At 68.1% G+C, this 45,159-nt stretch carries 46 protein-coding genes, 4 pseudogenes and 1 riboswitch (1 of these 51 cut by a window edge); of the genes and pseudogenes, 25 read left to right on the top strand and 25 right to left on the bottom strand.

The features are described 5' to 3' along the window. Nucleotides 1–97: 97 nt before the first annotated feature. Nucleotides 98–1,897: an acyl-CoA dehydrogenase gene (locus tag ACFWU2_RS05080; protein ID WP_378601875.1), complete on the bottom strand. Its 1,800-nt coding sequence runs from the start codon at nucleotides 1,895–1,897 to the stop codon at nucleotides 98–100. 146 nt (nucleotides 1,898–2,043) lie between these two features. On the opposite strand from ACFWU2_RS05080, the gene ACFWU2_RS05075 reads away from it, so the two are divergent. Together ACFWU2_RS05075 and ACFWU2_RS05070 are read left to right on the top strand one after the other, a co-directional pair. Beyond that, nucleotides 2,044–2,727 carry a response regulator transcription factor gene (locus ACFWU2_RS05075; RefSeq protein WP_378601872.1) on the top strand — a complete coding sequence of 228 codons (684 nt, stop codon included), beginning with the start codon at nucleotides 2,044–2,046 and terminating at the stop codon, nucleotides 2,725–2,727. A gap of 1 nt (nucleotide 2,728) precedes the next feature. After that, entirely contained in the window at nucleotides 2,729–4,054 is a 1,326-nt protein-coding gene (locus tag ACFWU2_RS05070; protein WP_378601869.1) for a sensor histidine kinase, read from the top strand. Nucleotides 4,055–4,118: 64 nt separating this feature from the next. Here ACFWU2_RS05070 and ACFWU2_RS05065 read toward each other — a convergent pair. The 7 genes and pseudogenes from ACFWU2_RS05065 to bla form a co-directional block, all read right to left on the bottom strand. Next, a pseudogene (locus ACFWU2_RS05065) lies at nucleotides 4,119–4,217 on the bottom strand (VOC family protein); the annotation flags it as partial. Beyond that, nucleotides 4,218–4,304, bottom strand: a pseudogene (locus ACFWU2_RS05060) (AraC family transcriptional regulator); the annotation flags it as partial. 122 nt (nucleotides 4,305–4,426) lie between these two features. Continuing rightward, nucleotides 4,427–4,798: an FKBP-type peptidyl-prolyl cis-trans isomerase gene (locus ACFWU2_RS05055; protein ID WP_378602354.1), complete on the bottom strand. Its 372-nt coding sequence runs from the start codon at nucleotides 4,796–4,798 to the stop codon at nucleotides 4,427–4,429. A gap of 3 nt (nucleotides 4,799–4,801) precedes the next feature. Further along, nucleotides 4,802–5,149: pseudogene (locus tag ACFWU2_RS05050) on the bottom strand (FKBP-type peptidyl-prolyl cis-trans isomerase); the annotation flags it as partial. Between the two features lie 53 nt (nucleotides 5,150–5,202). Continuing rightward, complete coding sequence (locus ACFWU2_RS05045) at nucleotides 5,203–6,501, bottom strand: citrate synthase (RefSeq protein WP_378601866.1); 1,299 nt, start codon at nucleotides 6,499–6,501, stop codon at nucleotides 5,203–5,205. Between the two features lie 263 nt (nucleotides 6,502–6,764). Beyond that, complete coding sequence (locus tag ACFWU2_RS05040; RefSeq protein ID WP_378601863.1) at nucleotides 6,765–7,748, bottom strand: aldose 1-epimerase family protein; 984 nt, start codon at nucleotides 7,746–7,748, stop codon at nucleotides 6,765–6,767. 88 nt (nucleotides 7,749–7,836) lie between these two features. Beyond that, the gene (gene bla / locus ACFWU2_RS05035) at nucleotides 7,837–8,811 is read right to left on the bottom strand and encodes a class A beta-lactamase (protein WP_378601860.1); all 975 of its coding nucleotides are present in this window, start codon (nucleotides 8,809–8,811) and stop codon (nucleotides 7,837–7,839) included. Between the two features lie 165 nt (nucleotides 8,812–8,976). On the opposite strand from bla, the gene ACFWU2_RS05030 reads away from it, so the two are divergent. After that, nucleotides 8,977–9,852, top strand: a complete 876-nt coding sequence (locus ACFWU2_RS05030; RefSeq protein WP_378601858.1) for a LysR family transcriptional regulator — start codon at nucleotides 8,977–8,979, stop codon at nucleotides 9,850–9,852. 29 nt (nucleotides 9,853–9,881) lie between these two features. Here the strand turns inward: ACFWU2_RS05030 and ACFWU2_RS05025 are convergent, their stop codons facing one another. From ACFWU2_RS05025 to pdxH, 3 genes are all read right to left on the bottom strand, one after another. After that, nucleotides 9,882–11,126: an MFS transporter gene (locus tag ACFWU2_RS05025; protein ID WP_378601854.1), complete on the bottom strand. Its 1,245-nt coding sequence runs from the start codon at nucleotides 11,124–11,126 to the stop codon at nucleotides 9,882–9,884. 140 nt (nucleotides 11,127–11,266) lie between these two features. Next, a complete protein-coding gene (locus tag ACFWU2_RS05020; protein ID WP_378601851.1) occupies nucleotides 11,267–12,535 on the bottom strand; it encodes an MFS transporter in 1,269 nt (422 codons plus the stop codon). Next, the gene (pdxH, locus tag ACFWU2_RS05015; RefSeq protein ID WP_378602351.1) at nucleotides 12,532–13,185 is read right to left on the bottom strand and encodes a pyridoxamine 5'-phosphate oxidase; all 654 of its coding nucleotides are present in this window, start codon (nucleotides 13,183–13,185) and stop codon (nucleotides 12,532–12,534) included. Before pdxH ends, ACFWU2_RS05020 begins: the two co-directional genes overlap by 4 nt. 216 nt (nucleotides 13,186–13,401) lie before the next feature. On the opposite strand from pdxH, the gene ACFWU2_RS05010 reads away from it, so the two are divergent. The 4 genes from ACFWU2_RS05010 to ACFWU2_RS04995 all read left to right on the top strand — a co-directional run bounded on the left by ACFWU2_RS05010 (nucleotide 13,402) and on the right by ACFWU2_RS04995 (nucleotide 17,582). Beyond that, nucleotides 13,402–14,529, top strand: a complete 1,128-nt coding sequence (locus ACFWU2_RS05010) for a citrate synthase 2 (protein WP_378601848.1) — start codon at nucleotides 13,402–13,404, stop codon at nucleotides 14,527–14,529. 79 nt (nucleotides 14,530–14,608) lie between these two features. Next, nucleotides 14,609–15,730 (top strand): phosphoserine transaminase, encoded by a 1,122-nt coding sequence (serC, locus tag ACFWU2_RS05005; protein WP_378601845.1) that lies wholly within the window; start codon nucleotides 14,609–14,611, stop codon nucleotides 15,728–15,730. 240 nt (nucleotides 15,731–15,970) lie between these two features. Further along, nucleotides 15,971–16,870: a septation protein SepH gene (gene sepH / locus ACFWU2_RS05000; RefSeq protein ID WP_378601843.1), complete on the top strand. Its 900-nt coding sequence runs from the start codon at nucleotides 15,971–15,973 to the stop codon at nucleotides 16,868–16,870. A gap of 10 nt (nucleotides 16,871–16,880) precedes the next feature. Continuing rightward, a complete protein-coding gene (locus tag ACFWU2_RS04995) occupies nucleotides 16,881–17,582 on the top strand; it encodes a DUF6928 family protein (protein ID WP_378601840.1) in 702 nt (233 codons plus the stop codon). 57 nt (nucleotides 17,583–17,639) lie between these two features. On the opposite strand, the gene ACFWU2_RS04990 is transcribed toward ACFWU2_RS04995, so the two are convergent. The 4 genes from ACFWU2_RS04990 to ACFWU2_RS04975 all read right to left on the bottom strand — a co-directional run bounded on the left by ACFWU2_RS04990 (nucleotide 17,640) and on the right by ACFWU2_RS04975 (nucleotide 21,223). After that, nucleotides 17,640–18,446, bottom strand: coding sequence for a TrmH family RNA methyltransferase (locus ACFWU2_RS04990; RefSeq protein ID WP_378601837.1), 807 nt, complete (start codon nucleotides 18,444–18,446; stop codon nucleotides 17,640–17,642). Between the two features lie 340 nt (nucleotides 18,447–18,786). Then, nucleotides 18,787–19,254, bottom strand: coding sequence for a MarR family winged helix-turn-helix transcriptional regulator (locus ACFWU2_RS04985; protein WP_378601834.1), 468 nt, complete (start codon nucleotides 19,252–19,254; stop codon nucleotides 18,787–18,789). Between the two features lie 22 nt (nucleotides 19,255–19,276). Next, a complete protein-coding gene (locus ACFWU2_RS04980) occupies nucleotides 19,277–19,708 on the bottom strand; it encodes a MarR family winged helix-turn-helix transcriptional regulator (RefSeq protein WP_378601832.1) in 432 nt (143 codons plus the stop codon). 45 nt (nucleotides 19,709–19,753) lie between these two features. Then, complete coding sequence (locus ACFWU2_RS04975) at nucleotides 19,754–21,223, bottom strand: NCS2 family permease (RefSeq protein ID WP_378602348.1); 1,470 nt, start codon at nucleotides 21,221–21,223, stop codon at nucleotides 19,754–19,756. Nucleotides 21,224–21,304: 81 nt separating this feature from the next. Between ACFWU2_RS04975 and ACFWU2_RS04970 the strand changes: the two genes are divergently transcribed. Further along, complete coding sequence (locus tag ACFWU2_RS04970; RefSeq protein ID WP_169621181.1) at nucleotides 21,305–21,553, top strand: DUF2530 domain-containing protein; 249 nt, start codon at nucleotides 21,305–21,307, stop codon at nucleotides 21,551–21,553. 45 nt (nucleotides 21,554–21,598) lie between these two features. On the opposite strand, the gene ACFWU2_RS04965 is transcribed toward ACFWU2_RS04970, so the two are convergent. From ACFWU2_RS04965 to ACFWU2_RS04955, 3 genes are read right to left on the bottom strand one after another with little or no spacing between them, the layout of a single operon-like run. Continuing rightward, a complete protein-coding gene (locus ACFWU2_RS04965) occupies nucleotides 21,599–22,138 on the bottom strand; it encodes a phosphatase PAP2 family protein (RefSeq protein ID WP_378601829.1) in 540 nt (179 codons plus the stop codon). Next, on the bottom strand, nucleotides 22,135–24,942 hold the full coding sequence (locus ACFWU2_RS04960; protein WP_378601826.1) for a sacsin N-terminal ATP-binding-like domain-containing protein: 2,808 nt from the start codon (nucleotides 24,940–24,942) through the stop codon (nucleotides 22,135–22,137). Before ACFWU2_RS04960 ends, ACFWU2_RS04965 begins: the two co-directional genes overlap by 4 nt. 1 nt (nucleotide 24,943) lies before the next feature. Beyond that, on the bottom strand, nucleotides 24,944–25,921 hold the full coding sequence (locus ACFWU2_RS04955; RefSeq protein WP_378601823.1) for a DUF3027 domain-containing protein: 978 nt from the start codon (nucleotides 25,919–25,921) through the stop codon (nucleotides 24,944–24,946). 62 nt (nucleotides 25,922–25,983) lie between these two features. On the opposite strand from ACFWU2_RS04955, the gene ACFWU2_RS04950 reads away from it, so the two are divergent. The 3 genes from ACFWU2_RS04950 (at nucleotide 25,984) to ACFWU2_RS04940 (ending at nucleotide 29,073) form a co-directional block, all read left to right on the top strand. Further along, nucleotides 25,984–26,805, top strand: a complete 822-nt coding sequence (locus tag ACFWU2_RS04950; RefSeq protein WP_378601820.1) for a glutaminyl-peptide cyclotransferase — start codon at nucleotides 25,984–25,986, stop codon at nucleotides 26,803–26,805. A 97-nt stretch (nucleotides 26,806–26,902) separates the two neighbouring features. Beyond that, nucleotides 26,903–28,582, top strand: a complete 1,680-nt coding sequence (locus tag ACFWU2_RS04945) for an MFS transporter (RefSeq protein WP_378602345.1) — start codon at nucleotides 26,903–26,905, stop codon at nucleotides 28,580–28,582. After that, entirely contained in the window at nucleotides 28,579–29,073 is a 495-nt protein-coding gene (locus tag ACFWU2_RS04940; protein WP_378601817.1) for a DUF2771 domain-containing protein, read from the top strand. Before ACFWU2_RS04945 ends, ACFWU2_RS04940 begins: the two co-directional genes overlap by 4 nt. Before the next feature lie 119 nt (nucleotides 29,074–29,192). Here ACFWU2_RS04940 and ACFWU2_RS04935 read toward each other — a convergent pair whose 3' ends face one another. Further along, nucleotides 29,193–29,606, bottom strand: coding sequence for a cold-shock protein (locus ACFWU2_RS04935; protein ID WP_378602342.1), 414 nt, complete (start codon nucleotides 29,604–29,606; stop codon nucleotides 29,193–29,195). 168 nt (nucleotides 29,607–29,774) lie between these two features. Between ACFWU2_RS04935 and ACFWU2_RS04930 the strand changes: the two genes are divergently transcribed. The 3 genes from ACFWU2_RS04930 (at nucleotide 29,775) to ACFWU2_RS04920 (ending at nucleotide 31,473) form a co-directional block, all read left to right on the top strand. Continuing rightward, on the top strand, nucleotides 29,775–30,017 hold the full coding sequence (locus ACFWU2_RS04930; RefSeq protein ID WP_378601814.1) for a hypothetical protein: 243 nt from the start codon (nucleotides 29,775–29,777) through the stop codon (nucleotides 30,015–30,017). Continuing rightward, nucleotides 30,014–30,406, top strand: a complete 393-nt coding sequence (locus ACFWU2_RS04925; RefSeq protein WP_378601811.1) for a YccF domain-containing protein — start codon at nucleotides 30,014–30,016, stop codon at nucleotides 30,404–30,406. The genes ACFWU2_RS04930 and ACFWU2_RS04925 overlap by 4 nt, the downstream gene beginning before the upstream one ends. Before the next feature lie 235 nt (nucleotides 30,407–30,641). After that, nucleotides 30,642–30,884: riboswitch (cyclic di-AMP (ydaO/yuaA leader) on the top strand. 7 nt (nucleotides 30,885–30,891) lie between these two features. Continuing rightward, the gene (locus tag ACFWU2_RS04920) at nucleotides 30,892–31,473 is read left to right on the top strand and encodes a transglycosylase family protein (RefSeq protein WP_169621190.1); all 582 of its coding nucleotides are present in this window, start codon (nucleotides 30,892–30,894) and stop codon (nucleotides 31,471–31,473) included. 127 nt (nucleotides 31,474–31,600) lie between these two features. Here the strand turns inward: ACFWU2_RS04920 and ACFWU2_RS04915 are convergent, their stop codons facing one another. Further along, nucleotides 31,601–31,789, bottom strand: a complete 189-nt coding sequence (locus tag ACFWU2_RS04915; RefSeq protein ID WP_169621191.1) for a hypothetical protein — start codon at nucleotides 31,787–31,789, stop codon at nucleotides 31,601–31,603. A 60-nt stretch (nucleotides 31,790–31,849) separates the two neighbouring features. Here ACFWU2_RS04915 and ACFWU2_RS04910 point away from each other — a divergent pair, with 60 nt between their 5' ends. Further along, nucleotides 31,850–34,132, top strand: a complete 2,283-nt coding sequence (locus ACFWU2_RS04910; RefSeq protein WP_378601808.1) for a helicase-associated domain-containing protein — start codon at nucleotides 31,850–31,852, stop codon at nucleotides 34,130–34,132. Nucleotides 34,133–34,174: 42 nt separating this feature from the next. Here the strand turns inward: ACFWU2_RS04910 and ACFWU2_RS04905 are convergent, their stop codons facing one another. Continuing rightward, entirely contained in the window at nucleotides 34,175–34,543 is a 369-nt protein-coding gene (locus ACFWU2_RS04905) for a VOC family protein (protein ID WP_378601805.1), read from the bottom strand. A 67-nt stretch (nucleotides 34,544–34,610) separates the two neighbouring features. Between ACFWU2_RS04905 and ACFWU2_RS04900 the strand changes: the two are divergent. Both ACFWU2_RS04900 and ACFWU2_RS04895 read left to right on the top strand, forming a co-directional pair. Beyond that, nucleotides 34,611–34,769 (top strand): annotated as a pseudogene (locus ACFWU2_RS04900) (HTH domain-containing protein); the annotation flags it as partial. A 28-nt stretch (nucleotides 34,770–34,797) separates the two neighbouring features. After that, complete coding sequence (locus tag ACFWU2_RS04895) at nucleotides 34,798–35,598, top strand: helix-turn-helix transcriptional regulator (protein WP_378601802.1); 801 nt, start codon at nucleotides 34,798–34,800, stop codon at nucleotides 35,596–35,598. Between the two features lie 34 nt (nucleotides 35,599–35,632). Here ACFWU2_RS04895 and ACFWU2_RS04890 read toward each other — a convergent pair whose 3' ends face one another. Then, complete coding sequence (locus ACFWU2_RS04890; protein WP_378601799.1) at nucleotides 35,633–36,121, bottom strand: hypothetical protein; 489 nt, start codon at nucleotides 36,119–36,121, stop codon at nucleotides 35,633–35,635. 337 nt (nucleotides 36,122–36,458) lie between these two features. On the opposite strand from ACFWU2_RS04890, the gene ACFWU2_RS04885 reads away from it, so the two are divergent. From ACFWU2_RS04885 to ACFWU2_RS04870, 4 genes are all read left to right on the top strand, one after another. Then, nucleotides 36,459–36,638: a hypothetical protein gene (locus tag ACFWU2_RS04885; protein WP_378601796.1), complete on the top strand. Its 180-nt coding sequence runs from the start codon at nucleotides 36,459–36,461 to the stop codon at nucleotides 36,636–36,638. A 303-nt stretch (nucleotides 36,639–36,941) separates the two neighbouring features. After that, the gene (locus ACFWU2_RS04880; RefSeq protein ID WP_169621194.1) at nucleotides 36,942–38,600 is read left to right on the top strand and encodes a DNA repair helicase XPB; all 1,659 of its coding nucleotides are present in this window, start codon (nucleotides 36,942–36,944) and stop codon (nucleotides 38,598–38,600) included. A gap of 95 nt (nucleotides 38,601–38,695) precedes the next feature. Further along, nucleotides 38,696–39,382 (top strand): DUF3239 domain-containing protein, encoded by a 687-nt coding sequence (locus ACFWU2_RS04875; protein WP_378601793.1) that lies wholly within the window; start codon nucleotides 38,696–38,698, stop codon nucleotides 39,380–39,382. Between the two features lies 1 nt (nucleotide 39,383). Then, nucleotides 39,384–39,947 carry a GNAT family N-acetyltransferase gene (locus ACFWU2_RS04870; protein WP_378601790.1) on the top strand — a complete coding sequence of 188 codons (564 nt, stop codon included), beginning with the start codon at nucleotides 39,384–39,386 and terminating at the stop codon, nucleotides 39,945–39,947. Nucleotides 39,948–39,953: 6 nt separating this feature from the next. On the opposite strand, the gene ACFWU2_RS04865 is transcribed toward ACFWU2_RS04870, so the two are convergent. After that, nucleotides 39,954–40,940, bottom strand: a complete 987-nt coding sequence (locus tag ACFWU2_RS04865; RefSeq protein WP_378601787.1) for an LLM class F420-dependent oxidoreductase — start codon at nucleotides 40,938–40,940, stop codon at nucleotides 39,954–39,956. Nucleotides 40,941–41,075: 135 nt separating this feature from the next. Beyond that, entirely contained in the window at nucleotides 41,076–41,567 is a 492-nt protein-coding gene (locus ACFWU2_RS04860; RefSeq protein ID WP_378601784.1) for an NUDIX domain-containing protein, read from the bottom strand. 77 nt (nucleotides 41,568–41,644) lie between these two features. Here ACFWU2_RS04860 and ACFWU2_RS04855 point away from each other — a divergent pair, with 77 nt between their 5' ends. Then, nucleotides 41,645–42,565 (top strand): sigma-70 family RNA polymerase sigma factor, encoded by a 921-nt coding sequence (locus tag ACFWU2_RS04855; protein WP_378601781.1) that lies wholly within the window; start codon nucleotides 41,645–41,647, stop codon nucleotides 42,563–42,565. 40 nt (nucleotides 42,566–42,605) lie between these two features. Then, nucleotides 42,606–43,022 (top strand): VOC family protein, encoded by a 417-nt coding sequence (locus tag ACFWU2_RS04850; RefSeq protein ID WP_378601778.1) that lies wholly within the window; start codon nucleotides 42,606–42,608, stop codon nucleotides 43,020–43,022. Between the two features lies 1 nt (nucleotide 43,023). Here ACFWU2_RS04850 and ACFWU2_RS04845 read toward each other — a convergent pair whose 3' ends face one another. Further along, nucleotides 43,024–43,614, bottom strand: a complete 591-nt coding sequence (locus tag ACFWU2_RS04845) for a carboxymuconolactone decarboxylase family protein (RefSeq protein ID WP_378601775.1) — start codon at nucleotides 43,612–43,614, stop codon at nucleotides 43,024–43,026. 116 nt (nucleotides 43,615–43,730) lie between these two features. Here ACFWU2_RS04845 and ACFWU2_RS04840 point away from each other — a divergent pair, with 116 nt between their 5' ends. Both ACFWU2_RS04840 and ACFWU2_RS04835 read left to right on the top strand, forming a co-directional pair. Further along, nucleotides 43,731–44,927, top strand: coding sequence for a pyridoxal phosphate-dependent aminotransferase (locus ACFWU2_RS04840; protein WP_378601772.1), 1,197 nt, complete (start codon nucleotides 43,731–43,733; stop codon nucleotides 44,925–44,927). Nucleotides 44,928–44,930: 3 nt separating this feature from the next. Beyond that, nucleotides 44,931–45,159, top strand: the beginning of a protein-coding gene (locus ACFWU2_RS04835; RefSeq protein ID WP_378601769.1) for an AraC family transcriptional regulator. Its footprint extends 776 nt past the window's final position; 229 of the gene's 1,005 nt are visible here — the first part of the coding sequence; it begins with the start codon at nucleotides 44,931–44,933; the stop codon falls past the right edge of the window.

Here is a 45,159-nt window from a genome sequence, read left to right as displayed (position 1 = left end):
CCACCCGCCCCCGGCCGCCCCGCCCCCCTATCCCCCGCGGGGGGCCCGGCCGGGCCCGGGGCCGCCGTCAGGGGGCGGCGCCCCCCCCGACACCGGATCAGAAGACGGCGGGATCGACGTCCAGCGTGGTGCGGTCGAGGCTCGCGAGCAGATCGAACTGCGGCCCCGTCTTCGGAAGTTCGAATCGGAAGAAGTACCGGGCCGCCGCGCGCTTGCCGTCGTAGAAAGCGCCGTCACGCTCGCCCACGGCGAGGAGTTGTTCGAGCCAGATCCACGCGACCACCACATGCCCGACCGCTTCGAGGTACACGGTCGAATTCGCCAGCGCGACAGCCGGATCGCCGGTCGACCACAGGGCGGTGGTCGTCTCCCCCACCCGTACGACGGCACGTTGCAACTGCTGTGCGTACTCCGCGGCGTCGCCACCTGCGTCCAGCGCCTTCGTCACGGTCTCACCGATGGTCTCCCCCAGCACCGCGAGCGCGGCACCACCCTGCATGATCACCTTGCGGCCCAGCAGGTCCATGCCTTGAATGCCATGGGTGCCTTCGTGAATGGGGTTGAGGCGATTGTCGCGGTAGTACTGTTCGACATCGAATTCCCGGGTGTACCCGTAACCGCCGAGTACCTGGATCGCCAGACTGTTGGCTTCGAGGCACCACTGCGACGGCCACGACTTGGCGATCGGGGTGAGCAGGTCCAGCAGAAGTCCCGCGCGCGACCGGGCCGCCTCGTCAGGTGCGGTCCGCTGTTCGTCGACGAGTCTGGAACAGTACAGGCCGAGCGCCAGCGCACCTTCCACGTAGGACTTCTGCGCCAGCAGCATCCGGCGTACGTCGGGGTGTTCGACGAGTGCCACCTGAGGGGAAGCCGGGTCTTTCGCTCCGAGTGGGCGGCCCTGAGTTCGGGTGCGTGCGTAGTCGAGCGACTGGAGGTATCCGGCGTAGCCGAGCGAGGTCGCGAGGAATCCGACCCCGATCCGTGCCTCGTTCATCATGTGGAACATGTAGGACAGGCCCTTGTTCGGCTCCCCGAGAAGATAGCCGACCGCTCCCGCCTCTCCGCCCGGTGTGTATGTGCCTTCGCCGAGGTTCAGCAATGTGTTCGTGGTGCCGCGATTGCCCATCTTGTGGTTGAGGCCCACCAGGGCGATGTCGTTCCGGTCGCCCAGCGTGCCGTCGGAGTCGACGAGGAACTTGGGAACGATGAACAGTGAGATGCCCTTGACGCCGGCGGGGCCTCCCGGAATCTTGGCGAGCACCAGATGCACGATGTTCTCGGTCAATTCATGGTCCCCGCCGGAGATCCACATCTTCGTTCCGGTCAGGCGGTACGTGCCGTCGCCCACGGGCACGGCCTTGGTGGTGATGTCGGCGAGCGACGAGCCTGCCTGCGGCTCGGACAGGCACATGGTGCCGAAGAATCGGCCTTCGAGCATGTGCGGCACGAAGGTGGCGATCTGCTCGTCGCTGCCGTGCGCGACGAGCAGGCTCGCGTTGGCCGCGGTGAGGAACGGGTACGCGGAGGTGCCTGCGTTCGCCGCCTGGAACCATGCCATCGACGCGCGCAGAACCGCGATGGGCAACTGCATGCCGCCGTGAGCTTCGTCGAACCCGCCGGCGATGAGCCCCGCCTTGGAGAACAGGTCGAGTGCGGCCTTGACCTCCGGGATGATCTCGACGCGACCGTCCTCGTCCATCCGAGGTTCCTGGGCATCAGCCTTCTTGTTGTGCGTCGCGAAATGCTTCGTAGCGATGTCCGCACTCAGGTCCAGCACCGCGTCGAACGTCTCGCGGGAATGCTCCGCGAACCGCGAACGGGTGGTCAGGGACTCGATGTCGAGCCAGTCGTACAGCAAGAAGTCCAGGTCGCGGCGGGACAGCACGGGAGCAGGCATGGAGGGGTCCTTTCGGCGGAGTACCGAGCGCGCACCCAGTAGAGCAATCCGGGCGCGCCGGTCGACCGGCGGGGTGGCAGCCGTGGGTTGCACGGTACCGCGCGATGCTTGGCGCCGACGCCACGAATACGGGAATACTGCCCTTCATGAGCGGATCCCCTTCTGTGCTGGTCGTCGACGACGACGCGGACGTCCTCGCCTCCCTGCACCGCGGTCTCCGCCTCTCCGGGTTCTCGGTGTTGACCGCCGCCGGGGGTGCCGAAGCCCTGGAAGTCGTCGAGGCCGAGCGGCCCGATGTGATGGTGCTCGACATGAACATGCCCGGTCTCGACGGGACGGCCGTCATCACCACCCTGCGCGGTGCGGGGGACGACATCCCGATCTGCGTGCTCAGTGCCCGCGACACCGTCGACGACCGCATCGCCGGGCTCGAATCCGGCGCCGACGACTACCTGACCAAACCGTTCGTCCTCGCCGAACTCGTCGCGCGTATCAAAGCGATGCTGCGCCGGCGCGCCCCGGCCGATGATCAGGCGGTGCGGGTCGGCGCTCTGCGCATAGAACCGGCTGGCCGGCAGGTGTTCGTCGACGGCGATCCCGTGGACATGACCAAACGCGAGTTCGAACTCCTCGAGGTCCTGGCCCGCAATGCGGGCATCGTCCTCTCCCGCGAACGCCTGTTGTCGCTCGTGTGGGGTTACGACTTCACCTCCGACACCAACGTCGTGGACGTGTTCGTCGGTTATCTTCGCCGCAAACTCGAATCGGGTGGCCGCGCCCGGCTCGTCCATACCGTGCGCGGCGTCGGTTTCGTTCTCCGGGAGCCGTGAGATGCCCCGCTCGTTCTCGTTGCGCGCCCGAGTGGCCACCGCGACCGCGCTGGGCACGACCATCGTCGTGGGAATCCTGGGTGTAATTGTGGCGCTGGCAATTTCGCGCAACAATCTGGCACAACTCGACCGACGCCTCGACCTCGCCGCCGATGTGCTGGCAGCCAACGCCGCGGCCGCCGAATTGTTCCTGCCGGTATTCGGCGACGGCGGTGCGTTCGCCATGACGATCCGCGCGGAACCCGACGGCGCGCTGCGTGCGAGCACGCCCACGGAACTGCCCGTCCTCGAACCCGGCGCGCACACCGTCACCCTCGACGGAATCGACTACCGCGCGTACACCACCCCCATCGAATCGAATCGGGGTCTGATGTCGGTGGCCGTGCTCCTGGCCGAAGCGCAGGATGTGACCACCGATCAACACCGGCAGGTATTGATCGCCGGCGCCGTCGCAGTGGCCGCCGCGACCGGCCTCGGCTGGCTGCTCGGCGGCGGCGCGGTGCGTCCGCTCGTCGACCTCACCCGCCGGATCGTCGCCCGCGACCGGGATCTCTCCCCACGCCCGTCCGGAGTCACGGAAGCCGACGAACTCGCGTCGGCGGTGGGCGCGATGCTCGACGACGTGGCACGCGCGCGTGCCGCCACCGACGCCGCGCTGGCCACAGCGCGCGACTTCGCGGCGGCAGCGGCACACGAGATGCGGACGCCCCTGACGGCGATGCGGACGGACATCGAAGTACTCACGACCCTCGACCTCGAGGCGGACGACCGGTCCGAGATACTCACCGACCTCGCGCGCACTCAAGCACGATTGGAAGCGACCCTCAACGACCTCGAACGCCTCGCCAGAGGCGATCTGTCCACCGACCGCGATTTCGTCGACGTCGATCCCGTCGAAATCTGCGACACCGCTGCCGCGGACGCGATGCGCCGATATCCGGGCCTGACCGTGGACGTGCGAGGGGATGCGGGCCGGACGCTGCGCGGCCTACCCGCAGGCCTGCGACTCGTGGTGGACAACGCGATCACCAATGCCGTCCGGCACGGCGGCGCATCGCTCGTACGGATCACCGTCTCGAGGGACGATGCAGCCACCAGCCTGATCGTCGACGACGACGGAGTGGGTGTCCCCGCCGACGAACGCTCGGCAGTGTTCGAACGGTTCCGGCGCGGATCGAATTCCCGCCAGACCGGGTCCGGGCTCGGACTGGCACTCGTCGCGCAGCAGGCAACCCTGCACGGCGGTGACGCACACCTGGACGAGAGTCCGCTCGGGGGAGCCCGCCTCGTTATCCGGTTGCCTCACACGCGCCCCCGCGATCGATGATCGGCACTGGTGACGTTCCCCGCACCGACTCGATTCCCGCGAGGGCACATTGTGTCCGAATTGCTCAGTGCGGGAAGGGCTCTCCGGTGTACTCCCGCGTCTCCACCAGCACCGGCCAATTGCCGGAGTTGTTCCGCATCACGGCTTCGATGCCGTACGGCCGTAGTTCGCCGAGGTCGAGCGGTTCCGCATAGTCGCGGTCGGCGACGTCGCGGGCGCGGCGCAGGTGCGGAAGGAGTTCCGCCGGCACCTGCACTCGTGCTGCCATTGTTCCAGTCTGACAGCGAAAGCCGACACGTGCTCGTGGATGCGCCCGGATGCACAAGGGCCCGAGCCGGCATACACCGGACTCGGGCCCTCACGAACGAATTGCTACGGCAGGTCGACCAGGTCGATCACGAACACCAGCGTCTTGCCGCCGAGCGGGTGACCGGAGCCGGCCGGACCGTACGCGAGTTCGGGCGGCACGATCAGCTTGCGGCGACCACCGACCCGCATCCCCGGGATACCCTGCTGCCAGCCCGGGATCAGCCGGCCGAGCGGGAACGCGACGGACTGGCCGCGGCTCCACGACGAGTCGAACTCTTCGTTGGTCTCGTACTCGACACCCTTGTAGTGCACGTCGACGGTCGCGTCGGGCTGAGCCTCGGGACCTTCACCGATGGTGATGTCCTCGACGACGAGTTCGGTGGGTGCGGGGCCTTCCGACTTCTCGATGACCGGCGGTTCGGGCTGGACCTGCACGTCGAGCAGATCGATCACGAACACGAGCGTCTTGCCCGACAACTGGTGGCCCGATCCGGCGGGACCGTAGGCGAGTTCCGGCGGGATCGTCAGCTGACGACGCCCACCGACACGCATGCCGGGGATGCCCTCCTGCCAGCCGGCGATGAGACCGGCGAGCGGGAAGCGGATGGACTCGCCACGGCTCCACGACGAGTCGAACTCTTCGCCCGTGTCGAACTCGACACCGACGTAGTGCACGTCGACGACCGCACCCGGCGTAGCTTCGGGACCGTCACCAATCGTGATGTCCTTGATGACCAGTTCGGTGGGCGCGGGGCCCTCCTGGAACTCGATCTCCGGTTTACTCACAGGTCCTTCTCCCTTGTCGAGTGGCAGTCGTCGCACGCGCTCGGACAGATCGGTCAGCGAAGATCGATCCCCTTGTAGTCACGCTCGGTGTGGCCGACGTAGATCTGGCGCGGGCGCCCGATCTTGAGGGTCGGGTCGGAGTGCATCTCGCGCCAGTGCGCGATCCAGCCCGGCAGGCGGCCCAGCGCGAACAGCACGGTGAACATGCGGTCCGGGAAGCCCATAGCGCGGTAGATCAAACCGGTGTAGAAGTCGACGTTCGGGTACAGCTTGCGCTCGATGAAGTAGTCGTCGGTGAGCGCGGCCTCTTCGAGCTTCATGGCGATGTCGAGCAGTTCGTCGCCTGCACCGAGCTTCTTGAGGATCGAGTCGGCGGTCTTCTTGACGATCGCGGCGCGCGGGTCGTAGTTGCGGTAGACGCGGTGCCCGAAGCCCATGAGCTTCACGCCGTCTTCCTTGTTCTTGACCTTGCGCACGAACTCGTTGACGTCGCCGCCCGAGTTCTTGATCTGCTCGAGCATCTCCAGCACAGCCTGGTTCGCACCGCCGTGCAGCGGGCCCCACAGCGCGTTGATGCCGCCCGAGATGGACGTGAACAGGTTGGCGTCCGACGAGCCGACCAGACGCACCGTCGACGTCGAGCAGTTCTGCTCGTGGTCGGCGTGCAGGATCAGCAGCATGTCGAGAGCCTGGGCGATCTCGGGGTCGATCTCGTACGGCTCGGCCGGGAAACCGAACGTCATCCGCAGGAAGTTCTCGACCAGCGACAGCGAGTTGTCGGGGTAGAGGAACGGCTGGCCCACGGACTTCTTGTAGGCATAGGCGGCGATCGTCGGGAGCTTGGCGAGCAAACGGATCGTCGACAGCTCGACCTGCTCCGAGTCGTCCGGGTCGAGCGAATCCGGGTAGTACGCCGAGAGCGCGTTGACCGCACTGGACACGACGGGCATGGGATGCGCGTTACGCGGGAAGCCGTCGAAGAAGCGCTTGAGGTCTTCGTGCAGCAGCGTGTGCCGGCGGATCTTGTCGGTGAACGTCTCGAGCTGGTCCGACGTGGGCAGCTCGCCGTAGATCAGCAGGTAGCTGACCTCGATGAAGCTGGCCTTCTCGGCCAGCTGCTCGATCGGGTACCCGCGGTAACGCAGGATGCCCTTCTCACCGTCGATGTACGTGATCGCCGACTTGGTGGAGGCAGTGTTGACGAAACCGGGGTCGAGGGTGGTGTACCCGGTCTCCGCAAGGAGCTTGCCCAGCTCGATACCGTCATTGCCTTCCGTTGCTTTGGCGATCGACATCGCGTGCTCGCCACCGGGGTAGCTGAGGGCGGTTGTGGGTTCATTCTCAGCGGGCACGAAGGATCCCTCTCAAGCTCAGACCTACGAGAAACTTCCGAACATTCAGGTAGAACCTAGCCGTAACGCAGCGTGTACGCCCAGCCAGGGTCGGTCGAAAGTCCCCGCACAGTGTTTCGTTGATATCGACGTCGGACGTCGGCCCGCACCCTCGGAGACTCCGCCGCAAGGTCGGCGCACGCCGCTTACCTGGGGTAATCGTACGCGATCCGTGTGGTAGCACCATCGCCACCCCGCCACCTGCCGTTCGTGGCGCCCGTGCGTCACCCGGAGAAACCCACCGCACCGAGGCCCCAACTGGCGTCCCAGCCCTCCCCCGGCTGCAGGACCACTTCGTCGATACCCAGATTGAACGCATCGGGAGGGCACGTCGCGGGAATCAGTGCGAGCGAACGCTCCGCAGCACCCCCTGACCCAGCCGTCTCGGTGGTCGCATACAGCCACCCGAACTCCGGCACCGTTCGCAGCTCCACACCGCGCCCGTCGGGCCCGCAGAGACGGTGACGCACCACACCGTCGGCGTCCTCGTCGAGCGCGCTGAACGGTGTCGCGAGCCGTACACCGGCGAGGGAGCGTGGTGCGGTGAAGTCGTACTCGGTACCGGTGACGGGTTGCGAGTACGCGGTGGGAAGACCCCGTTCGCGGTCGATCGGAACTCGGGTACCTGCCGCCAGGTGCAGGGTGCACTCGTCGAGGGGGGTGTCCCCGGCCCGCAGATACGGGTGCACTCCGAGACCGAACGGTGCGTGGAAATCGCCGATGTTGGTCGCGGTGTGGGTGACAACGAGCCCGTACTCACCGAGTTCGTGGGTCGCGGTGAGCAGCAACCGGTAGGGCCATCCCTTCTGCATTCCGACCTCGAGCGCCTGCTCGACACGGGTAGCCGTGTGCGACACCAGGTCCCACTTCTTGTTCCAGGCGAAGCCGTGCACGGCGGTTTTCCGGCGCGGGTCGGTGACCGCCAGTTGGTGTTCGATTCCGTCGAAGAAGAAGTGGCCGTCGCGCACGCCACCCGGCCACGGGGCGAGCACGGCGCCCGCGTACAGCCACGGTTGCTCGGCAGGCCCGCTCTCGACGAGCCGGTAGGGGCCGGACGGATCGTCGTACACCAGCTCACGCACTGCAGCGCCCACCTCGGACACTTCGGCCCGGTAACCGCCGCCGCGGATCACGTAGTGCGCGGGACCGTCTCCCGGCCGGGATTCGGTCGGGTGATCGCGTTGCGAGTGGTGGATCGAGTCGGACATGTACCCAGTCTTGCGGGCTGCGGGCGATCGCACTACCCATTCGGGCGCCTGACCTCTCCGTACTGCAAACCTGTCCGGCAGTCCCGGATCACATGCCGGCCGTCATGGCCTCGATCACGGCCGCGGTCGCCACCACCGTCGGGACGTCGTCGATCGGGACGTCGGGGTCACCGGTGGTGGAATCCGAGAGCACCACCAGCACGAGCGGGTTCCCGTGCGGCGACCACACGACCCCGGCGTCGTTGACCGTTCCGTGGTGGCCTCCTCCCGTCTTGTCGGCCGCGGTCCAGCCCGGCGGCAGTGCCGCGCGGATGCGTTTGTCGGACGTGAGGCTCCCGCGCATCCACCCCGCGAGGGTGCGTTGTTGCTGTGGCGGCAGCCCCGCACCGAGAAGCAGTTCGTGGCACCCCGCTCCGAGCCCGGCGGCGGTCGTGGTGTCGCGCTCGTCGCCGCGCCCCGCTTCGTTCAGTTCGGGTTCCCACCGATCGAGGCGAGTCGCCCCGTCGTTGACGGCCCGCGCCAGGGCCGTCACCGTGTCCGGGCCGCCGATGCGTCGCAACAGGAGGTTCGCGGCGGTGTTGTCGCTTCGGGTCAGCGCGGCCTCGCACAAGCGACCGACGGTCATGACGCGGCCCTGATGTTCCGTCGTCACAGGCGAGTTCACGACGATGTCGGCGGGCTCGACCGCAATGGTCTCGTCGAGGGTCAGCCGGCCGAGGGATTCGAGACGCAGAATTCCGGCCGCTGCGTAGATCTTGAAGGTCGAGCACATCGCGAATCGCTCGTCGGCGCGGTGTGAACAGGTCCGCCCGTCGATCGGCGAGTGCGCGAACACCCCGAGACGGACCTTGTGGTCGTTCTCGATCCGGGCGAGACGTGTGTAGAGCGCGGGCAGACGCAACTGTGTCTCCGGTACACCCCTCGCAGCCGGGGTCGCATCCGGTGGCACCGTGCTGGATGCGCCGCATGCCGCCAGGATCGGAGCGGCCGACAGGACGACGGCACCGGAGAGAAAGCCTCTGCGGGACAGTGCCGTTCGGTCGAATGCGGGTGGTGTTGCCATGCGGCTACAACAGCATCCGAGCTCTCTCCGATGCCAATACTTTACCGAGGCCGAAGCAAGTCGGAAAACGTATCGTCGCTGGTGACAGCCCTATATGACTCCGGCAGTGGCCGCACTTCCGGTAAAACCGGGGACGGCGTCGAAGACGCTGGTTGAATGTCGGCCATGGATCTGATCCGTCATCTCCGGTTCTTCGTCGCGGTCGCCGACAAAGGACACTTCGGGCGCGCCGCAGCCGACCTGGAAATGACGCAACCTCCACTGTCCCAAGGACTTCGGCGTCTCGAAGAGTACATCGGGACCCCGCTCGTCCACCGCACGCAGCAGGGTGCCGTTCTCACGTCCGCCGGCGCGCAACTGCTTCCCCACGCCCGGTCGCTCATCGACGACTCCGACCGTTTTCTCACGGAAGCGGTCCGCGTGGCAGGCGCCCGCGCAGTGGTCCGCTGGGGCGCCTGCGTCGCGCTGCCGGACCGGTTGCTCACCGCATGCGTCGCGGCCTTGTGCGCCGAGACCGATGCGGCAGTGACGACCGAATCGGGGACCACCGTCGACCTGATCGATGCGGTGCGGTCGGGCAAATGCGATTTCGCCGTGGTCGAACTTCCCACGCTCGTGGACGGCGTGGAGGCCGGGCCCGTCACCAAGATTCCGCGGTGGGTCGTCGTGCCGAAGGACCATCGCAGCGCACACATCGAACGGCCTCGGTTCCCGATGCTCTCCGATCTGGCGTTCGCAGCCCCACCCCGAGCAGGAAACCCCGGGGCCTTCGACGCCGTGCGTGACCTACTGCGCGAACGCGGCCTCGAGGTCGACACGACGAGTGCGCCGGACGACCGGGCCGTCCTCGCCGCAGTGGCTGCGGGCACCCATTTCGGTATGTCGACCACGAGGCCCGGTTCGGCGCCGGGGGTCGCGTGGCTGCACTTGGCCCCCGCCGCGACCGCGCTGCAGGTGCGTCTCGTGTGGCGAACCGGCGCCGACATCGACCGGTATGTCGCGGCACTCGATCGGGTGGTGTTCCGGGAACGGGTGCGCTGAGCCGTACATCCCGACGGCCCGGACAGAGGTCACCGCGCGTCGGCGGCCGCTGCCTTCCCCCGCGTGGAGTCGCTGTCGTCCTTCATTCGCACCGCGATCGCGAAGACGAGCACACCTGCCGCCGCGAGGATCACTCCGGCAGCGGCCGGTGCGGTGTACCCGAATCCGGCGGCGATCACCGCACCGCCGATCGCAGCGCCGATCGCGTTGGCGAGGTTGAACGCGGCGTGGTGGAGCGACGCCGCGAGAGTCTGGGCATCGTCTGCGACATCCATCAGCCGGACCTGCAGTCCCGGACCGACCGCCGCGCACCCGGCGCCGAGCAGGAACACCATCACCAGAGCCGTGTACGGGTTGTGCACCGCGACGACGAACACGGCGAGCAGCACGCCGAGGGCACCCATGGTGGTGAAGATGCCCGCCACCAGCGCGCGGTCGGCGAGGCGGCCTCCCACCGCGTTGCCCACGACCATGCCGAGCCCGAACAGCATCAGGGCGACCGGGACCACCGATTTCGGTACGCCTGCGACGTCGGTCAGGGTGGTGCTGATGTAGGTGTAGACCGCGAACACACCACCGAAGCCGATCGTCGCGACGCCCAAGGTCATCCATACCTGCTTCCGGCGCAGAGCACCCAGTTCGGTCCGCACGCTCGTCGTACGGATGGACAGGTCCGGCACCCACACGACGACCGCCGCGACGGTGGCCACTCCGATCACCGCGACCAGACCGAACGCGGTGCGCCAGCCCAGTGCCATACCCAACCACGACGCGGCGGGCACCCCGATCACGTTCGCGACCGACAGTCCCATCATCAGGAGCGCGACGGCCCGCGCCCGCTGTCCCCGTCCCGCGAGATGCGCCGCGACGATCGCGGCGACGCCGAAGTACGCGCCGTGCGGCAGGCCGGCAACGAACCGGGAGGCCACGAGCGCGCCGTAGCCCGGCGCCAGCACCGTCGCTGCGTTACCGATCGTGAACGCGACCATCAAGGCGATCAGCAGCGTCTTGCGCGGTACCCGGGCGGTGAGGGTCGCGATGAGGGGCGCACCGACCACGACGCCGGCGGCATACGCGGACACCACGTGCCCGGCGGTCGGCTCGGAGACACCGAGCCCCGTCGCGATATCGGGAAGCAGGCCCATCGCCATGAATTCGGTGGTGCCGATCCCGAAACCACCGAGCGCGAGTGCCCACATCGCGCGGGTGCGGCCTGCCCGCGGACCGTCGTCGATCCGGACGTCGTCGGGTGGGCAGGCGGGAGCCGTGGTCATGAGAGAGCCTTCGGGGAGTGCACGAGGTACGCAAAGGAAAGTCCGGACGGCTGTGTCCGGCTCGTTCCATCTTCCGCTTCGGACCCGCCCACCTCGAATTCGTCAGGGGTGAGTTCCGCCACCGCCGCGTGGAGCGCGCCCTACGACAGGGTTCTCTCGACCCGGTACCGGACGAAGGCGGGGAACGCGAAGACACACACCGCGACGCCGACGACCACCAGGACACCGCCACCCGCTGCCGCAACCGCGGTCCCGGCCGCAGCGGCGGCCGCACCGTGCAGGACGTCGCCGATCCGGGGACCGCCGGCGACGACGACGATGAAGACTCCTTGCAACCGGCCACGCATCTCGTCGGTCGCGACGGTCTGCAGCATCGTCGACCGGAACGCCGCCGACACCATGTCCACGGCCCCTCCGAAGGCGAGGAAGGCGACCGCGAGCCACACCAGCAGCGCGCTCCCGCCCGAATCGGCGAACCACACCACGATCCCGAATCCGGCCATCGCGACGCCCCACAAGGCGATACACACGATCACCGCGAGCCCCTGCCGCCGCACTCTCGGCAGCCACCCCGAGAACACGCCGCCGACAACGGCTCCCACGGACATCGCCGCGAACAGCACGCCGAGAACGAATCCGCCCTGCACCGGATCCCCGAAGGTTTCGTGAGCGATCTGAGGAAACAATGCGCGCGGCATTCCGAAAACCATCGCGACGATGTCGACGACGAACGAGGCCAGCAGGATCTTCTGCCCGGACAGGTAGCGGAATCCGTCGAGCACCGCGCGCAGTCCCGCGCGCGTCACCTCTCCCAGCGGCGGGATCGGGGGCAGCCGGACGACCGCCCAGAGCGTCGCGAGCAGGAAGACGGCGTCGAGCAGGTACAGGGTCGACAACCCCACCATCGGGATAAGCACCCCGGCAAGCAGCGGACCGGCGATCGCGCCGAACTGCACCACGGTCATGTTGAGCGAGGTCGCCGCAGCGATCTGGCCCGTGGGAAGCACACGCGGGATCACTGCCGCGCGGGTGGGCTGATTCACCGCGAAGAACGCCTGCTGCACCGAGAACACGCCGAGCAGCACCCACACGTTGCCCGAACCCGCTGCGGCCTGTGCCCACAGGAGCAACGAGGTGACGCAGAGGCCGACCGAGGTGATGGTCAGCAGGGTGCGCCGGTCCATCGCGTCCGCGAGCGCGCCGCCCCACAGCCCGAACACGACGAGCGGCACGAGACCGAACACACCGGTGAGCCCGACGTAGGCCGAGTTCCGGGTGATCTCGTAGATCTGCTGCGGCACCGCGACAATCGCCATCTGGGCGCCGATCACGGTCACGACACCGGCCCACCACAGCCGCGCGAAGTCCTTGTTCTGCAGCGGGGTGGTGTCGGCGAGGATGCGTCTCACGGCTGGAGACGCCGGACGGACCACGCTCCGTCCACGAGCCGCATGCGAAGCCGGTCGTGCAGACGGTCGGGTCTCCCCTGCCAGAATTCGACGGTGTCCGGATGGATCCGGAATCCGCCCCAGAACGGCGGTACGGGAATGTCGTCGTCGGATCCGAGGCCGAATTCTCTGCCGGCCTCGACGAGTGCGTGTTCGAGGTCGGCGCGGGAGGCGACCGGCCGCGACTGCTGTGACGCCCACGCGCCGAGCCGCGACCCGCGCGGCCGGGTCCGCCAGTACGCGGCGGTCTCCTCGGGTGCGACACGATCCACCCGGCCCCGCAGGGTGACCTGGCGGTGCAGGGGCAGCCACAGAAAGGTCACGGACGCGTACGGGTGCGCGGCCAGATGGCGCCCCTTGTCCGATTCGTAGTTCGTGAAAAAGGTGATGCCATCCGGTCCGACGGCCTTGCACAGCACCGTCCGCGTCGCGGGATCGCCGTTGTCGTCGACGGTCGCAAGCACCATCGCGTTGGGTTCGGGCACGACGGCCTCGACGGCGGCGGCCAGCCATTGCCGGAACAACGGCAGCCAGCCGTCGGAGACGAGAGCAGGCCCGAGATCGGCGGAGAGCGTGTCGGCCGGGTCCGACGGGTTGTAGTCGGCACGCATCGACGCGAGATCGTCTGCCGGCACGTGCCGGCGCGGTGGTTCGGGCTGCACGGACGAGACGGTACTCCGGGACGGCCGACGCCCGAAGGCACGCGGTCGAGGACTAGAGTTCACCTGACGACTCGAGTGGGGTGCCGATCACAGTCACCGGTGTCCTCATTCCACCGGCAGTGCGGCTCGGATCGGGCGGCACACGAAAGAGGAGAGCCCATTCGCATGGCACCACGCGCGTCTGTACCCGAGGATTTCGTCGCAGGTCTCGAAGGCGTCGTCGCCTTCACCAGTGATATCGCCGAGCCCGACAAGGACGGTGGCGCACTGCGTTACCGCGGTGTCGACATCGAAGAACTCGTCGGCCGGGGCGTGACCTTCGGTGACGTGTGGGCACTTCTCGTCGACGGCGAATTCGGCCGGGGTCTGCATCCCGCCGAGCCTTTCCCGCTCCCGATCCACACCGGCAACGTGCGCGTCGATGTGCAGGCCGGCCTTGCGATGCTCGCGCCTATCTGGGGCTTCCAGCCGTTGCTCGACATCGACGACGCGACCGCCCGCGACAACCTCGCGCGTTCCGCGGTGATGGCGCTGTCGTACGTCGCTCAGTCGGCGCGCGGCATCTACCAGCCGGCGGTACCCCAGGAGCAGGTCGACAAGGCGAAGACCGTCACCGAACGGTTCATGGTGCGCTGGAAGGGCGAACCCGACCCGAAGCACGTCGAAGCCATCGATGCCTACTGGGTGTCGGCTGCCGAGCACGGCATGAACGCCTCCACCTTCACCGCTCGGGTGATCGCCTCCACCGGTGCCGATGCGCCTGCCGCACTGTCCGGCGCCGTGGGTGCGATGTCCGGTCCGTTGCACGGCGGTGCCCCGGCACGCGTGCTGCCGATGATCGAGGAGACCGAGCGCAGCGGCGATCCGCGCGCTGTGGTCCAGGGCATCCTGGACCGAAAAGAAAAGCTCATGGGCTTCGGACACCGGGTGTATCGCGCCGAAGACCCCCGTGCCCGCGTGCTGCGCGACACCGCCGAGCGACTCGGCGCTCCCCGCTTCGAGGCCGCTGCGGCACTCGAGCAGGCCGCGCTGACCGAACTGCGGGAGCGCCGTCCCGACCGCGCCATCGAGACCAACGTCGAGTTCTGGGCCGCCGTGATCCTCGATTTCGCCGAGGTTCCGGCCGCGATGATGCCGGCGATGTTCACGTGCGGACGGACCGCGGGCTGGTGTGCGCACATCCTCGAGCAGAAGCGTCTCGGCAAGCTGGTGCGTCCCGCAGCGATCTACACCGGGCCGGATCCTCGTTCCGTCGAGGCCGTCACCGGCTGGGAGTCGATCTCTCACCGCTGACGCACCCCGTCGGACGCTCACGCAAGCGGTCTAGACTACATCCGCACCATGTCACTCGACGCTTAGGACACGCATTCCGATGGCAGACGCTTCACCGATCATTCCCGCCGACCTCAAGCCCGCAGACGGCCGTTTCGGCTGTGGCCCGTCGAAGGTTCGCCCCGAGCAGCTCCAGTCGCTCGTCGACGTCGGTGCTTCGGTATTCGGCACCAGCCACCGGCAGAAGCCGGTCAAGGACGTCGTGGCCCGGGTGCGCTCCGGCCTGCGCGAGCTGTTCGCCCTGCCCGACGGTTACGAGGTCGTCCTCGGCAACGGCGGCACCACGGCATTCTGGGATGCGGCCGCTTTCGGCCTGATCCGCGAACGGTCGCAGCACTTCACCTACGGCGAGTTCTCGTCGAAGTTCGCCTCCGTCGCCAAGAAGAATCCGTTCATCGGCGATCCGATCGTCTTGGGCTCCGAGCCCGGATCGGCTCCCGAGATCGTCGCCGACCCGTCCGCCGACCTGATCGGCTGGGCGCACAACGAGACGTCGACGGGTGTGGCAGTGCCCGTGCAGCGTCCGGCCGGGTCGTCGAACGCGCTCATCGCGATCGACGCCACGTCGGGTGCCGGCGGGTTGCCGGTGAACATCGCCGACAGCGACGTGTACTACTTCGCTCCGCAGAAGTGCTTCGCGGCGGACGGCGGATTGTGGATCGCGCTCATGAGCCCGGCCGCGCTCGAGCGGGTTGCCGAGATCAAGGCGTCCGGCCGGTACACCCCGGACTTCCTGTCGCTGCCGATCGCAGTGGAGAACAGCAGCAAGGACCAGACGTACAACACTCCGGCGCTGGCCACCCTCCTGCTGTTCGCGAACCAGATCGAGTGGCTCAACGCCAACGGCGGCCTCGACTGGGCCGTGAGCCGTACGAAGGATTCATCGTCGCGCCTGTACGAGTGGGCCGAGGCTTCCGAGTACGCCACGCCGTTCGTCACCGATCCGGCGCTGCGTTCGCAGGTGGTCGGAACGATCGACTTCGCCGAGTCGGTCGATGCGGCGCAGGTCGCAAAGATCCTGCGCGCCAACGGCATCGTCGACACCGAGCCGTACCGGAAGCTGGGCCGCAACCAGTTGCGCGTCGGCATGTTCCCGGCGATCGATCCGGAGGACGTCACGCAGCTGACGAAATGTGTGGATTGGGTGGTTTCGCAGCTCTGATCTCCGGGTAGTCAGCGACGGTCGCGAGGGGCCGGGCCTTCAGCGGGGCCCGGCCCCTCTCCCGTACCCAACCCTCAACTGAACATCGAGACATTTCGGTGAACCTAGGACCATAACGCGTCCTGGGGGAAATCGTGTGACATCGCCCGGCGCGGCGCGGCGTGTCCGCGACCGGAAAATGTGACGACTCGATTACAGTTCGGGCCAGTCAATCGCGATCGGCGCGCGAGGAGGTCAAAGGTGCGAGAGCTTCGAGTGGTCGGTCTCGAGCCCGATGCAAAATACGTCGTGCTCGCCGATCCCAATACGGGTGACAAGTTCCGTATTCCGGTGGACGACACGCTGCGTGCGGCATCACGCGGCGATCTCGCCCGCCTGGGCCAGATCCAGATCGAAGCCACGAGCCAGCTCCGTCCCCGCGAGATCCAGGCGCGGATCCGTGGCGGCGCGTCGGTCGAACAGGTCTCCCAGGAGGCCGGCATCCCGATCGCCAAGGTCGAGCGTTTCGCCTACCCGGTGCTGCTGGAACGGTCCCGGGCGGCCGACATGGCGAAGAAGGGTCATCCCGTCCGCCCCGACGGCCCCACGGTCGAAACCCTTCTCGAGATCGTGACGCAGGCGTTCCGCGCCCGCGGCCACAACCTCGACGAGGCCACGTGGGATGCCTGGCGCGACGACGACGGGCACTGGGTCGCAGAACTGCAGTGGCAGGCGGGCCGGTCCACCAACACCGCGCACTGGCGCTACCAGCCGGATGCGCACGGCGGCACTATCACCGCGCTCGACGACATCGCGGCAGACCTCGTGGACCCGGATTGCGGCCGTCCGCTGCGGTACCTGACCCCGGTCTACTCCGCACGCGACGTCGACGACTCGACCGAAGCGGAGATCGCCGAACGCCGGGCAGCCGTGGCGAGCCCGATTCCGCTCGACCAGCCTGCGGTCTCCGAATCCACTGCGGAACCCGCAATTCTCGAGGCCCCCGGAAACGAGACGGTCGCGGCGACCGCATCCGACGAGCACGAGGATCCCGCCGCGTCGCACACCCCGCACTCGCCGAACAGGGACAAGCGCGGCAAGCCCGCACTCCCGTCCTGGGATGACGTGTTGCTCGGCGTGCGTAGCAACGGACGCATCTGAGGGATCGCCGATGGCGTCGATCGTTTCGGCGCTGTGGCACGTCGACGCTCCCGATCCGGCCGCGGTCCTTCGAAACTCCCGGCCGGATCCCGAGGCGGCCCGCGCCCTACTCGGGCGCCTCTTCCCGGACCGGCACCCCGCTGCGGTCGGCCGGGTTCCGCTCTCAACCGCGGTGCACGGCGGTGATTCCGGAGGCGGGCAGGTCTTCGTCGGCAGTTACCCGGGCGTCACCGTCGTGTGCAGCGGTGAACTGTCCCTCCGCACCCCCTCGCAACTGCCGCTGCGGTGGCGGCAGACCCTCGCGGCCGAACACACGTTTCTCACCGTGTCCGATGCACCGGGAGCATGGGGCGCCTTTGCCGCATGGGAGCGCGGCACTCTCCGACGGGCATTCGGGGCAAGCACCGTGGAGTTCTTCGAGGACGAGGGCGTCCCGTTCGCGTGGGAACGTCCGTTCTGGGCCGGCGAGCATCCGATCCGCTGGCCGGCGGACATCGCCCCGCCGCCGCAGTCGCTACCCTTCCATCCGCGCCGACTCGTCGAGCACGCCAACGCCGCGTGGCTCGGCTTCCGGTATGTAGGGCGGCTCGCCGCCGAACCCGATCCCGCCGACATCGAGGTGTGGGGGTTCGAATTGCAGGACCGGGACGAACCCGCGCCCGCGCCCCGGCGCCGCCGTCCCTCGTGGTGGCGGCGCGCTGCCCGCCTGTAGCCACGATCAGCCTGTAGTCACGATCAGCCTGTAGTCACGATCAGCCTGTAGTCACGATCAGCGCGGAATCCGGACCCGTTCGTAGAACGCCATCGCGGCGGCCGTGGCGACATTGAGCGAGTCGGTGCCCGGAGCCATCGGGATCCGCGCGCGCACGTCGGTCGCGCGCATCGCGTGTTCGGTCAATCCAGGGCCCTCGGCGCCGAGAAGCAACGCGACTTTCTCACCGGTCATCGCCGCGGAAAGCGGGACGGCACGCGGATCGGGAGTGAGCGAGATCAGCTGGAAACCCTTGTTCCGCAAGATATCCAGATCGTGCGGCCACCGGTCCACCGAGGCGAACGGCACCCGCAGGACGTGCCCCATCGACACCCGCACCGCCCGCCGGTACAGCGGGTCGGCGCAGCCTTTCCCGAACAGCACCCCGTCGACTCCGAGTCCGGCCGCATTGCGGAACATCGAACCGATGTTCTCGTGATCGTTGACGCCTTCGAGCACCGCGACGGTCGTCGCCTTCTCGAGCACGTCGCCGAGTTCGAGCGGCTCGGGACGGTTCGCGACCGCGAGGACACCGCGATTGAGATGGAACCCGACCACCTCGGCCATGACGTCGGCATCGGCCCGGAAGAACGGGACGTCGACGTCGCGGAGGTCGTCGGCGAGTTCACCGAGGCGCCGGTCGACGCCGAGCAGGCTCGTCGGCGCGAACCGCGAATCGAGCATCCGCTGCACCACCAGGACGCCCTCGGCGATCACCAGTCCTTTGCCGCCGGGAAGATCGGGCCGGCGATCCGAAGAGTTGAGATCGCGGAAGTCGTCCAGCCTCGGGTCGGCCGGGTCGTCGATGTCGATAACGTGAACCACACGCTCATTGTCCCAGCACGCCGGGGCGCGGACCCGCCGGGTCCGACCGGTCGCACGGGCCGTAGCGGCGTCGATACCCGGCCTGTCCGGGACCTCAAACCTGCCCGATCACCCTTCCGGGCGCGGGCGGTGCACGGCGCGTCGCCGTCAGTGGCCGTCGGAGGAATCGTCGGTAACGAGGCGGTACAGCACGTAGATCGAGAACCAGACGATCGCCACGGACGCCAGGACGAGCAAGAGCTCGTAGAAGAGAACCACACCCCGATGCTACGGCCAGGCCGGTGTATCGACCGGCCGTCGGTGATTTCCGAGCGTCGTCGGGTGCGACAGCGGTGCGGCCTCAGTTGCCGGCGAGCCGTTCCCAGTGCTCCGCGACGCGCTGGAGCGTCCCGATGAACTCCACCTGCTCGTCCTCCGACAGAGGCGACAGCAACGGTCCCTTCAGTGCGGTCACCCGCGCCGTGACCTTGTCGAGCACCGTCTCCCCCTCCGGCGAGAGGTACAACAACTTTCTCCGGCCGTCGGAGGTGTCCGGGATCCGGGCGAGCAGGCCGCGCAGTTCGAGTCGGCGCGCGAGGTCGGCCATCGTGGAGTTGTCGAGAGCGACCGCGCCCGCCATGCTCCCCTGATCGGAGCCCGGGAACATGCGCACCGCGGTCATCACGGAGAATTGCGGTCCGGTCAGAACAGGGTCGACGTGCTTGCCCCAGTACGCCGTGTACGCCTGGTAGAGCCGGCGCGCCAGGTATCCCGGCATGCCGAATAGGTCGGGTGGGGTCGGTAAGGCCTCGTCGAACTCGCGTGTCACCTGTTGAGCCCCCCGTCGCGGATCAGTTCTCGTCGCTCACCAGCGCCGAGAGGATGCCGATGGCGCTGCGGAGCGTCGTGAGGCTGGCCGGATCGAGCTTCTCGAGACGCTCGGTCAGCCACGCTTCGCGCGCCTGCGCCTCGTCGGCGAGCATCTCTTTCCCGGAATCGGACAGCGTCACGATGATCTGGCGACCGTCGGTCGGGTGCGGCGTGCGCCCGACGAAGCCCAGATCGTGCAGTGACGCGATGACCCGTGTCATCGACGGCGGCTGAACGCGCTCACGGGCTGCCAGCGCCCCCGGTGTCATTGCCCCCTCCGAGCCCAGCGTCGCCAGAGCCGACAGCTGAGTCAAGGTGACCCGGGAATCTGTGCGTCTCCCCCGTAAATGACGCGTCAGACGCACAACGGCGATCGCGAGGTCGCCTGCTAGTGCGCGTGTATCCGAGATCATGGCGAGCACAATACGTCACCTGGGCCCGGACGCGGCCCGACGCGGCTAGGTGAGAACTTCGGTGATCGGATCGATCGCGAAATACACCGCGAAGAGCACCGCGACGATCCAGAGGATCGGGTGGATGGTGCGGATCCGGCCTCCGGCCGCATGCAGGATCACCCAGGTGATGAATCCGACGCCGATGCCGTTGGCGATCGAGTAGGTGAACGGCATCACCATGATCGTCAGGAAGGCGGGCAGAGCCACGGCGAAATCGGAGAAGTCGATGTCGCGGACCTGACCGATCATGAGCGCACCCACGACGACCAGTGCCGGCGCGGCCGCCTCGATCGGAACCACTTCGTAGAGCGGGGTGAGGAACATGGCCAGCAGGAACAGCACGCCGGTCACGACGTTCGCCAGGCCCGTGCGTGCACCCTCGGCGATACCCGAGGCCGATTCGACGAACACCGTGTTCGACGACGCCGACGCGCCACCACCGACGATCGCGCCGGCACCCTCGACGACCAGGGCCTTCCCGACGCTGGGCAGGTTGCCGTCCTTGTCGGTGAGTCCGGCTTCCTTGCCGAGGCCGGTCATGGTGCCCATGGCGTCGAAGAAGTTCGCGAGGACCAGGGTGAACACCAACAGCGTCGCGGCGATCACGCCGATGCGGGTGAAGGCTCCGAAGAGGTCGAACTGACCGACCAGGCTCAGATCCGGAATGCCCAGGAACGATCCGGGAGCCTCCGGCGTGCTCAGGTTCCAGCCCTTGGGGTTCGTTCCGAGCGACGGGCCGACGTCGGCAACCGCTTCGACGATCATCGCGATGATCGTCGTGACGACGATGCCGATCAGCAGACCGCCGCGGACCTTCCTCGCGACCAGCACGCCCATGATCAGCACACCCAGGACGAACACGAACGTGGGCCACGAGGCAATGGATCCGTCGATACCCAGTCCGACCGGCACGGTCGTCCCGGCGGCATCGGGGATGCGGCGGACGAAACCTGCGTCGACCAGGCCGATCATCGCGATGAACGCGCCGATACCGGCGGCGATCGCAGCCTTGAGGGCCGGCGGGATCGCATTGAAGACGGCGGTACGGAAGCCGGTGAGGGCCAGCACCACGATGATGATGCCGTCGATGACGACCAGGCCCATCGCTTCGGGCCACGTCACCTGCGGCGCGATGCTCACGGCGAGCAGGCTGTTGATGCCCAGTCCGGCTGCGATCGCGAACGGATAGTTCGCGACGACACCGAAGACGATGCTCATCAGACCCGCGACCAGTGCGGTGACCGCCGCGACCTGATTGATCGGGAGGATGTTGCCGAGAACATCGATCTTGGCGGTCGCGTCGTCGGCGGAGAAACTGCCGAGAATCAGCGGGTTGAGGACAACGATGTAGGACATCGCGAAGAAGGTGACGATGCCACCACGCACCTCGCGGGACAGCGTCGAGCCCCGCTCGGAGATCTTGAAATACGTATCCACAAAGGATGATCGCTCGGGTTCGGTGCCCACTGCCATGTCCATGAATTCCGCTCGTCGAGTACGGTGCGTCGCAACGGGAAAAGATTATTGCAGTCGAAACGAACTAATCTGCAAATCGTGAATCCAGCCCACACTGCCGCAGCCCGGACCCGGCGCCTCGCCGATCCGCGCCCCGTACTCGCAATCGGAACCGCATTGTGGGTGGTAGCGACCGTCGTCGTGCTGCTCGGCGGGGACCGCTGGAGCGACATCCTGCCGGTGTGTATCGCGGGAATTCTGGTGGGGCTGTTGGGTTCTGCTCTGTTTCTCGCCCAGCGGCGCGCGGCACGACGGGGGCATCGCGGCGCGCAGGTCGGCTTGGATTGACGCTCGTCGCGGGGCCGCGGTATGCCGGAACGCCCCCGGCAGCGCTCATCGGGCCGGACGCACCCGAGTGAGAAACCACACCCAGAGCAATGCCCACACGACACCGCAGATCCAGCCTGCGACCACGTCGGTCGTCCAGTGCGCAGCGAGGTAGATCCGGGACAATCCCACGACCAGCGAGTAGGTGCCCAGGACGGTGAGCGCGGCGATCCGCCGCCGGTCCCTGCGCGGCCAGGTCCGCACCACGACGACGGCGAGCACCGTCGCGAGGATGGCGGTCATCATCGCGTGACCCGACGGGAACGATTCGGTCTGGATCACGATCAACCGCTCCGGTCCGGGTGGGCGAGTCCGCCCGAACAGGTTTTTCAGCAGGGCCATCACCGGCCACCCGGTCAGCACGGCGCCGCCCACAAGGATTGCGTCGCCCGTCCTGCCGGCCCGCATCAGCAGCACCGCAGCGATCAGGGCGAGCACGATGGTGGCGCCGACACCGCCGGTGTGCGTGATGCCGGTCATCAGCGACGTCAGCCACGGCTCGCGGACGGCGACCGCCCACTCGAGCACATCGACGTCGAGCGTCACGACCGTGCGCCACCCTGCCCCGCGACAGAGTGCGCAACGCCTCCCGCCGCGACAGCGGGCGCAAGCCCCTCGGCGGTGCTGTGGGTCGAACCCGAGGCGTCGACCCACCACGACACGTCGTGGTCGCCGGTCAGGGCGCCGGAGCAGCGAACGGTGAGCCGGTCGTGCATGACGAGGCTGCCCTTCGGGAGGGGTGCGCCCGTCACCACCGTGGCCGCGACCGCAGCGGGTTCGCGGTCCCACGTCGTGGCCCTGCCCGGCCGGGTGGGCTCGGCCGTGAGAACAGCCGACGCGACCGGCAGGTCGAGAAGGTCGGCGAGTGCCGCCGCGGTTCCCGCCGCACCCGTGACGAGCCGATCGGGCGGAATCACCCCGACCCACCACGGCCGGTCCGGGATCAGCGCGTCGGCGGCGTCGACCACCGCCCCGGACACGGCCCGAACACCGTCGGGCAGTGTCACGGCGTCGGCTTCGACGGTGCCGGCCGCGAACGCGCGGGCGAGAGTCGTGTGGGCGGCGACGATCACCGCAGGTGTGGGGTGACGCGCCGGGTCGGCGAGCCGATCGAGGAGGGTCTGAGCGAGATCGAGGTCGTCGAGTCCGTCACCTGCGAGACAACTGCGGAACGCGTCCGCATCGGGATGTGTGCACGGGTCGAGCAGACCCTCGAAGGTGGTGTCGTCGGCCCATCGGTAACGGCCAAGCCGCTGCCCGTCGAGGATCGCTTCGTTACGCAGCCACCAGGCCGTGTAACCGGCGCGGTCGGCGAGTGCTGCGGCAGTCGCCGGGTCGGAGGCCAGCAGCGCGAGCGCTTGCGCCCAGCGGTCCTCGTCGACCAGGTCGAGGTCACGCACCGCCACGAGCGTGTCCGGATCGGTGTCGACCGTCTCCCACCACAGGTCCTCATCGGGAAGGTTGTGGTCCGGTCCGGTGGGCAACTCGGCTCGCAGGACGGTGAATCCCCAGCCGACACCGACAGCGCGGAGCGCATCGGCACCGTACTTCTCGACGATGTCTTCCGCGACGGTGCCGAACGGCGCATCGTCGACGAGGACCTCCGCGAGGGGTGCGCCGGGCAGGAGCAACTCGTCCGCCGGCGTGAGCTCGCCGTGCGCGTCGGGCAGCGGCAAGGCGCCCAGTTCGCGGGGAACGGCACTCGCAGACACATGCGTGACAAGTCGCAGGACGACATCGGCGAGCTTCGCGGGAGTGTCGTCGGTGGGGTCGTCGAGGTCGGCGTCCTCGACCGCCGCGACGAGCGCCGGATCGGACAGGAGATCGGCGGCGCTCACGGTGCCCGCACCCAACCGCACGAGCAGCGGATGGGCCGCGTCGGGATGCACGAGCCGTACCCACGGCAACGCCAGGTCCCGGACCTCGGGCAGGTCGGAGGCCAGCACCGTGGTGCGAGGACCGGTCACCGTGCGCCCGTCCGACAACGGGACCGGCAGGGAGGCGAGTTCCTCCGCGACCACCCCGTCGACGACGAGCGGCATCAGCGCCTCGTACAGCGTGTTCCACCAGTGCGGCTCACGGTGGTGGCCGGAGAGCAGTTCGGCGAGTCGCGCGGGGCCGATGAGCTGGACGTCCACCGCGGCGAGGGCGGGAGCGTAGCGCGGCGTACACAGCGCAGGCGAGATCAGTCCGGGGACGATGTCGGCGAGCACCTCTGCCAACTCGTCGGTGAGTCCCGGAAATGCGACCGCCCGCGAAGGCAGCAGGTCTGCACTGCCGTCGGCAGCCGGCAACCATGGCCGGCTCCGAAGATCGTCGAGGACCGCTTCACGCAGACGGTGGTCGGCGTCGCTGCGCGCGAAGCCCGGCGTGGGCACGAGGTCGAGTCGCTGGTCGGCCGGCAGTGCCGCGACGAACGACGCATAACCCTCGCCCGCCGCCTCGATGTGTGCACCCGGCAGCATCCGGCGACGGTCCGGCTGCATCGCCACATCGGCGACGACGAGCGCCGGCAGGGACAGTTCCTCGTCGGAACGGGTGGGTGCGCGAAGCACGTCGGCGGTGACGGGCCGCACCCGGTCGCGCACGACCGGCACGAGCCACCGCGCCGACGAGCCGCGGTACTCCCACCAGCGGAGGTCCCCGATCCGCACGTCGTGCAGACCGGACGGGAGCGGTGCCTCCGTACGTGTCAGTTCGTGTCCGTCGACGACCACGGTGTGTAGGGCCGGGAGTTCGAGCAGTACGTCGACGGCCTCGTCGCGGAAGCGGTCGAGCAACTCTTGCGCGTCGATTCCCGGCCTGAGGTGCAGCACGACCTCCGTGTCGGTGCCGTCGGAGGGTGTGGTGCCGGTCGGCCACGCCAGTCGCAGGGCAGGGATCCCCGATGTGGGCACCGGGAGGTCGTGGTCGGCGAGGACGTCGCGTGTGCGGGATTCCGAGAAGCGAACGGACCCGGTGCGGGAGCGCACCTCGATTTCGTCGGCGACCGAGAGGACGGCCGTGAAGCCCACACCGAACTGCCCGACTCCCTGCTTCTTGCTGGAGGCGCGCAGCGCCGTCAGTGCCTGCAACCCGGCTTCGTCGAGAGGTTCTCCGACGTTGGCGACGTGGAGCGCGTCGCCGTCGCACCAGACCCGCATCTCACCGGGAATGCCGGCGCGAGTTGCGGCGTCGGCGGCGTTCTGGGCGAGTTCGGTGAGAACCCGGTCGCGATAGCCCGCGCGAACGTAATCGGCTTCGGTGGCGGCGTCCTCTCGCAACCGAGTGGGCGACGACCGCCACGCCGCGACGATGCCGTCCCGGAGCGCCGCGGTACCGAACGGATCCGCGGAGTCGGGGGCCGGCACGTCAGTCGGTCTGCCCGGTCGCGTCGTTCTTCTCGGTCACGTCGTTCTTCTCGGTCGCGTCGCTCAGCTCGGCGGAGTCTTCCTCATCCGAGGTGGTCTTCTCGGCCGGGGCGCCGTTCTCGGCCGGGTCGCTCGCCGGCGAGCCGTTCTTCGCCGACTCGTTCTTCTCGGTCGAGTTGCTCTCGGTGCGGGCGCGCGGAATCTCGACGATCTCCACGGCCGCATCGTCGTACGCGGAGTACTGCGGAGAGCCTGCGCCGGTGGGGAGGGTCGTGTCCGAGTGCGCACCACATCCGTACTCGGCGTGCACGACGTGCCCGTCGGCAGCGAGCTCGTTTCCGCACACGCCGAACGCGGCGCGCAGCGATCCCGCGAGCGGGAGGTAGAAGCCGCACAGCCCGCACGTGGAGGGAGCTGCCTTGGCCATCTCCGAGTTCGGGCCGTAGTCGCCCTCATACCAGCGCTGAGCATCTTCGAGACGTCCTTCGAGGCTCATCACCTGCTTGCGGCCCAGCCCGATCTCGAGGGCGGTCTCGTCGACCTCCGGATCGCCGGACTGCACATAGCCGGGCACGAGACGGGGGTCATCGGGAACCGGCGCGAGCAGATCACCCGGTCCGAGGTCGCCGGGGCGGATCCGCTCGTTCCACGGAACCCACGCCGGGGCGATCAACGAATCGGGGCCGGGCAGCAGCACGAGTTCGCTCAGCGTCACATGGTCCGAGCCCGGGACCGCCGCGACCACGACAGCCCATTGCCACCCGCGGTAGCCGGGAAGTTCCGCCGCGAACCGGTGCGTGGCCGCGTACTCGTTCTCGAAGGTCACGCCCAGATATGCACCGATTCCACCCTCTCCGAGTTCGACGAGCGCGGTTCGGGCGACGTCGACGGCCCCGGCGAGCAGAGATCGCACCGCGGGGTCGACCGCAGGGTCCGTACCGGGGGCAGTGGCAGAAGGCACAACACTCACGAAGCCCATTCTGCCGCACCACCCCGGCGGCGCGCCCCCGGGTAGCGAGAACCTGATGCCATGATGAGCGCGTGCGCCGCCTTTTCCTCTCCGCAACGCTCGTCCTGACAGCGTGCGCGGCCGTCGCGGGATGTGCGGACAGACAGGTTGCGGAGCCGGGTGAACCGCCGGAGCAACTCCGGGTGGAAGTCCTCGCGACCCATCCGCACGACCCGGGCGCGTTCACCCAGGGACTCGAGGTGGACGGCGGCGACCTCCTCGAAAGCACCGGACTCGAGGGGCAGTCCTGGCTCTCGGCGCGTCCGCTCGACACCTCGACGGTGCCCGCGGTGATTGCGCCGGACGACCGAACCCGCGTGGAGTTGGACGCCGACCTCTTCGGCGAGGGCATCACGGTGGCGGGCGACACGGTCTGGCAGCTGACCTGGCAGGACGGCGTGGCGCTCGCCCGCGACCGGGACACGCTCGGCGAGCGTCGCCGTGTCGGCGTCGACGGCGAGGGCTGGGGGCTGTGCGCCCGGTCCGACGACCTGGTCATGAGCGACGGATCGTCGGAACTGACCTTCCGTGATCCGGTCACCTTCGCCGAACGAGGGCGGGTCACCGTGCATCGTGACGGTCGCGCGGTCTCACAGCTGAACGAACTCGAGTGCGCCGAGGACGGCACGGTCTACGCGAACGTGTGGAAGACCGACGAGATTCTTCGCATCGACCCGGCCACCGGTCGGGTGGAGGCACAGATCGACGCCGCGGCACTGCGCGACGAGTTACCTACCGAGGATGCGGGTGCTGTCGACGTACTGAACGGGATCGCGCAGATACCCGGCACGGATCGCTTTCTCGTGACCGGCAAGTACTGGCCCGCCCTGTTCGAAGTGCGTTTCGTCCCGTGATCGCGTGCGCAGCGAACTGGCGGCGCTCGCCCGGGGTGGGCGACTCCATGGCATGCCCGGCTGCACGCAGGGTGCGTCGTGGGGAAGAATCGATCACGTGACCGAGCCGCACGAGCAAGCTAGCCCCGACAGGGCGGACGGCCGTGCCCCGGGCTCGCGGCATCCGGGCTACAGCAACTACCCGCCGCCTCGACGCGTGTCGGGACGCCGCACGCCCCTGCCTCCGCTCCATCCCGTCGACGAGACCGCGCGACCGCCCGGAACGAAAGCGGCGGGCAGCCGCGACGACGATCACTCGTCGTCCGAGGCGCCGCCGCGGGCTCCGCGGATACCTCGCAAGCTGACGGTGACCCGGGTTGCCGCGCTGCGCAGCCGCGAACTCACCCACAAAGGCATCGCGACCTTCCGGAGAGCCGCGACGGCGGACGGCGCCGACAAGTCGGGACTCACGGCGCTGACCTACGCGACGATGGCGAATTTCGCCTCCGACGCGGCCATTGCGGTCGCACTCGCGAACACTCTGTTCTTCTCCGCCGCGACCGGGGAGGACAAGACCAAGGTCGCGCTGTACCTCCTCATCACCATCGCGCCCTTCGCGGTCATTGCTCCACTGATCGGGCCTCTGCTCGACCGCCTGCAGCACGGGCGGCGGCTGGCGCTGGCGACGTCGTTCGCACTGCGGGCGGTGCTGGCGGTGGTCCTGGTGTTCAACTTCGACAGTTGGGCGCTGTATCCCGCGGCGCTGGCGATGATGGTGCTCAGCAAATCGTTCGCCGTGCTCAAATCCGCGGTGACGCCCCGAGTCCTGCCACCCGAGATAGACCTGGTGCGCGTCAACTCGCGACTGACCGTGTTCGGTCTGGTCGGCGGCACGATCGGCGCCGGTGCGGTCGCCGCGGCCGCAGCCTGGGCGTTCGGCTCGTCGGGTGCGCTGTGGCTGTGCGCCGCCATCGCGGCGTTCGGCGCCTACCTCAGCATGCGGATCCCCGCGTGGGTGGAGGTCACCGAAGGTGAAGTTCCCGCGACGCTGTCGTACCGCGGGTCCGAGGCACCGACCGAAGTGCTCGACACGAAAACCGAAGTCATCCACACGAGCAACGGCAAACGAAAACAACCTCTCGGCAGGACGGTTGTCACCGGTCTCTGGGGCAACGGCACGATCCGCGTTCTCACCGGGTTTCTGACGTTGTTCATGGCGTTCGTCGCGAAGGCCACGACGGACCACGATCCGATCATGCAGGCCGCGACCCTCGGCCTGGTCGGCGCCGCTGCCGCGATCGGCAACTTCGCCGGCAACGCGACGGGTGCGCGGATGACGCTCGGACGTCCCGCAGTGATCGTGGTGCGCTGCGCCGCCGCGGTGGTGATCGTCGCCGCGATCGTCGCCGCGACCGATCACGTGCTCGCTGCCGCGCTCGCCGCGCTCGTCGCCGCGTGCGCGAGCGCGCTGGCGAAGGTGTCTCTGGACGCGTCACTCCAGCAGGACCTTCCCGAAGAGTCGATCGCGTCCGGTTTCGGCCGATCCGAGACCGTACTTCAGCTGAGCTGGGTCCTCGGTGGCGCGATGGGCGTACTGCTCCCCACCGAGTTGTGGCTGGGCTTTTCCGTGGTGACGGTCATCTTGATCCTGGGTTTCGCACAGACTCTGCTCACCTACCGTGGGAGCACGCTCCTGCCGGGACTCGGTGGACGCAGGCCAGAACACGTCTCCACAGAGACAGGCACCGGGCGGACCGTTCGTCCCGGTGGACACGCAACCGGAAATGGGAATCGATGAACCTGCAAGCTCGGACGAAGAAGACGATCGCAGTGATCGTGGTGGCCCTCGTGGTCGTCGCGGCGGCTTTCACCGTGGTGGTGTGGAAGCTCGTCGACTCCGCCGAGCCCACGCCGCCCCAGATCACCGCCTACGCCGCCGGGACGGCGGTGACCGCGGACCCCACCCAGTACTGCAACCTCTACCTGGAGGACTGCACCGAGAACGCGATCACGACGCTGGCCGTGCCTGCGGGCTACCCCCTCCAGCTGTCGCTCCCCGCGGAGATCTCCGACGCTCCGTGGCGCCTCATCGCGGTGTACGGCGACGTCGAGACCGGCGAGACGTTCCTGGACGGTGTCATGTTCGAGTCCGGCGCGCAGCGCGCCGTGACCGTGCCCAGCGACCCGTCGATGCAGTTGCTGGGTGTGGAAGTTCAGCTCCCGTCGGCCGTCGTCGACGAGGCGGGCGAACCGATCGCGCACGCTGTGTGGGCTATTCAGACGTTCTGATCCCAGACCTTCGGGTCAGCGCCAGGGGGCAGTAGTCCGAAAAGCGAATGGCGCATCGGGTCCGTTTCCGGATCCGATGCGCCACAGGCTCGAGGCCGACGTACAGCCGCGTCAGAAAGTCAGTGATCGAGTTCCCGGGCGATTGCGCGCATGACCTCGGAGATCGTCTGCCCCGCCTTGCGGTCCGGGTAGCGTCCACGCCGCAGGTTGGGTTGAACCCCCGCCTCGAGCAGCTTGATCATGTCCTCGACCATGCCGTGCAATTCGTCGGGTGAACGCCGCTTCTGCTGGGGTGCCGCTTCGCGGCGGCCGGCGGTCTGGCGGAGCGTCGGCTGCTCGAGCAACTCGACCTTGAGCGCTTGCGGACCCCGCCGGCCCACTGCCATGCCGAATTCGACACGCTGCCCGGGCTTGAGCGCCTCGACGCCGTCCGGCAGCGCGGAGGCGCGGACGTAGACGTCCTCACCGTCGTCCTGGGACAGGAATCCGAATCCCTTTTCGACGTCGTACCACTTCACCTTGCCGGTTGGCACCGCGCTCACCCGCTCCTCGACAGCCGCGCCCCGTGGGCACGCGTGGATTGCACAACAACTGGACATGCACAACGCGCCCCGACTCGGTTGGAGCGGGACGCGTAGACGATCCCCAGTGTACCCCGAGCCATTTGCCCGGTTCCGTCCGCAGAGGACTACCGTGGACGCGTGGGTACTTCTTCCTCCGCTTCCCCCAGACCTCCCCGCAACGGCCTCCTGAAGGCCGCTGTGGCGTGCTTCGCCGTCGGCGTCGTCGCGGTCGTCGCCATCTTTTTGATCCCCGCACTCACCGACGGGACACCGGGTCTGGTGCTCTATCTCCTCACCTTGGCGTGGCCGCTCGGTTTCGCTCTCGCTATCGGGTTCGCCCTGCAGTCGGGCCGTCGCGCCCGGAACGGACGGAATACATGAGGGTTCTGCTGAACATCATCTGGCTGGTTTTCGGCGGCCTGTGGCTCGCCCTCGGCTACTTCCTTGCCGGTGTGGTCTGCTGCATCCTCATCATCACGATCCCGTTCGGCATCGCGTCGTTCCGGATCGGTGTCTACGCGCTGTGGCCGTTCGGCAAGACGACTGTCGACAAGCCGGGCGCGGGCGCGGCGTCGCTCATCGGAAATGTCATCTGGATCCTGGTCGCGGGCATCTGGCTGGCTCTCGCCCATATCACCACCGCGATCGCCATGGCGATCACGATCATCGGTATCCCCTTGGCCATCGCCAATCTCAAAATGGTCCCGATCTCTCTGATGCCGCTCGGCAAGGAAATCGTTTCGGTGGATTCACGCCCTCAGTATGTGTGACGTTAGTCACATCACGGTGCAGTAACAAACGAGCGTCGAAACAGGATTGAGTGGCTACGCCCGCGACTACCTGCACCTTCTCTGACGCGCACGCCGCTCTACCCACGGTCCGGCCGGACTAGTCGTGCGTTATCAAATGGTGACACTCCCCCGCCCAACCGTTACGGTCATGACCGGTCGAACCGCCTGGCTCGGCCGGTCCGAATCCGCCGCGCCAAATTCCTGTCCCGCGGACTCGGAGGTCCCAACGAAAGATCCACGGGACAGGAAACGGGGGACCCACCGGTCTCCCAGGAAATCGCCCGGTTCGCCGGACAATTTCCAGGAGGCCCGGGCCGATGCGCGAGCAACGACCCTAGGGGTGAAGCCGTACCGCTCCACGGAGCGTGCGACCCGTCACAGACGGGACGCGACGGCCGGGCTACCTCTTCAGCCCGAACCCGACAGCTGACCTCGTAGGTGCGTACGGAGAGGAAATTCGGAACATGAGCGGACGCCATCGCAAGCCCTCCAACACCGGTCGTACCGTCGCGAAGTTCGCGCTGACCGGCGCAGTCCTCGGTGTCACCGGCGTCGCCTTCGGCGGCACCGCTGCGGCAGCCCCCGACTCCGACTGGGATCGCCTCGCACAGTGCGAGTCCGGCGGCAACTGGGCCATCAACACCGGCAACGGCTACCACGGTGGCCTTCAGTTCTCCCCCAGCACCTGGAACGCCTACGGCGGTGGCGACTACGCCCCGACCGCAGCAGAGGCCAGCCGCGAGCAGCAGATCGCTGTCGCCGAGCGCGTCCTCGCCGGCCAGGGATGGGGCGCATGGCCGTCGTGCTCCTCGAGCCTGGGCCTGTCCAGCGCTCCGACCGAGCGCGCCGTCGACGCCACTCCGAGCGCACCGTCGGCACCGAGTGTCAGCAACCCCGTGCCGCAGCTGCCCGAGGCTCCCGCACTGCCGCCCGAGGCTCAGAACATCATCGCCGGCTTCGAGCAGGGCGTCGAGGCTCTCCAGGACGCCGGCATCCAGCTCGATCCGAGCGTCCTCGACGCCGTTCGCGCCGTTCTCCCCCAGTAATTCCCCACAGACACGAAAGAGCCCCGCACCGATCCGGTGCGGGGCTCTTTCACGTGCCGTGCAGGGTGAACGACGCAGTCCACCCTCGCTACGCCCGGCCTCTCGCGAGGCCGGGCCAGACGAAGAATCAGCGGTTGATGACCGTGCGGGGATGCGTGTAGGGCAGGTCCTCGACCGGGAGCGGAAAGACCATGTCCTCGCCGTACGGCGAAAGGGGGCCGGAACGCGTGGAGGACAACTCGGTGACCGCATGGTCTCCGTCGGCCAGCTCGGGCCATCCGTGGTCGACGTACTGTTTCTTCGAAGAGGTAGCCATGCCGCTCATTTTGGCAGGTGAGTTCGTGGTGGGCCACCTCAGGTCTCTAATCTGAAACGGATGACCTCGACCACGCCTGCGCCCGACACCGCACCGGACTCCCTCGCCCGGTGGCTGTCCGGTCGCCGCGACACCGAACTCGCTGCTGCACTGCACGCGCGGCCCGACTTGGTCGTACCCCCACCTGCGACGATGACTGTTCTGGCGAGTCGCGCGCAACAACGGGCTTCGGTCTTCCGCGCCGCCGACGAACTGACCACAGCCGACTTCGGGATCATTGCCGCTCTGGCGGGCCTCGGTGCCGTGGACGCCGCCGTGCCGCGAAGCACGCTCCTCGAAGCACTCGGGGGCCGCCTCGGCGCCAAGGCGACCGATCGCATACTCGACAAGCTCCGAGGGTTGCTGCTCGTGTGGGGCCCCTCTGACGCCCTGCGACTCGTCGCCGCATCCGTGGACGCCGTTCCGTGGCGGATCGGCCGGGCCGGCGACGCCGACCTTCCGTCCCGGGAGGAACTCGAGGGGATGCTCGCCGAGCTCGAACCCGCCCAGCGCAGCATCCTCGACACCCTTGCCCGGACCTCGCCGGTGGGACGCACCCGTGACGCGGCACCGGGCACTCCCGAGGACCGGCCCGTCCAGAAACTTCTCGCCGCAGGATTGCTCGTCCGAATCGACGACGAGACCGTGGAACTGCCGCATCGCGTGGGCCAGGCGATCCGCGGCGATGCGCCGTTCGATCCCGGCTCGCTGACCGCGCCGCGCACCTCCAAAGCCGTTCGCGCACTGACCGATGTCAATGCCACCGCTGCCGGCGCCGCGCTCGAACTCCTCCGGCACTGCGAGGACCTTCTATCCACGCTCGGCGAGCAACCCGCCCCCGTTCTGAAGGCCGGAGGGCTGGGAGTACGTGAACTCCACCGTCTTGCGAAGGCCGTGGGTATCGAGGACCCGCACGCCGCGTTGCTCGTCGAGGTGCTCGCTGCTGCCGGTCTCCTCGCCCGCGGTATTCCCGACCCCCCTCCGCCGGGAGATATCGACGACTACTGGGCTCCCACCACGTCGGCCGACGGCTGGCTCACGGCACCCCCGGCTCACCGCTGGGCCGTTCTGGCGGGCGCGTGGCTGGATATGCCCCGCCGACCGTGGCTGGCGGGTCGACGCGACCAGAGCGACAAGCCGATCGCGGCGCTGTCCGACGAAGTGAAATCCGCGACCGCCGTCCGCGACAGGCGGCTACTGCTGGAGGTTCTCGCCGACGTCCCCGGCTCCGCCCCCACCGTCGCAGACATCCGCGCTACCGCGGCGTGGCGCAGGCCGCGCTGGGCGGGCCGATTCGACCTCGACACCGTCACCGAAACCATCCGGGAAGCCACCGCACTCGCCCTCGTCGCACACGGCAGCCTCTCCTCCGCCGGCAAGGCTCTCCTGCACGGCGGAGACGCCGAGTCGGAGATCGCCGCGGCCTTGCCCGAGACGGTCGACTACGTACTCGTCCAAGCGGACCTGACGATCGTTGCTCCGGGTCGTCTCGTGCCCGAACTCGCCGATCGCATCGCACTGGTCGCCGACATCGAGTCGGCCGGCGCCGCGACCGTGTACCGGATCAGCGATGCCAGCGTGCGGCGGGCGCTCGACGCCGGAGTGGGCGCGGGTGACCTGCATGCGCTGTTCGCCGCCCACTCCCGCACCCCGGTGCCGCAGGCGCTCACCTATCTGATCGACGACGTCGCCCGGCGGCACGGACGGCTCCGCGCAGGAGTGGCGAGTTCGTTCGTCCGCGCCGACGATCCCGCCCTGCTGGCGGAGGTGCTCTCCGCGCCCGTTGCGGCCACGCTCGCCCTACGCGCCGTCGCCCCGACCGTGGCGATCTCGCAGGCGCCGCTCGCCGAGGTACTCGCCGAGTTGCGTGCCGCGGGTTTCGCGCCCGCGGGCGAGGACTCGTCGGGCGCGGTCGTCGATCTGCGCCCACGCGGAGCCCGGGTCACGGTGCCCCGGACCCGCGCGCGCTACGCGGGGCCCATGCCTCCGAACGAGGAACAACTCGCGACCCTCGTCCGCACCCTGCGTGCCGGAGACCGTACGGAGTCCGCGTCGTCCGGCGCGTCCGCTCGCGGGGACGGCAGCCGAACGGGAGGCACAGCGACCCTCGCGCTGCTGCAACTCGCGCTGCACGCACACCGCAGCATCACCCTCGGCTACGTCGACGCGCAGGGCGTGGCGACGCGCCGCATCGTCGATCCGGTTGCTGTCGGCGGCGGGCAACTCGAGGCCTTCGATCCCGCATCGGGAACCGTCCGCAGTTTCGTGCTGCACCGCGTGACATCGGTTGCGCTCGTCGACTGACGATGACAGATTCCGCGCGGACCCCGTGACTTCTGCGACCGGTTAAGCGTCCACCGGCGCGACCCGGATCAGATTTCCGTCCGGGTCGGCAATCACGAAAGTGCGACCGTAGACGTCGTCGTGAGGCTTCTCGACAATCCCGACTCCGGTGGCACTCCACCGCGAGAAGATCTCGTCCACCTCGGAGGCGTGCCCCGGAACGGTGAGGCCTATCTCGGAGGTGCGGGGCGTGCCCGGGGTGGCGTGGTCGCTCCGGCCGGCCCACACTGCGAACTCCACCCCCGGGGCCACCTCGAACGCGACGTAATAGGGACTGACGAACACCGGTTCGATGTCGAACAGGGTGCTGTAGAACGTGGTCGCCGCATCCACGTCGCGGACGTAGACGAGAAACAGGTTGGGTGCGGGCATCGGTCGGGCCTCCTCGGTACTTCGTTGCTCGGACGGAACCGACACAACCCCGCAATCGCGTCAGAACGTGTCATGTTTTCCGCGAGGATCGGGATTTGTGAAGGCCACTCGACTGCTCGCACTGCTCTTGCTCCTGCAAACGCGTCAGCGCATGTCGACGAGTGAGCTGGCCGAAAGGCTCGAGGTGTCCCGGCGCACGGTGCTGCGGGACGTCGAGGCGCTTTCGGCTGCCGGCGTGCCCGTCTACGCCGAACGTGGCCGGCACGGGGGCATCGTCCTGCTCCCCCGGGGCGCGCCTGAACGCCTCCCATCTCGAGCCCGCGGAGATGGAGGCGTTGTCGATAGCAGGCCTCGACCGGGCGCAGCTCGAGCAACTGGGCCTGGACGGATCCCGCGACATGGCCGTCCGCAAGATCGCGGCGCGTAGGGCGGCAGCGGGGGCCGGACCGAGCCTGGCGGACTTGGTCGTCGTCGACAATGCCGGCTGGCTCGGTCCGCAGCGGGACACGGCGAGCGTGGCCGACCTGGCGCTCGACCCCCTGAACCTGCCCCGCCTGCGGGTGCGTTATCGGAGCAGCGGCGACGACCGTGCCTTGTCCCGCATCCTCGATCCGTACGGCCTGGCGGCGAAGTCGGGCAGGTGGTACCTCGTCGCCGACGAGGAACAGCGACCACGACTGTTCAGTCTGGAGCGGCTCGACAGCTACGAGGTCCTTCCCGAACCTGCGAGACTCCGCACGGGTCACGACCTCCGCTCGGTGTGGGCCGGGCTCGTGCGCCGCACCGAAACGCCGGGCCGGGTCGCCGTCCGTGCACGGCTACGGGAAGATCGGCTCGACCTCGCCGGACGCATTTTGGGTTCGCGGCTCGAAGACGTCGAACCGCCCCACGACGGATGGTGCCCCGTGACGATCGTCTATGCGGACGTCGAGTCGGTGCGACAGCTTCTGCAGTTCGGCAATCACATCGAGGTTCTCGCGCCTGCGGACGCACGCCGGCGGATAGTCGAGCTCGCGTCGGATCTCGTGCGGAGGCACGCCCCGCCGACGACCTGACCCCGGCAGGCTCGGTCACACCGCCGACGCCGGGTCACCGATCGCGGACGAGCACGAACGGCGACGCCGCGAGACGGGACCACGGTCCGCCCGCGAATGTCAGACCGAGCAGCGTGCCGTCGTCGAGGGAGCGGAACTCGTCGCGCACCCAGCGCCAGGGCACGGGCACGGACCCCTGTGGTCCGGCTCCGTAGGACACGACCAAGGCTTCGCTGCCGTCGAGCCACGAGGCGTCGGTGGAGACCGTGGCGGGCAGGCTGTCGCACAGGGTGCCGTCGCCGTCGCGAAGCACATTGACGACGCCGCCCTCCCCGTCGAACCGCTTACCGTGCCAGCGGCGCATGCCTCCGAGGGCAATGGCGCGCGGCGCGACCGCGCGAAGGAGTGCCGGACCCACGAAGGCGGCGCGGTACGTCCCCTGCACATCGGCCGGGGCGGGAGCCTGCAACTCGGAGAACCGCGTCCGCAGTCGCCCCAGGGACTGCGGCAGTGCGTCGATCGCATTTGACTGTTCACCGTGCACGACATCCTCCTTCGCCCGGCCGCACGGGGTGCGGCGCAGTGTTCGCCGTCACAACCTACCGCCGTCAACTTTCGTGTGGTATCGCGGTGCCGACCGACCCTTTCCAGCGCGACTGGCTTTTTTCTGTAAATGGGTTATGGTCTGGACTTGTCGAGTGTTCGACCATTCCCGAAAGGATCGACAATGGCCGACAAGGGCAAAACTCTGAAGAAACCGTCGCAGTCCCTCAAGGAACGGCGCGCGGAAAAACGTCAGAAACAGACCGAGGACACCGAATTCATCAAGAAGCGCAAGCGGCACTGACGGACTTCCGACCACGACGACCTCAGGACACAGAGTGACCACATCCTCAGCCACCCTGCTGGACGACCTGTACGAGCAGTTCACGGGCATCGCGGAACGTGCAGAAGCCGACAGTTCATCGTCGCCCTTCACGCACGGCTTCCGGTCCGCACTCGCGCGGGCACGCCTGTTCGTGCTCGACGCGCAAGCCGGTGAATTCTCCCGGATGGTGTGACTCTCGGTTTTTTTCGGAATTCGGCAACAAAGAATTAGAAGACAGGATTTCACAAGTGAAAAGGACGATGTCGGCCCTGGATAGAATTCAGGAACGCCTCGAGCACGAATTGGATTCTTCACCGGCACTGTCGGAAAAGGACGCGGGCTATCGCTCCGGAATTTCCGAAGCGCTGGTGTGCTTGATGGAGGTGCGTCGCTCTCTCACAGGGTGACGTCGGCGGCACACGAGGCCCGTGGGTGGCGGACCACGTCTCCAGTCAGGAGAATAGGAGAGTTCTACTCTCTATCCCAGGAGGCATTCGTGGCCGACGGACCCTTGATCGTCCAGTCCGACAAGACCGTGTTGCTCGAGGTCGACCACCCACGTGCCGCCGAAGCCCGACAAGCCATCGCGCCGTTCGCCGAACTCGAGCGCGCCCCGGAGCACATCCACACCTATCGGGTGACACCGCTCGCCCTGTGGAATGCGCGGGCCGCGGGCCACGACGCAGAGCAGGTCGTCGATGCGCTGGTCAGTCACTCGCGTTTCGCGGTCCCTCAGCCTTTGCTCGTCGACATCGTCGACACCATGGGCCGCTACGGGCGACTGCAACTGGTGAAGAGCCCCGTCCACGGCCTCACCCTGGTGAGCCTGGACCGTGCGGTTCTCGAAGAGGTGCTCCGAAACAAGAAGATCGCCCCCATGCTCGGCGCCCGCATCGACGACGACACCGTCGTGGTGCACCCCAGCGAGCGTGGCCGCGTCAAGCAGATGCTGCTCAAGATCGGCTGGCCGGCCGAGGATCTTGCCGGTTACGTCGACGGTGAGGCGCACCCGATCACCCTCGACATGGAGTCGAACCCCTGGCATCTGCGCGACTATCAGGAGATGGCGGCGGATGCGTTCTGGGCCGGCGGATCGGGTGTGGTGGTGTTGCCGTGTGGGGCCGGGAAAACGATGGTCGGCGCAGCCGCCATGGCGAAAGCCGGCGCCACGACCCTGATCCTGGTGACCAATACCGTCGCGGGGCGGCAGTGGAAACGCGAACTGATCGCGCGCACCTCCCTCACCGAAGAGGAGATCGGCGAGTACTCCGGGGAGAGGAAAGAGATCCGGCCCGTCACGATCGCCACGTATCAGGTGATCACCCGCAAGACGAAGGGCGAGTACCGCAATCTCGAGCTGTTCGATTCCCGGGACTGGGGCCTGATGATCTACGACGAGGTGCATCTGCTTCCCGCACCGGTGTTCCGGATGACAGCCGACCTCCAGTCGCGTCGTCGGCTGGGCCTGACCGCGACCCTCGTGCGCGAGGACGGTCGTGAAGGCGATGTGTTCTCCCTGATCGGCCCGAAGCGCTACGACGCGCCGTGGAAAGACATCGAGGCCCAGGGGTGGATCGCCCCAGCGGACTGCGTCGAGGTGCGGGTCACGCTCACCGATGCGGAGCGGATGGCCTACGCGGTCGCCGAGCCCGAGGAGCGGTACAAGCTGTGCTCGACCGCCCGAACCAAGATCCCGGTGGTGGAGTCGATTCTCGCGAAACACGCCGGTGCTCCGACGCTGGTGATCGGCGCCTACATCGACCAGCTCGACGAGCTGGGTGCCGCTCTCGACGCCCCGGTGATCAAGGGGTCGACCCGGAACAAGGAACGCGAAGCGCTGTTCGACCGGTTCCGGGCAGGTGAGCTGGGCGTGCTCGTGGTCTCGAAAGTCGCGAACTTCTCCATCGACCTGCCCGAGGCGTCGGTCGCCGTGCAGGTGTCCGGAACGTTCGGGTCCCGGCAGGAAGAAGCCCAGCGTCTCGGCCGGCTGCTGCGACCCAAGCACGACGGTGGACAGGCCCACTTCTACTCCGTGGTCGCCCGCGACACCCTCGACGCGGAGTACGCCGCCCACCGGCAGCGGTTCCTCGCGGAGCAGGGGTACGCGTACCGGATCACCGACGCCGACGATCTCCTCGGACCGCAGATCGGCTGAGACCCTCAGCCACCGAGCGTGCGCGCCGGCGCACCTCGGCTTCGCGGTTGCTTCCGGTGAGTGGGGTCGCGCGCACGGCCGATATGCTGAGTCACGTGCGCCGATTCGAGTTTCCCGTCGACCTGCCCCACGCCAAGGCCGTGAACCAGACGCTCGCGGAGGTGCGCAGTCTGCGTCGATCCGCGGTGATCGTGGCGTTGTTGTGCGCCGCGGGCGCGGTGTGGCTCTTCGTCCTCGGCCACGCCTGGTCGTACATCGTCGGATCGGTGCTCGTCGTGGCGGCGGTGACGTCGGTGTGGGTCGCGTTGTGGGCTCCCCGCAAAGTCGGCACGATCGAGGACCTCTACCGCGACAGCCCACTGGTACCGGCGCTGGTCGCGACGACCCGGGCCCGTGGTCTGACCCTGCTCGCCCTGATCGACATCGCCAAGCCCACCGACGGTGCGGCGGAAGGCGGCGGACGTCATCATTACGCCCTCGTCACCCGGGACGTCCAGGCCATCCCGGGGCACCGCGCGAAGGTGGGCGAACGGGTTCCCTGTGTCGCCGTGCTTTCCGACCGCACCACACGCAACAAGTCCGGGGTGTGGCAAATGGTCAGCCCGATGCCTCTTGCGTGGGCCACCCGCGATGCCGCGGTCCTGGCGAAGGCCACGGCGGCGATCGACGAATCCGAGTGGAAACTGCTGAAGTCCAAGCTGTCCTCGGCTGACGAGATCAACGCCAGCGACGAGCGACGAGTCGAACTGGACCTGAAGGAACTTCCACCGGAACTGCGCTGACATGCAGCCCTCGATCCTCACCGACGGCACCGTCGTCCTGTCCGTCCCCGGAAGCGGGGACATCGACGCGATCACCGAAGGCTGTAGTGATCCGGCGGTCGCGAAGTGGACCACAGTCCCCCACCCGTACACCCGTGCCGACGCCGCCAGGTTCGTGGAGGACATCGTTCCGCACAAGTGGGACAACGGTTTTCCCGACTGGGGAATCCGCACGAGTCGCGATGGCACGCTGCTCGGAATGATCGGTTTCGTGCAGCACGGCAGCGCGGCGCCCGAGATCGGTTTCTGGCTGGCTCCCGGGGCCCGTGGCCGCGGAATCGCCACCGCCGCCGCACGTCTGGTGTGCGACTTCGCTTTCGGCCCGCACGGGTTGCAGGCGTGGCGCGTGGAGTGGCGAGCGCTGGTCGGCAACGTGCCGTCCGCGGCCGTCGCGCGCCGCCTCGGTTTCCGGTTCGAGGGGGTCGCCCGGCACGGCCTCCTGCAGCGGGGAGTCCCGCGCGACGTGTGGGTGGCGGCCCTGTTGCCCGACGACCCCCGCGAACCGGCCGACGGCTGGCCGGTCTGACTTTCCCTACGCGAGGTGCGGAAGCACCTCCTGCTCGAACAATTCGAGGCCCGTCGTGTCATAGGCCGCCTCGGGGAAGTAGAAGATCGCGTACTCGAGTCCCTGCTTCTTCAGCGCCGTGAGGTTCTCGACGATCTGCTCGGGTGTTCCTACCGCGGGCATACCCCGGAATGCGTCCAGCGCCCCGTCCGCCTTCTCGGCACCGACGATCGGTTCGAGTCGTGCACGCAGCGCCTCGAGCCTGTCCTGCACCTCCGCTTCCGTCCGGCCGATCGCGACGTTGTAGTTGGCGGACCGCACGATCGCATCGAAATCCGTGCCGACGTCGGCGCAGTGCTCTCGCAGCACCTGCGACTTGTGCGCGAATCCCTCGGGGGTTCCGTCGAAGTTGGTGTACTGCGCGTACTTCGCCGCGATCTTCAACGTCACCTTTTCCCCGCCGCCGGCGATCCAGAGCGGGATCCCGCCTTCCTGGAGGGGCAGTGGACGCACTATCGCTCCGTCGACCTGATAGTGCTTGCCGTCGAGCGTTGCCGTGCCCGTGGTCCAGGCCTGCCTGAAGATCTGGACGCCCTCGTCGAGGCGGCGCAAACGTTCTCCGGCGGACGGGAAGCCGTAGCCGTAGGCACGCCATTCCTGCTCGTACCACCCACCCCCGATACCCATCTCCACTCGGCCGCCCGAGATGATGTCGGCGGTCGCAGCCACCTTCGCGAGATACGCAGGGTTGCGGTAGCTCATGGCGGTACACATCTGACCGAGCCGTACCCGGCTCGTCACGGCACCGAATGCGGACACCAGAGTCCACGCCTCGTGGGTGGCCTCGTCGGTGGGTTCGGGGACGGTGTGGAAATGGTCGTACACCCAGATCGACTCCCACGGTCCCTTGTCGGCGCGTAACGCGAGATCGCGCATGACGGGCCACTGATCGGCGGGATCGATACCGACCAGGTCCAGTCTCCAACCTTGAGGGATGAAAAGTCCGAAACGCATGTGGGTCCTCACTCGAGTCGACGATCTCTGTTGCCTGGGCAAGTATCCCCCGATTCGGTACGGACGATGCCGTGTTCTCCGCCGATGGGCGTCCGCGCACGAGACAGGACCAGCGGAAACCTCGATGGGACAGTCTTATTCGGTGCGGTACCGGCGGCCGACGTCGTCGAGCCGTGCTCGCAGCGCCACCAGGATCGGGCGCTGTCCCTTCACCAGCTTGGTTTCCGCCTCGGAGAACGTGATCCAGCGGGCATCGTCGACTTCGGGAATCGTCAGCCGCTTTCCCGACCGGGGTGGCCACTCGATCTCGCACGTGTTGCTCGAGACGAACCGGAGGTCGGCGTCGGTCTCGCCGGAGTAGACACTTACGACCTTGCCCGACGCCTGCCGATAGCGACCGAGCAACGACAAGGGCACGTCCGGCGGAGGAAAGCCGCATTCCTCCTCGAACTCACGGGCCGCGACTTCACGAGGCTCCTCCTCGGGTCCGTACTCACCCTTCGGCACCGACCAGGCGGCGGTGTCCTTCCCCGTCCAGTACGGGCCGCCGGGATGCACGAGCCACAGCTCGAGCAGTCCGGTGTCGTCGATGCGGTAGAGCAGCAGACCTGCGCTCGTCACCGGCATCGCTCACCTCCGTGCACCGTGTCGGATGCACCCGGAGTCCTGCCCACGACGGTGATCCTGCTCGTAGCATCGAGAATATGCGCGCGTCCGGCCTTGCGGAATCATTCGAGGAACACCGCGCCCATCTGTTGACGGTCGCGTACCGGCTCACAGGCAGCGTCGCCGACGCCGAGGACGCGGTGCAGGACTCCTGGCTTCGGCTCGCGACCGTCGATGCCACCGAGATCGACAATCTGCGTGCGTGGCTGACCACTGTCGTGGGCCGGCTGTGCCTCGACAAGCTCCGGTCCGCCGCGGTACGACGCGAGAAGTACGTGGGGCAGTGGCTGCCGGAACCGATCGTCACCCCGCTCGGCGGCACCAGCCCGCCGGACCCGCTCGAACAGGTGGTGCAGCACGAGGACAACCGGCTCGCAGCGCTGATCGTCCTCGATGTACTGCCGCCGCCGCAACGCATCGCGTTCGTCCTCCACGACGGGTTCGGCGTGCCGTTCGACGAAGTGGCGAGCATTCTCGGGGTCGGGTCGGCAGCGGCGCGGCAACTCGCCTCCCGCGCTCGCCGTGCTGTCGCCGACACACCGCCTCCGACCCCGACCGCCGAGCACGAGAACGCCGTCGCCGTACTGGTGGCGGCTTTCGCGGCGGGTGACATCGACGGCGTGATCGCGGCCCTGCACCCCGATGCGCGGCTGATCGGAGACGCCGGTGGCACCACCCCCACCGCGCTCAACGTGGTGGTCGGTGCCGAGAAGTTCGCCCGGTTCTTTGCCGGGTTGATTCGCCGGTACGGCCCGGAGTCGTTCGCGGCGTTCGAGCCGGTCCGCGTCAACGGCGAACTCGGCCTGCTCAACCACGGGTTTCGCGGCGACGGTCAGCGCGGTTATCCGCCCCGCGTGACGGGATGCACGGTACGCGACGGCCGGGTCTGGGCCGCCTACGATCTGGCCAACCCGGAGAAATTGCGGCGCGGCGTCCTCGTACCCCTGGGCCGGCGCTGATCCGTCGCCCGGACCCCGGCGTCACCGCTAGGGTCGGCGCATGGACCAGCGTCTCAGTCTCGTGACCCTCGCCGTCGAGGACGTCGACCGCGCCCGGGAGTTCTACGTGGACGGACTGGGCTGGTCCGCGGTGGTCGAAGAACCCGGCGAAGTGGTGATGATCCGTGTCGGCGCCCACGTGATCCTGTCATTGTGGGCCCGCACCGAATTCGAGGCGGAGGTCGGCTCGACCTCCTGGAGCGGCGTTCCGCCCGTCACCCTCGCCCACAACGTCGCGACCCGCGACGAAGTGGACGCCGTGCTCGACACCGCGCGCCGGGCCGGCGCCGATCCGGTGTCGGGCGGCACCGACCGCCTGTGGGGTGGCTACACCGGTTATTTCGCCGACCCCGACGGCTTTCGCTGGGAGATCGCCTGGAATCCGGGCTCGATCGCCGAGATCGTGATACCCGAGTAACTCACTTTCCCGTCGCCGCAGCGTCGTCCGCCCACGGCACGCGGCACGCGTCGGTGCTGAAGCCCTGTTCCTGGATGCCCAGTGCCGAGTTCATCCGGCCGCGCATGTTCTCGAGGGCGATCTGGTAGGTCAGTTCCACCACCCCGGCCGCCCCGAATCTCCGTTCGAGATCCGCGACCTGCTCGTCTGTCACGGCGGTGGCGACATCCCCGGTGATCGCGTCCGCGTATGCGATCGCAGCCTTCTCGTCGTCGCTGTACAGGTCCGACGTCGCATAGTCGGCGATGTGGGCGAGGCGGTCGGTGTCGAGTCCGTCGAGGCGTTGCAGCATCGTGCCGAAGTCGACGCACCACGAGCATCCGAGAGTCCACGCTGCCCGGTACACCGCCAGTTCACGCACGTTGCCCGGAAGCACCTTCGAGGCTCGCTCGACCAGCATTTCGTGTACGCCGGTCGCGCGCATCAACGCCGGGTGATGCGCGAGCACCGCGAACGGCTCGGGAACCACCCCGTAACGGCGCGCAGCAAAGGCATAGGTCGCGCGGGTGGGTAGGCCGGCCCTATCGGGGGTGACCGGTTCTATTCGCGGCATGACGTCCTCCGGTTTTCTCGCGGCCCCGGGACTCCTCGCCGGTCCCGGCCGAGCCGTTCGTACTGTTGACGAGGCAGCCGTCCCGGATGTGACAGGCCGGACGATAGGCTTCACGAGTGGCTGATTCGAGGAGACCGGCAGCGGCAGTGCGCACCGTCGCCCGGCTACGACCGTTCGCCTCGACGATCTTCGCCGAGATGACCGACCTGGCGATCCGGCACGACGCGATCAATCTGGGCCAGGGGTTCCCCGATGTCGACGGCCCACCGCAGATGCTCGAGATCGCGCGACAGGCCATCGCCGACGGGGTCAACCAGTACCCGCCCGGGTCGGGTATTCCGGCGCTCCGGCAGGCCGTCGCCGCGGACCGCGCCGACCGCTACGGCCTCGAACACGATCCCGACTGCGAAGTACTCGTCACCGTCGGAGCCACCGAGGCGATCAGCGCGGCTGTCCTCGGGCTCGTCGAGCCGGGCGAGGAAGTGCTGCTCACCGAGCCGTACTACGACTCGTACGCCGCCGCCGTCGCGCTTGCCGGCGCGACTCGCCGCACCGTCCCGCTCGCCAGGGCGGGGGCCGGCTTCGTGCTGGACGTGGACGCCCTGCGCGCCGCGATCACCGACCGCACTCGCATGCTCATCGTCAACACCCCGCACAACCCCACCGGCACCGTGTACGACGAGACGGCACTGACCGCCCTGGCCGAGTTGGCGTGCGAACACGACCTTCTGTTGCTGTCGGACGAGGTGTACGAACACCTGGTGTTCGACGGCCGCCGGCATATCCCCCTCGCCTCGCTGCCGGGAATGGCGGAGCGCACGGTCACCGTGTCGAGTGCCGCGAAAACGTTCAACGTCACGGGATGGAAGATCGGCTGGGCGCTCGGGCCTCGCGAGTTGATCGACGCCGTGCGCGCCGCGAAGCAATTCCTGACCTTCGTGGGCGGCGCGCCCTTCCAGCCCGCAGTTGCCCACGCCCTGACCCACGAGCAAAACTGGATCAGGTCGATGCGCGACGACCTGCAACGCAAACGCACCCTGTTGTCCGATGCCTTGAAGGGCGCCGGGTTCGGCGTACTCGACTCGGCCGGAACCTATTTCGTGTGCGCCGATCTCACACCCCTCGGTTACCGCGACGGGGTCGCATTCTGCCGTGAACTGCCGGAACGGATCGGTGTGGCCGCGGTCCCCGTCAGCGTGTTCGTCGACGACACGCAGGCGTGGAACCATCTGGTGCGATTCGCGTTCTGCAAACGGGACGACGTGCTCGCAGAAGCGGTCGATCGGTTGCGCACGCTGCAGGAGGCCCTCTAGATCATGTCGCGGCCCACCATTCCGTCCGACTTCGTGTCCCGGGCGGTACGCACCGGCGCCGACGCCGGAGTCGATCTCCAACCGGCGTTGGACGCGGCCAGGATCAGCCGCGCGGTCCTCGCGCACCCTCACGCGCGCCTGACACCGGCACAGGTGAGCCGATTCACCCAGGTGGCGTGGCAGATCACGGACGACGAACTGTTCGGGTTGGCACCGGGTCCGGTCCCTCGCG

Source organism: Rhodococcus sp. NPDC058639 (assembly GCF_042717545.1).
Classification (GTDB): Bacteria; Actinomycetota; Actinomycetes; order Mycobacteriales; family Mycobacteriaceae; genus Rhodococcus.
Note: the sequence above shows the minus strand (reverse complement) of the source record. Positions and strands in the feature narration are given on the sequence as shown.

Bases quoted from the DNA above. Each gene is read 5' to 3' on its own strand.
- ACFWU2_RS05080 (WP_378601875.1), bottom strand. From the start codon at position 1,897: ATGCCTGCTCCCGTGCTGTCCCGCCGCGACCTGGACTTCTTGCTGTAC.
- ACFWU2_RS05075 (WP_378601872.1), top strand. From the start codon at position 2,044: ATGAGCGGATCCCCTTCTGTGCTGGTCGTCGACGACGACGCGGACGTC.
- ACFWU2_RS05070 (WP_378601869.1), top strand. From the start codon at position 2,729: ATGCCCCGCTCGTTCTCGTTGCGCGCCCGAGTGGCCACCGCGACCGCG.
- ACFWU2_RS05040 (WP_378601863.1), bottom strand. From the start codon at position 7,748: ATGTCCGACTCGATCCACCACTCGCAACGCGATCACCCGACCGAATCC.
- bla (WP_378601860.1), bottom strand. From the start codon at position 8,811: ATGGCAACACCACCCGCATTCGACCGAACGGCACTGTCCCGCAGAGGC.
- ACFWU2_RS05030 (WP_378601858.1), top strand. From the start codon at position 8,977: ATGGATCTGATCCGTCATCTCCGGTTCTTCGTCGCGGTCGCCGACAAA.
- ACFWU2_RS05025 (WP_378601854.1), bottom strand. From the start codon at position 11,126: ATGACCACGGCTCCCGCCTGCCCACCCGACGACGTCCGGATCGACGAC.
- pdxH (WP_378602351.1), bottom strand. From the start codon at position 13,185: ATGCGTGCCGACTACAACCCGTCGGACCCGGCCGACACGCTCTCCGCC.
- ACFWU2_RS05010 (WP_378601848.1), top strand. From the start codon at position 13,402: ATGGCACCACGCGCGTCTGTACCCGAGGATTTCGTCGCAGGTCTCGAA.
- serC (WP_378601845.1), top strand. From the start codon at position 14,609: ATGGCAGACGCTTCACCGATCATTCCCGCCGACCTCAAGCCCGCAGAC.
- ACFWU2_RS04995 (WP_378601840.1), top strand. From the start codon at position 16,881: ATGGCGTCGATCGTTTCGGCGCTGTGGCACGTCGACGCTCCCGATCCG.
- ACFWU2_RS04980 (WP_378601832.1), bottom strand. From the start codon at position 19,708: ATGATCTCGGATACACGCGCACTAGCAGGCGACCTCGCGATCGCCGTT.
- ACFWU2_RS04975 (WP_378602348.1), bottom strand. From the start codon at position 21,223: ATGGCAGTGGGCACCGAACCCGAGCGATCATCCTTTGTGGATACGTAT.
- ACFWU2_RS04955 (WP_378601823.1), bottom strand. From the start codon at position 25,921: ATGGGCTTCGTGAGTGTTGTGCCTTCTGCCACTGCCCCCGGTACGGAC.
- ACFWU2_RS04940 (WP_378601817.1), top strand. From the start codon at position 28,579: ATGAACCTGCAAGCTCGGACGAAGAAGACGATCGCAGTGATCGTGGTG.
- ACFWU2_RS04925 (WP_378601811.1), top strand. From the start codon at position 30,014: ATGAGGGTTCTGCTGAACATCATCTGGCTGGTTTTCGGCGGCCTGTGG.
- ACFWU2_RS04920 (WP_169621190.1), top strand. From the start codon at position 30,892: ATGAGCGGACGCCATCGCAAGCCCTCCAACACCGGTCGTACCGTCGCG.
- ACFWU2_RS04915 (WP_169621191.1), bottom strand. From the start codon at position 31,789: ATGGCTACCTCTTCGAAGAAACAGTACGTCGACCACGGATGGCCCGAG.
- ACFWU2_RS04910 (WP_378601808.1), top strand. From the start codon at position 31,850: ATGACCTCGACCACGCCTGCGCCCGACACCGCACCGGACTCCCTCGCC.
- ACFWU2_RS04905 (WP_378601805.1), bottom strand. From the start codon at position 34,543: ATGCCCGCACCCAACCTGTTTCTCGTCTACGTCCGCGACGTGGATGCG.
- ACFWU2_RS04870 (WP_378601790.1), top strand. From the start codon at position 39,384: ATGCAGCCCTCGATCCTCACCGACGGCACCGTCGTCCTGTCCGTCCCC.
- ACFWU2_RS04865 (WP_378601787.1), bottom strand. From the start codon at position 40,940: ATGCGTTTCGGACTTTTCATCCCTCAAGGTTGGAGACTGGACCTGGTC.
- ACFWU2_RS04860 (WP_378601784.1), bottom strand. From the start codon at position 41,567: ATGCCGGTGACGAGCGCAGGTCTGCTGCTCTACCGCATCGACGACACC.
- ACFWU2_RS04855 (WP_378601781.1), top strand. From the start codon at position 41,645: ATGCGCGCGTCCGGCCTTGCGGAATCATTCGAGGAACACCGCGCCCAT.
- ACFWU2_RS04850 (WP_378601778.1), top strand. From the start codon at position 42,606: ATGGACCAGCGTCTCAGTCTCGTGACCCTCGCCGTCGAGGACGTCGAC.
- ACFWU2_RS04845 (WP_378601775.1), bottom strand. From the start codon at position 43,614: ATGCCGCGAATAGAACCGGTCACCCCCGATAGGGCCGGCCTACCCACC.